Annotated in this window: 53 protein-coding genes (2 of these 53 cut by a window edge); 30 read left to right on the top strand and 23 right to left on the bottom strand. The window is 70.8% G+C overall.

Annotated elements, in window-relative coordinates:
* A protein-coding gene (locus OG246_RS11640) for an NADP-dependent oxidoreductase (protein ID WP_266459695.1) crosses the window boundary here: on the top strand, positions 1-859 show its 3' portion. Its footprint begins 62 nt before the window's first position; the window shows 859 of its 921 coding nt (coding positions 63-921); its start codon lies beyond the left edge, outside the window; its stop codon occupies positions 857-859.
* A 50-nt stretch (positions 860-909) separates the two neighbouring features.
* Complete coding sequence (locus OG246_RS11635) at positions 910-1,401, top strand: SRPBCC domain-containing protein (protein ID WP_266459692.1); 492 nt, start codon at positions 910-912, stop codon at positions 1,399-1,401.
* 27 nt (positions 1,402-1,428) lie between these two features.
* On the opposite strand, the gene OG246_RS11630 is transcribed toward OG246_RS11635, so the two are convergent.
* Positions 1,429-2,439: a helix-turn-helix transcriptional regulator gene (locus OG246_RS11630; RefSeq protein WP_266459689.1), complete on the bottom strand. Its 1,011-nt coding sequence runs from the start codon at positions 2,437-2,439 to the stop codon at positions 1,429-1,431.
* A gap of 192 nt (positions 2,440-2,631) precedes the next feature.
* Here OG246_RS11630 and OG246_RS11625 point away from each other — a divergent pair, with 192 nt between their 5' ends.
* Positions 2,632-3,855, top strand: coding sequence for an MFS transporter (locus OG246_RS11625; RefSeq protein ID WP_266459687.1), 1,224 nt, complete (start codon positions 2,632-2,634; stop codon positions 3,853-3,855).
* An 11-nt stretch (positions 3,856-3,866) separates the two neighbouring features.
* Here OG246_RS11625 and OG246_RS11620 read toward each other — a convergent pair whose 3' ends face one another.
* The 4 genes from OG246_RS11620 to OG246_RS11605 all read right to left on the bottom strand — a co-directional run bounded on the left by OG246_RS11620 (position 3,867) and on the right by OG246_RS11605 (position 9,918).
* The gene (locus tag OG246_RS11620; RefSeq protein WP_266459685.1) at positions 3,867-4,823 is read right to left on the bottom strand and encodes a DMT family transporter; all 957 of its coding nucleotides are present in this window, start codon (positions 4,821-4,823) and stop codon (positions 3,867-3,869) included.
* A gap of 159 nt (positions 4,824-4,982) precedes the next feature.
* A complete protein-coding gene (locus OG246_RS11615) occupies positions 4,983-6,116 on the bottom strand; it encodes a peptidoglycan bridge formation glycyltransferase FemA/FemB family protein (RefSeq protein WP_266459683.1) in 1,134 nt (377 codons plus the stop codon).
* The gene (locus tag OG246_RS11610; protein ID WP_266459681.1) at positions 6,113-6,637 is read right to left on the bottom strand and encodes a GNAT family N-acetyltransferase; all 525 of its coding nucleotides are present in this window, start codon (positions 6,635-6,637) and stop codon (positions 6,113-6,115) included. Before OG246_RS11610 ends, OG246_RS11615 begins: the two co-directional genes overlap by 4 nt.
* Before the next feature lie 257 nt (positions 6,638-6,894).
* Complete coding sequence (locus OG246_RS11605; protein ID WP_266459679.1) at positions 6,895-9,918, bottom strand: FAD-binding and (Fe-S)-binding domain-containing protein; 3,024 nt, start codon at positions 9,916-9,918, stop codon at positions 6,895-6,897.
* Positions 9,919-10,204: 286 nt separating this feature from the next.
* Between OG246_RS11605 and OG246_RS11600 the strand changes: the two genes are divergently transcribed.
* The 7 genes from OG246_RS11600 to serC all read left to right on the top strand — a co-directional run bounded on the left by OG246_RS11600 (position 10,205) and on the right by serC (position 17,186).
* Positions 10,205-11,908, top strand: a complete 1,704-nt coding sequence (locus OG246_RS11600) for an ATP-binding protein (RefSeq protein ID WP_266459669.1) — start codon at positions 10,205-10,207, stop codon at positions 11,906-11,908.
* Positions 11,905-12,312 carry a roadblock/LC7 domain-containing protein gene (locus tag OG246_RS11595; RefSeq protein ID WP_266459666.1) on the top strand — a complete coding sequence of 136 codons (408 nt, stop codon included), beginning with the start codon at positions 11,905-11,907 and terminating at the stop codon, positions 12,310-12,312. Before OG246_RS11600 ends, OG246_RS11595 begins: the two co-directional genes overlap by 4 nt.
* Positions 12,309-12,665 (top strand): DUF742 domain-containing protein, encoded by a 357-nt coding sequence (locus tag OG246_RS11590; protein WP_266459663.1) that lies wholly within the window; start codon positions 12,309-12,311, stop codon positions 12,663-12,665. Before OG246_RS11595 ends, OG246_RS11590 begins: the two co-directional genes overlap by 4 nt.
* A gap of 19 nt (positions 12,666-12,684) precedes the next feature.
* A complete protein-coding gene (locus tag OG246_RS11585) occupies positions 12,685-13,338 on the top strand; it encodes an ATP/GTP-binding protein (protein ID WP_266464113.1) in 654 nt (217 codons plus the stop codon).
* Positions 13,335-14,558: a cytochrome P450 gene (locus OG246_RS11580; RefSeq protein WP_266459660.1), complete on the top strand. Its 1,224-nt coding sequence runs from the start codon at positions 13,335-13,337 to the stop codon at positions 14,556-14,558. The genes OG246_RS11585 and OG246_RS11580 overlap by 4 nt, the downstream gene beginning before the upstream one ends.
* Complete coding sequence (locus OG246_RS11575; RefSeq protein WP_266459657.1) at positions 14,555-15,769, top strand: cytochrome P450; 1,215 nt, start codon at positions 14,555-14,557, stop codon at positions 15,767-15,769. The genes OG246_RS11580 and OG246_RS11575 overlap by 4 nt, the downstream gene beginning before the upstream one ends.
* A gap of 298 nt (positions 15,770-16,067) precedes the next feature.
* Positions 16,068-17,186, top strand: coding sequence for a phosphoserine transaminase (gene serC, locus OG246_RS11570; protein ID WP_266459654.1), 1,119 nt, complete (start codon positions 16,068-16,070; stop codon positions 17,184-17,186).
* A 60-nt stretch (positions 17,187-17,246) separates the two neighbouring features.
* Here serC and OG246_RS11565 read toward each other — a convergent pair whose 3' ends face one another.
* Together OG246_RS11565 and OG246_RS11560 are read right to left on the bottom strand one after the other, a co-directional pair.
* Positions 17,247-18,068, bottom strand: coding sequence for an ABC transporter permease (locus OG246_RS11565; RefSeq protein WP_266459651.1), 822 nt, complete (start codon positions 18,066-18,068; stop codon positions 17,247-17,249).
* A complete protein-coding gene (locus OG246_RS11560; RefSeq protein WP_266459648.1) occupies positions 18,065-19,054 on the bottom strand; it encodes an ATP-binding cassette domain-containing protein in 990 nt (329 codons plus the stop codon). The genes OG246_RS11565 and OG246_RS11560 overlap by 4 nt, the downstream gene beginning before the upstream one ends.
* 96 nt (positions 19,055-19,150) lie before the next feature.
* Between OG246_RS11560 and OG246_RS11555 the strand changes: the two genes are divergently transcribed.
* Both OG246_RS11555 and OG246_RS11550 read left to right on the top strand, forming a co-directional pair.
* Positions 19,151-19,909, top strand: coding sequence for a TetR/AcrR family transcriptional regulator (locus OG246_RS11555; protein WP_266459646.1), 759 nt, complete (start codon positions 19,151-19,153; stop codon positions 19,907-19,909).
* Between the two features lie 31 nt (positions 19,910-19,940).
* On the top strand, positions 19,941-20,357 hold the full coding sequence (locus OG246_RS11550) for a PPOX class F420-dependent oxidoreductase (protein WP_266459643.1): 417 nt from the start codon (positions 19,941-19,943) through the stop codon (positions 20,355-20,357).
* Between the two features lie 7 nt (positions 20,358-20,364).
* Here the strand turns inward: OG246_RS11550 and OG246_RS11545 are convergent, their stop codons facing one another.
* A complete protein-coding gene (locus tag OG246_RS11545) occupies positions 20,365-21,333 on the bottom strand; it encodes a WD40 repeat domain-containing protein (RefSeq protein WP_266459641.1) in 969 nt (322 codons plus the stop codon).
* Between the two features lie 125 nt (positions 21,334-21,458).
* Between OG246_RS11545 and OG246_RS11540 the strand changes: the two genes are divergently transcribed.
* Positions 21,459-22,133 (top strand): SGNH/GDSL hydrolase family protein, encoded by a 675-nt coding sequence (locus tag OG246_RS11540; protein WP_266459639.1) that lies wholly within the window; start codon positions 21,459-21,461, stop codon positions 22,131-22,133.
* 43 nt (positions 22,134-22,176) lie between these two features.
* Here the strand turns inward: OG246_RS11540 and OG246_RS11535 are convergent, their stop codons facing one another.
* Positions 22,177-23,712, bottom strand: a complete 1,536-nt coding sequence (locus tag OG246_RS11535) for an MFS transporter (RefSeq protein WP_266459636.1) — start codon at positions 23,710-23,712, stop codon at positions 22,177-22,179.
* A 503-nt stretch (positions 23,713-24,215) separates the two neighbouring features.
* On the opposite strand from OG246_RS11535, the gene OG246_RS11530 reads away from it, so the two are divergent.
* Both OG246_RS11530 and OG246_RS11525 read left to right on the top strand, forming a co-directional pair.
* Positions 24,216-24,803, top strand: coding sequence for a Uma2 family endonuclease (locus OG246_RS11530; RefSeq protein ID WP_266459633.1), 588 nt, complete (start codon positions 24,216-24,218; stop codon positions 24,801-24,803).
* A gap of 63 nt (positions 24,804-24,866) precedes the next feature.
* Positions 24,867-25,859, top strand: a complete 993-nt coding sequence (locus tag OG246_RS11525; protein WP_266459630.1) for an aldo/keto reductase — start codon at positions 24,867-24,869, stop codon at positions 25,857-25,859.
* A 189-nt stretch (positions 25,860-26,048) separates the two neighbouring features.
* On the opposite strand, the gene thpR is transcribed toward OG246_RS11525, so the two are convergent.
* Positions 26,049-26,645, bottom strand: coding sequence for an RNA 2',3'-cyclic phosphodiesterase (thpR, locus tag OG246_RS11520; RefSeq protein ID WP_266459628.1), 597 nt, complete (start codon positions 26,643-26,645; stop codon positions 26,049-26,051).
* Positions 26,646-26,692: 47 nt separating this feature from the next.
* Between thpR and OG246_RS11515 the strand changes: the two genes are divergently transcribed.
* Positions 26,693-26,857 carry a hypothetical protein gene (locus OG246_RS11515; RefSeq protein WP_266459627.1) on the top strand — a complete coding sequence of 55 codons (165 nt, stop codon included), beginning with the start codon at positions 26,693-26,695 and terminating at the stop codon, positions 26,855-26,857.
* Positions 26,858-26,952: 95 nt separating this feature from the next.
* Here OG246_RS11515 and tnpA read toward each other — a convergent pair whose 3' ends face one another.
* Entirely contained in the window at positions 26,953-27,381 is a 429-nt protein-coding gene (tnpA, locus tag OG246_RS11510; RefSeq protein ID WP_266459625.1) for an IS200/IS605 family transposase, read from the bottom strand.
* Between the two features lie 23 nt (positions 27,382-27,404).
* On the opposite strand from tnpA, the gene OG246_RS11505 reads away from it, so the two are divergent.
* Positions 27,405-28,685, top strand: a complete 1,281-nt coding sequence (locus tag OG246_RS11505) for a transposase (RefSeq protein ID WP_266459623.1) — start codon at positions 27,405-27,407, stop codon at positions 28,683-28,685.
* Between the two features lie 149 nt (positions 28,686-28,834).
* Here OG246_RS11505 and OG246_RS11500 read toward each other — a convergent pair whose 3' ends face one another.
* Positions 28,835-30,109, bottom strand: coding sequence for an MFS transporter (locus OG246_RS11500; protein ID WP_323178290.1), 1,275 nt, complete (start codon positions 30,107-30,109; stop codon positions 28,835-28,837).
* A 163-nt stretch (positions 30,110-30,272) separates the two neighbouring features.
* Positions 30,273-30,710 (bottom strand): MarR family winged helix-turn-helix transcriptional regulator, encoded by a 438-nt coding sequence (locus OG246_RS11495; RefSeq protein WP_266459617.1) that lies wholly within the window; start codon positions 30,708-30,710, stop codon positions 30,273-30,275.
* A 144-nt stretch (positions 30,711-30,854) separates the two neighbouring features.
* Between OG246_RS11495 and OG246_RS11490 the strand changes: the two genes are divergently transcribed.
* The gene (locus OG246_RS11490; RefSeq protein ID WP_054235178.1) at positions 30,855-31,037 is read left to right on the top strand and encodes a hypothetical protein; all 183 of its coding nucleotides are present in this window, start codon (positions 30,855-30,857) and stop codon (positions 31,035-31,037) included.
* A 19-nt stretch (positions 31,038-31,056) separates the two neighbouring features.
* Here OG246_RS11490 and OG246_RS11485 read toward each other — a convergent pair whose 3' ends face one another.
* Positions 31,057-32,508 (bottom strand): NCS2 family permease, encoded by a 1,452-nt coding sequence (locus OG246_RS11485; protein WP_266459613.1) that lies wholly within the window; start codon positions 32,506-32,508, stop codon positions 31,057-31,059.
* Positions 32,509-32,784: 276 nt separating this feature from the next.
* Here OG246_RS11485 and OG246_RS11480 point away from each other — a divergent pair, with 276 nt between their 5' ends.
* Together OG246_RS11480 and OG246_RS11475 are read left to right on the top strand one after the other, a co-directional pair.
* Positions 32,785-33,060 carry a DUF2530 domain-containing protein gene (locus tag OG246_RS11480; RefSeq protein WP_266459611.1) on the top strand — a complete coding sequence of 92 codons (276 nt, stop codon included), beginning with the start codon at positions 32,785-32,787 and terminating at the stop codon, positions 33,058-33,060.
* Between the two features lie 155 nt (positions 33,061-33,215).
* On the top strand, positions 33,216-35,621 hold the full coding sequence (locus tag OG246_RS11475; protein WP_266459608.1) for an HAD-IC family P-type ATPase: 2,406 nt from the start codon (positions 33,216-33,218) through the stop codon (positions 35,619-35,621).
* 24 nt (positions 35,622-35,645) lie between these two features.
* On the opposite strand, the gene OG246_RS11470 is transcribed toward OG246_RS11475, so the two are convergent.
* The 4 genes from OG246_RS11470 to OG246_RS11455 form a co-directional block, all read right to left on the bottom strand.
* Positions 35,646-36,587: a hypothetical protein gene (locus OG246_RS11470; protein WP_266459605.1), complete on the bottom strand. Its 942-nt coding sequence runs from the start codon at positions 36,585-36,587 to the stop codon at positions 35,646-35,648.
* 321 nt (positions 36,588-36,908) lie between these two features.
* Positions 36,909-37,685 (bottom strand): calcium-binding protein, encoded by a 777-nt coding sequence (locus OG246_RS11465; protein WP_266459602.1) that lies wholly within the window; start codon positions 37,683-37,685, stop codon positions 36,909-36,911.
* 264 nt (positions 37,686-37,949) lie between these two features.
* Positions 37,950-41,117: a sacsin N-terminal ATP-binding-like domain-containing protein gene (locus OG246_RS11460; protein ID WP_266459599.1), complete on the bottom strand. Its 3,168-nt coding sequence runs from the start codon at positions 41,115-41,117 to the stop codon at positions 37,950-37,952.
* Between the two features lie 94 nt (positions 41,118-41,211).
* The gene (locus tag OG246_RS11455; protein ID WP_266459597.1) at positions 41,212-41,922 is read right to left on the bottom strand and encodes a PH domain-containing protein; all 711 of its coding nucleotides are present in this window, start codon (positions 41,920-41,922) and stop codon (positions 41,212-41,214) included.
* Positions 41,923-42,045: 123 nt separating this feature from the next.
* On the opposite strand from OG246_RS11455, the gene OG246_RS11450 reads away from it, so the two are divergent.
* The 3 genes from OG246_RS11450 (at position 42,046) to OG246_RS11440 (ending at position 44,186) form a co-directional block, all read left to right on the top strand.
* Positions 42,046-42,543 (top strand): ATP-binding protein, encoded by a 498-nt coding sequence (locus OG246_RS11450; protein ID WP_266459595.1) that lies wholly within the window; start codon positions 42,046-42,048, stop codon positions 42,541-42,543.
* A 148-nt stretch (positions 42,544-42,691) separates the two neighbouring features.
* Positions 42,692-43,537 carry a helix-turn-helix domain-containing protein gene (locus OG246_RS11445; RefSeq protein ID WP_266459592.1) on the top strand — a complete coding sequence of 282 codons (846 nt, stop codon included), beginning with the start codon at positions 42,692-42,694 and terminating at the stop codon, positions 43,535-43,537.
* Between the two features lie 49 nt (positions 43,538-43,586).
* The gene (locus OG246_RS11440; protein WP_266459589.1) at positions 43,587-44,186 is read left to right on the top strand and encodes a Uma2 family endonuclease; all 600 of its coding nucleotides are present in this window, start codon (positions 43,587-43,589) and stop codon (positions 44,184-44,186) included.
* 1 nt (position 44,187) lies between these two features.
* On the opposite strand, the gene OG246_RS11435 is transcribed toward OG246_RS11440, so the two are convergent.
* Positions 44,188-45,114: a DUF3027 domain-containing protein gene (locus tag OG246_RS11435; protein ID WP_266459587.1), complete on the bottom strand. Its 927-nt coding sequence runs from the start codon at positions 45,112-45,114 to the stop codon at positions 44,188-44,190.
* Between the two features lie 546 nt (positions 45,115-45,660).
* On the opposite strand from OG246_RS11435, the gene OG246_RS11430 reads away from it, so the two are divergent.
* The 4 genes from OG246_RS11430 to OG246_RS11415 all read left to right on the top strand — a co-directional run bounded on the left by OG246_RS11430 (position 45,661) and on the right by OG246_RS11415 (position 49,278).
* Complete coding sequence (locus tag OG246_RS11430; RefSeq protein ID WP_266459584.1) at positions 45,661-47,085, top strand: MFS transporter; 1,425 nt, start codon at positions 45,661-45,663, stop codon at positions 47,083-47,085.
* Between the two features lie 81 nt (positions 47,086-47,166).
* A complete protein-coding gene (locus OG246_RS11425; RefSeq protein WP_266459581.1) occupies positions 47,167-47,706 on the top strand; it encodes a DUF2771 domain-containing protein in 540 nt (179 codons plus the stop codon).
* The gene (locus OG246_RS11420) at positions 47,676-48,440 is read left to right on the top strand and encodes a futalosine hydrolase (RefSeq protein WP_266459578.1); all 765 of its coding nucleotides are present in this window, start codon (positions 47,676-47,678) and stop codon (positions 48,438-48,440) included. The genes OG246_RS11425 and OG246_RS11420 overlap by 31 nt, the downstream gene beginning before the upstream one ends.
* Positions 48,424-49,278, top strand: coding sequence for a 1,4-dihydroxy-6-naphthoate synthase (locus OG246_RS11415; RefSeq protein WP_266459575.1), 855 nt, complete (start codon positions 48,424-48,426; stop codon positions 49,276-49,278). The genes OG246_RS11420 and OG246_RS11415 overlap by 17 nt, the downstream gene beginning before the upstream one ends.
* Before the next feature lie 41 nt (positions 49,279-49,319).
* Here the strand turns inward: OG246_RS11415 and OG246_RS42760 are convergent, their stop codons facing one another.
* The gene (locus OG246_RS42760; protein ID WP_323178289.1) at positions 49,320-49,703 is read right to left on the bottom strand and encodes a cold-shock protein; all 384 of its coding nucleotides are present in this window, start codon (positions 49,701-49,703) and stop codon (positions 49,320-49,322) included.
* A gap of 216 nt (positions 49,704-49,919) precedes the next feature.
* On the opposite strand from OG246_RS42760, the gene OG246_RS11405 reads away from it, so the two are divergent.
* Positions 49,920-50,177: a hypothetical protein gene (locus OG246_RS11405; protein ID WP_266459572.1), complete on the top strand. Its 258-nt coding sequence runs from the start codon at positions 49,920-49,922 to the stop codon at positions 50,175-50,177.
* Here the strand turns inward: OG246_RS11405 and OG246_RS11400 are convergent.
* Entirely contained in the window at positions 50,147-50,797 is a 651-nt protein-coding gene (locus tag OG246_RS11400; RefSeq protein WP_266459569.1) for an HAD family hydrolase, read from the bottom strand. The two genes, OG246_RS11405 and OG246_RS11400, sit on opposite strands and share 31 nt — an antisense overlap.
* 336 nt (positions 50,798-51,133) lie before the next feature.
* Entirely contained in the window at positions 51,134-52,120 is a 987-nt protein-coding gene (locus OG246_RS11395; protein WP_266459567.1) for a hypothetical protein, read from the bottom strand.
* Positions 52,121-52,299: 179 nt separating this feature from the next.
* On the opposite strand from OG246_RS11395, the gene OG246_RS11390 reads away from it, so the two are divergent.
* On the top strand, positions 52,300-54,861 hold the full coding sequence (locus OG246_RS11390) for a helicase C-terminal domain-containing protein (RefSeq protein WP_266459566.1): 2,562 nt from the start codon (positions 52,300-52,302) through the stop codon (positions 54,859-54,861).
* 13 nt (positions 54,862-54,874) lie between these two features.
* Here the strand turns inward: OG246_RS11390 and OG246_RS11385 are convergent, their stop codons facing one another.
* On the bottom strand, positions 54,875-55,414 hold the full coding sequence (locus OG246_RS11385) for a hypothetical protein (RefSeq protein ID WP_266459565.1): 540 nt from the start codon (positions 55,412-55,414) through the stop codon (positions 54,875-54,877).
* 192 nt (positions 55,415-55,606) lie between these two features.
* Here OG246_RS11385 and OG246_RS11380 point away from each other — a divergent pair, with 192 nt between their 5' ends.
* On the top strand, positions 55,607-56,470 hold the 5' portion of the coding sequence (locus tag OG246_RS11380) for a DNA repair helicase XPB (RefSeq protein WP_266459563.1). 789 nt of this gene lie beyond the right edge of the window; 864 of the gene's 1,653 nt are visible here — the first part of the coding sequence; its start codon is at positions 55,607-55,609; the stop codon falls past the right edge of the window.

The following is a 56,470-nucleotide window of genomic DNA, read 5'->3' as shown; positions in this document are numbered from 1 at the left end:
CCTGCCGGAACCGGGTCCCTTCGAGGTCCGCGTCAAGGTCGAGGCCGCCGGGCTCAATCCCGCCGACGCCGCTGTGTGGGGCGGGTTCTTCGGGCCGTTGGAGGTCGAGTACATCGGTCTGGGTCTGGACGCCGCCGGAACGATCGACGCGGTCGGCCCGGGTGTCCTCCTCGAGGTCGGAACGCCGGTGATCGTGTTCCACGCCCCCGTGCTGCGCCCCACGAAGGCCCAGGCCGAATACCTCGTGACCGACCTCAACTCCCTCGCCCCCGCCCCGGAAGGCATGGACCTGACGCTCGCGGCGACGATCCCGCTCAACGCGATGACCGCCTCCCTGGCCCTGGACCACCTCCCGCTGCGCCCCCGCGACACCCTGCTCGTCACGGGCGCCGCCGGTGCCGTGGGCGGCTACGCCGTCGAGCTGGCCCGGACGCGGGGCGTGCGGATCGTCGCGCAGGGGCGGCCCGAGGACGAGGAGTTCCTCCGCGATCGTGGCGCCACCTGGTTCGTGTCGCGCGACGAGGAACTGAGCGGGGCGGTACGCCGGTTGGTGCCGGGGGGCGTGGACGGCGTGCTCGACGCGGCGGCCCTGGGCGCCCCCGCGCTGGCCGCTGTCCGTGACGGCGGCATCTTCGTGAGCGTGCGGGTCGACGTGCTGCCGACGCCGGAGCGGGGCGTGGTCGTACGCAACACCTTCGCCGGTCCCGACGCGACCCGTCTCTCGTACCTCTCCGCGCTCGCCGAGGTCGGCGTGCTGACGCCGCGCGTGGCGCAGATCTACCCCCTGTCGGAGGCGGCCGAAGCCCATGCCCAGCTCGCCCGCGGCGGACAGCGGGGCCGGATCGTGCTGGTGCCGTGAACGCCGGAACGGACACCGGAGACAACCGAGGACACCGGAAGGAGCCGACCGTGAAGGAAACCCCTGACGCCCCTGATACCCCTGTCGTCCCTGTCGTCCCTGTCGTCCCTGTCGTCACCGCAGTGACCAGGATCTCCGCTTCGGTGGAGGACGTGTGGCGCGTGCTCCTGGCGTTCGACCAATACGCGCAGTGGCACCCGGTTCTGTCCCTCGACGCGAGGCCCGAACAGGTTGTGGTCGGGGCGGAAATCCCGGGCCGCGTCTCGCGCGGCGACACCGCTGAGCAGGCCGTCACGATGAGGATCGTGGAGGTGGAGGCCCCCTGCCGGCTGGTCTGGGAGGGCGGATCGCTCGACGCGATCCTCGGCAGGCACTCGTTCGTGCTCGCCCCACAGCCGGACGGCACCACCGAGTTCACAGAATCCGAGGAGTTCTTCGGCACCGCCGCTGCCGAACTCATCCCGACACTCGGCGAACTCACGAAGGAGTACTCCCGATACGGCGCCGCTCTGGGCGCACGCGTGGAGGGTCCCTCCGGCTGACGTCGGTCGTGTCGAGACGCCGCCGGCTCAAGACGGGTGGATCCCCGCTTCCGACTCCCGGCCACCGGTGTCCGCGCCCGACGCCTCCACCAGCACATCCCCGGCCGCCGTCCGCACGTACAGCACCGACTGCCCGGCCCGCCGCCGCTCCACCAGCCCCGCGTGCAGCAGTACCCGCAGATGCCTGCCCACCGACCCCAGTCCCTGCCCGGTCACGGCGACCAGTTGGGTCGTACTCATGGGAGTTGTGAGCAGCGCCAGCAATCCGGCCCGCGCGGTTCCGATGAGTGCCCCGAGCCCGGCGGGGACGGGCCGCCGGTCGTGGTCCTCGGCGAGTACCCCGAGGCACGGGTAGACGACGGCGTACCGCTCCCGCCCCTCCCACGACACCCAACTGGTCCTCGGCGTGACCGGCATGAACAGCAGCTCGGCCCCGGCGGCGATCTCCCGGGGCGGATACGCGTTCACGTTGACCTGGAACCGGCTCTCGCCGAGCCACCGCGTGCCCGGCTTCAGCGAGTCGAGCACGGCCGCCCAGCCGCCCTGGCTCACCCGCGCGGTCCGCGCGACCATGTCGGCCTCCAGGACGCGCCTCCGACGCTGCCAGTACGGCCGTACGGTCTCCTCCCAGACGTACGTCAGGAGCGCGGTCGCCCGCTCGGGCAGGTCGTCCCGCTCCAGGGCGGCGGGGAGCGGGCCCTTGAGGGACACGCGGAGGTTGGCGCGCGCCTCTCCGGGCCCGGCCGCCCGTACCCGGGCCACGGTCTCCTCGAAGCTCTCCCCGACGCACGAGGTGGGGCAGAAGAAGTCGGCGATCCAGGACGTGCCGATCGCCGCCCGCACGAGCGATTCGGCCACCGGGTCGGCCGTGAGACGCGCGCGGTAGCCGGGCAAGTGGGCGCGCAGCCAGGCTTCTTCGCCCGGATGGGCACCGGTCCCCGCGTGCAGCAGTTTCAGGCTCGCGAAGGTCTCGGCGAACGGCGAGAGCACGAACCGGCTACGGGCGAGGGTGTCGGTGTTGATCTGCCACAGGCCCATGCGCACGACCCTAAGGCCATGCGGATGACCTTGCTCAAGCTCATGCGTACGACGGCCGGTCGTCGGGTGCGGGCCGGTGGGGGCTTGTCGCGCAGTTCCCCGCGCCCCTCAAAGACGAGGCTGCGCGTACGACCTTTCGCGGGTCGGCGAAACAGTCAACACGGTCCCCCTGCCGCCCCGAGACTTCGGCGCATGCGCAGCTACCGAACCCTGTTCCGCACCCCGGAGTTCACCCCGTTCCTGCTGTCCTTCGCGGCTTTCGCCGCCGCCCAGACGATCGGCGGCCTGGCCCTCGGCACGCTGGTCTTCCGGGCCACCGGCTCCCCGTTCCTGTCGGCGGTGAGCATGTTCGGCCCGCAGCTGGCGCAGTTGCTGGGGGGCGCGTTCCTGCTCTCGGGCGCCGACCGCCTGCCCCCGCGCGCGGTCCTGTCCGCCCTCGCCCTCGCCTTCGCGGCCGGCACGGCGGTCCTCGCACTGCCCGGCCTGCCCATCTGGGCGGTCTTCGCCGTCGTACTCCTACAGGGCCTGGTCGCGTCGCTGGGCGGCGGAGTGCGCGGTGGACTGCTGAACGAGGTCCTGTCCAAGGACGGCTATGTCCTGGGGCGTTCGGTGTACAACATGCTCTGGGGCCTGACGCAGATGGCCGGTTTCGCAACGGGCGGCGCACTGCTGGCGCTCCTGTCCCCACGCACCTGCCTGCTCCTCGCAGCGGCGCTGTACGTACTGTCGGCCCTCGCCACCCGCCTGGGCCTCACCGCCCGCCCACCGCGCTCCACAGGCCGCCCGTCCATCTCGGCGACCTGGCGGACCAACGCCCTCCTGTGGTCCTCACGCTCCCGCCGCCTGACGTACCTGGGCCTGTGGGTCCCCAACGGCCTGATCGTCGGCAGCGATTCGCTCTACGTCTCCTACGACCCCGGAGGCGCCGGCACCCTGTACGCGTGCGGGGCGCTGGGCATGTTCGTGGGCGACATGGCGGTGGGCCGCCTGGTACCGCCCGCGCTGCGCCCCCGTCTCGCGACCCCGCTGCGCCTGCTCCTCGCGGCCCCCTACCTGTTCTTCTTCCTCCGCCCGGGAGTGGCGCTGTCGGCCGTGGCCGTCACCGTCGCCTCCGTCGGCTTCGCCGCGAGCCTGGTCCTGCAGGAACGCCTGATGTCACTCACCCCCGACGACCTCACGGGCCAGGCCCTCGGCCTGCACGCCACCGGTATGGCCGCCCTGCAGGGCGTCGGCGCCGTCATCGCGGGCACGCTGGCCCAACTGACGTCCCCGGCCACGGCGATGACGCTGATGGCAACCGCATCGGTCACCGTGACCCTGACCCTCGCGGCACTGAGCAGGCACGACGAACGACAGCCGACCGTCCCCGGCACGCGCCCGGGCGGCGCCCTGCCGGAACCCGCAGCCACGGACTAGGGGCAATGGCGCTAGTCGGCGCCGAGCCCCCTCGCCTTCCCCCGCCCCACCTGGGTCCGCACCGCGCCCATGCTCGCCGCGATGACGAGGGCGATCGCGCAGGCCTCCGTGAGGGACAGGGCCTGGTTGAGGACGAGGAAGCCGGCGGTCGCGGCGATGGCCGGTTCGAGGCTCATGAGGATGGCGAAGGTGGAGGCGGGGAGGCGGCGCAGGGCGAGGAGTTCGAGGGTGTAGGGGAGGACGGAGGAGAGTACCGCGACGGCTGCGCCGAGGGCGATCGTCGTGGGGACCAGGAGCTTCGAGCCCGACTCCACGATCCCCAGCGGCAGGAACACCACCGCCGCGACCACCATGGCGAGCGCGAGGCCGTCGGCCTGGGGGAAGCGTCGCCCCGTACGGGCACTGAAGACGATGTACGTGGCCCACATGGCGCCCGCCGACAGGGCGAAGGCAACACCGACGGGGTCGAGGCTGCTGAAGCCTCCGCCGCCGAGCAGGAAGACGCCGCCGAGGGCGAGGCCTGCCCAGACCAGGTTCACGGCGCGGCGGGAGGCGAGGACGGAGAGCGCGAGCGGGCCGAGCACCTCGAGGGTGACGGCGGTGCCCAGCGGGATGCGGTCGACCGACTGGTAGAACAGCCCGTTCATCGCGGCCATCGTGATGCCGAAGACGACGATGGTGCCCCAGTCGGCGCGCGAGTATCCGCGCACCTTGGGCCGGCAGACCGCGAGCAGCACGATCGCGGCCACGGCGAGGCGCAGGGCGACGACCCCGAGCGCCCCGACACGCGGCATCAGCGTCACCGCCAGCGCACCGCCGAACTGCACCGAGATCCCCCCGGCAAGCACCAGACCCAGCGGACCGAGGGAGCCCCACCGCCCGGAACCTTCCGTGGAAGCGGCTGCGGCTGCGGCGACCGCGGGTTCGGTCGCCGTCGTGGCCACGTCAGCGGCGCTGGGGAGGTTCACGGGTTCCGTCCAGGAAGTTCAAGTCGAGGTTCGCTGATATTCGTCTACCCTGCTGCACTTTCCAGTCCAGGGTAATGGACTACGTCAGGGCTGTGAACCTCTTTTACCACTTACCGCAGGGCGCGACGGGTGCGATGGCTCACCCTCGGCGGCAATGGGTCACCCGCGACGGGCCATGTACAGATCCAGCGCCTTGTGGAGGACGCGATTGAGGGGGAAGTCCCACTCTCCGAGGTACTCGGCGGCCTCGCCGCCCGCGCCGACCTTGAACCGGAGGAGGCCGAGGAGGTGGTTGGTCTCGTCCAGGGTGTCGGTGATGCCGCGGAAGTCGTAGACGGAGGCGCCCAGTTCGTGGGCGTCGGACATCATGCGCCACTGGATGGCGTTGTTCGGCTGGACCTCGCGCTTGCGGCTGGTGGAGGCGCCGTAGGAGTACCAGACGTGTCCGCCGACGGTCAGCATGGTGGCGGCGGCGAGGATGTCCCCGTCGTGGTGGGCGAGGTAGAGGCGCATACGGTCCGGGTCCTCGGCCGTCAGCGCGGTCCACATGCGCTGGAAGTAGGGCAGGGGGCGCGGGATGAAACGGTCGCGTCCGGCCGTCTCGGCGTACAGCTCGTAGAAGGCGGGCAGGTCGTCGTAACCGCCCCGCACCACCTTCACGCCGGCTTTGTCGGCCTTCTTGATGTTGCGCCGCCACTGCTGGTTGAGGCCCTGGTGGATCTCCTCGAGCGACCGCCCGGCGAACGGCACCTGGAACACGTACCGCGGCTGCCCGGCCGCGAATCCGTCCTCACCACCCGGCTCGGTCTGCTGCCAGCCCATGCGCCGCAGGCGTTCCGCGAGCTCGAAGGCCCTCGGCTCGTACGTGGTCGCCGCTGCGTCACCCAGCCGCCGCGCCACCGGATCGGCGATCGCCGCCTTGACCGCGTCCGCATTCCACCGGCGTACGACCACGGGCGGCCCCATCTTCACCGAGAACGCGCCCCGCGTCTTGAGGTGCGCCAGCATCGGATCGAGCCAGCGCTCAAGGTCCGAGGCGTGCCAGTCGATGACAGGCCCCTCGGGCAGATAGGCGAGGTACCGCTTGACCTTCGGCAGCGGCCGCATCAACACCAGCCCCACCCCGACAAGCCGCCCGTCCCCTCCACCCTCTTCGAACCAGCCCAGACTCTCCGCCCGCCAGTCAGGCTTCACATCACCCCATGAAGGCACCTGCATATGGCTCGCGGACGGACGGCTCCCAATGAACGCCAGATGCTCTTCGCGGGTGATCGGACGCAGACTCAGACTCATACGTGGGGCTCCTCGGTGTTGGTGGGCGGGCGAACCATGAAGACGTCGACCGGGTCCTGCGTCTCCACGGTGAAACCATGACGTCGGTAGAGACGCTGAGCAGCACTACCGCGCAGCACGTTCAGGCGTACGGTCACGCGTTCGGCGTCCACCCGGTCCAGCAGAGCGCACAGAACCGCCGACCCAAGCCCACGCCCCTGGAACCGGGGGTCGAGATAGAAGTGCTCCAGCCACTGACAACCATCACCCGCACCCGCACCCTCGCCATCGCCCTCGCCCTCGCCCTCGCCCGGTCGCAGTGTCACGCACCCCGCAAAGGCACCGTCGACCACGACGACCGACGTGTACCGCACAGAGAAGGAGTCCCGCAGCCGCTGCCGTACCCGACGCTCATCGAACCGACCCAGCCGCTCCAGATCCGGCCGCATCACAGCCGCCCGCAACTCCGCGATCACGTCGACATCCGCAGGCTCAGCGACCCGCAGCGCCCACGTGCCCCCGGCGCCAGTGCTCACGTCCATGATCGGAGTATGCCAACGGACGATCACGCCTCACTGCCCAGTACCTGACCCACCCACGGCCCAGCGCTCGCCCGCCCCCTCCACACACCGAACACACCGGACGCCCCGCAGCCGCCCACCGGCGGGAGGGGGCGTGCCGGTACGTCCAAAGCCCGTCGCGTACGTCCGCGTCACCGGACGTTTCACTGCCCGGCCAACGTCTGATCCGGCGGCGACGGGCGGACGTACCGGCACGCCCCCGACCCACCCACCCGGCATCAGCCCCGGTCCCGCCCCTCCAGCCCCTCCGCCAGCACCTCCGCCAAATGCCGCCCCCGCCTCCCCGCCAACTGCTCCAACTGCGTACGGCAGGAGAACCCGTCCGCCAGAACCACCGCACCGTCCGCGGCCTCCCGTACGGCCGGCAGCAGTTGCTCCTCGGCGCAGGCCGCCGAGACCTCGTAATGCCCCCTCTCAAAGCCGAAGTTGCCGGCAAGGCCACAGCAACCGCCCGCGAGCGCCCCGGTCAGGCCGGCCGCCTCGCGCAGGCGGCGGTCGGCACCGTCGCCGAGAACCGCGTGCTGGTGGCAGTGGGTCTGACCGACGACCGGCCGGTCCACCCGAGGCGGAGTCCAGTGCGGAGCGTGCCGTTCCAGGGCCTCCGCAAACGTCGTGACAGCCGCCGCCAGACGCGCCGCACGCGGATCGTCGTGCAGCAACTCAGGCAGGTCGGTACGGAGGGCAGCGGCACAGCTCGGTTCCAGGACGACGACCGGGGTGCCCATCTCCAGGTAGGGCTCCATAAGGTCCAGCGTGCGCCGCATCACGGTGCGCGCACGGTCGAGCTGGCCCGTCGAGACGTACGTCAGCCCGCAGCAAACACGGCGACGGCGCCGCGGCAGAAACGCACCGAACCCAATGGGCCCCTTCGTCACACCGTCCCCGATCGGACCGCTGAACGCCCCCGCCCCCGCCTCCTCCCCCGCCGGCGTGAACCTCATCACCTTCGTCGGCGGCAGCAGCACCATCAGCCCCGCCGCCTCCAGGACGTCTACGGCGGCCCGGCCCACCGCCGGTGAGAGATGCTCGGTGAAGGTGTCCGGCCACAGGACGACGACCTCTCCACCAGAGCCGGCCCCGGCCCCGAACCCCGGAAACGGCCTCCGAACCCCCCGCTTCCGATCCCGCACAAACCCCCGCACCCGAGCCCGAAACCTCCGCGACCACCACCGACTGAAGGTCTCCCGAGCCACCGCCGGAATCCCCCGCTCGGGCGCGATCCCGCCCACCCTCTTGGCCAGCCCCGCCAACGGCCCCACCTCAGCAAGGAAGTTGACGACCGCCGCCATGCGCGTCCGAGCGACAAGCCCGAGCCACAGCGGCAACCACCCCATGGCGTAGTGGGCCGCCGGCCGCCGCCGCCCTTCGTAGTGATGGTGAAGGAACTCCGCCTTGTACGTGGCCATGTCGACGCCGACCGGACAGTCGGACCGGCACCCCTTGCAGGAGAGGCAGAGGTCCAACGCATCACGGACCTCCGTAGACCGCCACCCGTCGGTCACCACCTCACCCGCGAGCATCTCGTGCAGCAACCGCGCCCGCCCCCGCGTGGAGTGCTCCTCCTCACCGGTCACCCGGAACGAAGGGCACATGACATCAGCCGAAGACCCCACGGCCCCCGAAGCCCCCGAACCCCCCACAGACGTACGACACTTGGCAACCCCCACACACCTCCGCACAGCCGCCGAGAAGTCCCCACCGTCCGCCGGATACCCGAAGGCCACATCCACCGGCTCCCTCGGCAACACCGCGAACCGCAGGTTCTCGTCCAGCCGATGCGGCCGCACCAGCATCCCGGGGTTGAGCAGATCGTCCGGATCCCAGACACCCTTGACCCGCTCGAAGAGAGCAACCATCTCGTCGCCGTACATCTTCGGCAGCAGCTCCGCCCGCGCCTGCCCGTCCCCGTGCTCACCGGACAGGGACCCCCCGTGGGACACAACGACTTCCGCGAGCGCCTCCGAGAAGCGCCGGAAGCGACCGATCCCGTCACCGGTCATCAGGTCGAAGTCGATGCGCACGTGGATGCAGCCGTCGCCGAAGTGCCCGTACGGCGTGCCGCGCAGCCCGTGGGCCGTCAACAGGGCCCGGAAGTCGCGGAGATACGGCCCGAGCCGGGCCGGCGGCACCGCGCAGTCCTCCCAGCCGGGCCAGGCCTCGCTGCCATCCGGCATCCGCGTCGCCGTACCGCTGGCGTCCTCGCGCAGCCGCCACAGCGCGCGCATCCCGGCCGGGTCGGTGACCACGAGGGAGTCGACGACGTCGGCGGCCCGCACGATCGCGTCGGCACGCGCGCGCGCCTCCCCCGCGTCCGCTCCGCCGGTCTCCACGAAGAGCCAGGCCCCGCCCCGCGGCAGCCCCGCATCGGCGCGTACGAGATCGGCGGCCATCCCCTCCACCGTCAGCGGCCCGTGCGGCAGCAGCCCGGCCGCCGCCTCCGCCGCGGCGCTCTCGTCCGGGTACGCCAGCACGGCCAGCGCCCGCGCGCGGGGCGCCTCGACCAGTCGTACGACCGCCTCGGTCAGCACCCCCAACGTGCCCTCGGAGCCGCAGAACGACCGGGCGACATCCGCGCCCTTCTCGGGCAGGAGGGCATCCAGCGCATAGCCGGAGATACGGCGGGGAAGATCGGGGAAGCCGGTGCGCAGGCGCGCCAACTCGCCTTCCACCAGGGTCCGGAGACCGTCAGGGGCGCCCGCCCAGTCCTGCCCCAGCCGCACGGCGGCCCCATCACCCGTGACCACCGACAGCTCCCGCACGCTGTCCGCCGTAGTGCCCCAGGCGACCGAGTGCGAGCCGCACGAATTGTTGCCGATCATTCCGCCGAGGGTGCAGCGGCTGTGGGTCGAGGGGTCGGGGCCGAAGCGCAGGCCGTGCGGGGCGGCGGCGTCCTGGAGACGGTCCAGTACGACACCGGGCTGCACCACCGCCGTACAGGCATCGGTATCGAGCGACACGATCCGGTTCATGTGACGCGTGAAGTCCAGCACGACGCCCGTGCCCGTCGCCTGCCCGGCGATCGAGGTGCCGCCACCGCGCGGCACGACCGGCACACCGTGCTCGCGGCACACGGAGAGGGCGGCCGCCACGTCGTCGGCGTCGCGCGGGGACACGACGCCGAGCGGGACGCGCCGGTAGTTGGAGGCGTCCATGGTGGTCAGCGCCCGCGCGGTCGCGTCGAAGGCGACCTCGCCGCGCACGGCCTTCCGCAACCCCGCCCGCAGTGCCCCGAGATCAGTCATGTCCCCAGCATGCCCCCAGGCACTGACAGTGACGACCGACGCCACACAGTGACGACGTTCGACCGGCCGAATCGTGATCGGATTATGAGGCCAAGAACGGGAACCTTCCCAATTCGATCACGAACTCTCATATAGTGACGGCGAGTTGAGCACCCGGTGTCGCTTCTCGCCCAGGAACCGCGCGCAAGAACCGCACAAGAGCCGCGCGCAGGAACCTCACCCAGGAACTTCGCACCAGGAACCGCGCACAGGAACCTCGCCCAGGACACGACCGAGGACACGATTCATGACCGCGCCCATCCCCTCCGGCGAACGACCCACGCTCCGAGCCGTCGCGCCCGCTCCCCTGATCACCGCCGTCCTGGCCGCACTCGCAGTCGCCGAAGCGGCCTACCTGGCGCCCGGCTCGGTACGCGTCCCCCTCGCCTGGGGCGCGGGCGCCGCCGCCGTACTGCTGTGCGCGGCCGTCGCGGTGGCCGCGTACTCCGTACAGACCTCGAAGCTGGTACGCCGCCGGCTCGACGCCGTGACCCAGGACGCCGGACGGCTCCTCCAGGAACGGGCCCGGCTGACCGAGGAGTTCAACCAGGAGCAGGCCCGGCTGACCGGCGACGTCGCCCGTGAGCGGGCGCGACTGGCCGAGGCGTCGGCCCTGGAACGCGTACGGCTCACGGAGTCCGCGGCCCAGGAACGCGCGCGCCTCACCGAGGAGTTCGCGACCGAGCGGCAGCAGCTCACCGAGGAAATGGACCGCCTCACCAAGGAGCACGCCCAGCAGGCCGAGCGCGCCCGGCAGGCCATCGGTGACCGCGCCGCCGCGCTCGCGTCGACCGCCAACGCGGCGGGCCGGATGCAGGCGCTGTCCACCGGCATGCTCGCCGACCTGCGCGCCATGGAGGAGCGGCACTCCGACGAGGAGGTCCTCGCCGACCTGCTGCACCTCGACCACCGCACCGCGCAGGCGGGCCGCCTCGCCGACTCCGTCGCCGTCCTCTCCGGCGCGCGCTCCGGCCGCCGCTGGGCGCGGCCCATCGTCATGGAGTCGATCCTGCGCGGCGCGATGGGCCGCATCGGCGGCTACCAGCGCGTCCGCGTCCACTCAGCCAGCGAGGCCGCCGTCGCCGGGCACGCCGCCGAGGGCGTGATGCACGCAATCGCCGAACTCCTCGACAACGCCGCGAACTTCTCGCCGCCGACCGCCGAAGTGCATGTGTACGTCGAGGAGGTCCCGGCCGGAGTCATCGTCTCCGTCGAGGACAGCGGCCTGGTCATGGGCGACGTCCAGCTGCGCCGCGCCGAGCGTGCCGTGTCCGGTGACAGCGTCGAACTGGGCGGGCTCACCGGCACCCGGCTCGGCCTCGCGGTGGTCGGCCGGCTCGCCCGCAAGCACGGCCTGAAGGTGTCCTTCCGACCCTCCGCACGCGGCGGCACGGGCGTCCTGATGCTCATCCCCCAGGACCTCCTCACCCTGCCGAATCTCCCGACCCTCCCGCCCGTCCCACTGCCCGCGGAGTCCGAGCCCGAGCTCACCGAGACCGAACTCGACGAGACCGTGCCGGTACCCGAGGTGTCGTACGCCGCCGCCCGCGCCGCCGACGACCTCGACCCGGACCCCGTACCCACCCACGACTCGCCCCGGCACGAGGCGGACTCCCCGTCGACGGGCGGCCTCCCCAAGCGCCGCCGCGGCCGCACCCTCGCGCACGCCGAACGCAGCCGCGCGCACGTCACCGGCCAGGCGGCCGACGCGGAGCCCCGTACCCCCGCTCCCGGAACCCCGGACAGAGCCAAGGCCAGGGCCGACCGCTTCAGCAGCTTCCGCCAGGCGGTACGCGCCACGGCGGCCGACACCGACACCCCCGCAGCCACTGACGCCACTGACGCCACCGACGCCACCGACGCCGACAACAAAGCCGTAGAGGACACGGCCGCCGCCGTGTCCTCGTCCCCGCACTCCCACTCGCACCCGGAAGGCCACACCACCCCATGACGGGCACCACCACCGCCGACGAGAAGCTCTCCTGGCTCATCGAGGGCCTCCTTGAGCGCACCCCGGGCGCGCGGCACGCGCTCGTACTCTCCCGCGACGGCCTGAAGCTGTGCCGCACCCCGGAGCTCTCGGTCGACCAGGCCGACCAGCTCGCCGCGATCGCCGCCGGCATCCAGTCGCTCTCCCACGGGGCGTCCGTGGAGTTCGGCGACGGCAGCGGAGGCGTACGGTCCGCGATGGCCGAGTTCTACGGCGGAGTCCTGTTCATCGTCGAGGCGGGCGACGGCGCCCACCTGGCGGTGGTCACGACCGAGGACGCGGACGCCGGTCTGGTCGGGCACAACATGACCGAACTGGTGGAACAACTGGGCGAGCACCTGAACGCGCAGCCTCGTTCGTCATGAGCCGTCCCGGCAGGGACGACGCGCCCGACCGGCTGTACACCCTCACGGGAGGGCGCAGCCGGTCCGGTCCCGACGCCCCGTTCGACCTGGTGACGCTGGTGGTCGCCGAGTGCGATCCGGTGGCGGGCATGCAGTCGGAGCACGCCGCGATCCTGCGGTTCGCCCAGCGGCCCACGGCGGTCGTCGAGCTCGCTGCCGAACTGCGGCTGCCGGTGAGCATCACGAAGATCCTGCTCTCCGACCTGCTCGCCGCGGGCCGCGTCAGCGCCCGTCACCCGCACACCGCTGTTCCTTCCGGCCTCCCCGATCCCGACATCCTGGAGCAGGTGCTCGTTGGACTCCGTAACCTCTGACGCCGGTACGCCGCCATCGCTGTCATCGCCGTCGTCGTCGCCTTCTGACGCCCGTACGCCCCTGGCGGCGTCGGCGGACAACGGCCTCAAGATCGTCGTTGTCGGCGGTTTCGGCGTCGGCAAGACGACGCTGGTCCGCTCCGTGAGCGAGATACGTCCCCTCAACACCGAGGAGACGATGACGCAGGCGGGCGAGGCGATCGACGACATCAGCGAGGTGCGCGGCAAGTCCGCGACCACCGTCGCCTTCGACTTCGGGCGCATCACGCTCGATGCCCGCAATGTGCTGTACCTGTTCGGCGCGCCGGGGCAGGAGCGGTTCTGGTTCCTCTGGGACCGCCTGTTCTCCGGCACGCTCGGCGCGGTCGTGCTCGTGGACACGCGGCGCATCGACGACTCCTGGTACGCCATCGACCGCCTGGAGCACCACGGCATGCCGTTCATCGTGGCCTGCAACGACTTCGGCGGCCCCGCGCACACCCCCGCCCAGATCCGCGAGGCCCTCGACCTCGACCCGCACATCCCGCTGCTCGACTGCGACGCCCGCTCGCGGGAGTCCGGCAAGCGGGTGCTGATCACGCTGATCGAGCACCTGCAGAGTCTGTACGCCGCCGGCAGCGCACCCGGAGCCGTCGGCGAAAACCCCCTCAAATCACCGGAGTTGGCCCTGTGACCGCCGCCCCCGTGCCCCTCAGCGGGCCCAGGTTCCAGACCGAACCCGCCGAGCTGTACCGGGAGATGAGGCGCGACCACGGGTCCGTGGTGCCGGTCGTGCTCGACGGTGACGTACCGGCGTGGCTGGTGCTCGGCTACCGCGAACTGCACCAGGTCACCGGCGATCCCGTGCTGTTCAGCCGGGACTCCGACCTGTGGAGCCAGTGGCCGAACATCCCGGACGACTGGCCGCTCCTACCGATGATCGGCCGCAAGCAGCCCTCCATCCTCTACACGGTCGGCGAACGCCACCGCGAGCGCGCCGCGATGATCAGCGACGCCCTCGAAGCCGTCGACCCCTTCGAACTGCGCGGCCACGCCGAGAAGTTCGCCGACGAGCTCATCGACGCGGTGTGCGCCAAGGGCGAGACGGACATCGTCGGGGACTACGCGGCGCTGCTGCCGGTCCGCGTCCTCGCCACGCTCTACGGCTTCACGGACGAGCAGGGCCCTGGCCTGGTCACCGCCCTCAACGACATGATCAACGGAACGGCGGAGGCGCTGGCGGGGCAGCAGCATCTCGCCGCGTCCATGGGGCAGTTGCTCGCCGACCGGAAGGCGGCGCCCGCGAACGACGTCGTGTCCCGCATGCTCGCGGACACGTCCGGGTTCACGGACGAGGAGATCGCCCAGGACCTGATGGTCATGATGGCCGCGGGCCACCAGCCGACCGCCGACTGGATCGGCAACTCGCTGCGCCTGATGCTCACCGACGACCGTTTCGCGGCCTCGCTGTTCGGCGGCCGGCACAGCGTCGCCGAGGCCATGAACGAGGTCCTGTGGGAGGACACCCCCTCCCAGAACATCGCAGGGCGCTGGACCTCCCGCGACACCCAGCTCGGCGGCCGCCGCATCCGCTCCGGCGACCTGCTCATCCTCGGTCTGCAGGGCGCCAACTCCGACCCCCAGGTGCGGACCGACGGCTCCGCCCTCACCGGCGGCAACAACGCCCACTTCTCCTTCGGCCACGGTGAACACCGCTGCCCGTTCCCGGCTCAGGAGGTCGCGGAGGTCATCGCGCGGACCGGGATCGAGGTCGTACTGGACCGGCTGCCGGACATCGACCTCGCCGTGACCGCCGAGTCGCTGACCCGGCGGCCCTCCCCGTGGCTGCGGGGGCTGACCGAACTGCCTGTGAGATTCACCCCGACTCCGGCCCTGGGAGGCACGCCCGCATGACCACTCGTATCGCGCTGGACCCGTTCGTCACCGACCTCGAGGGGGAGAGCGCCCGCCTCCGCGAGGCGGGTCCGCTCGCCGCCGTGGAGCTGCCCGGCGAGGTCCCGGTGTGGGCGGTCACCCATCACGCCGAGGCGAAGAAGTTGCTGACCGACCCCCGCCTTGTGAAGGACATCAACGTCTGGGGTGCCTGGCAGCGCGGCGAGATAGCACCGGACTGGCCGCTGATCGGGCTCGCGAACCCCGGCCGCTCGATGCTCACGGTGGACGGTGCGGACCATCGCCGGATGCGGACGCTGGTGGCGCAGGCGCTGACTCCGCGGCGGGTGGAGCAGATGCGGGAGCGGATCGCCAAGCTGACGGAGGGGCTGCTCGACGGCCTGCCGACGGACGTCGATGTCGTCGACCTCAAGGCCGACTTCGCCTACCCGCTCCCCATGTTCGTCATCGCCGACCTCATGGGCATCGACGAGGCGAAGCTCCCCCGTCTCAAGGAGCTCTTCGAGAAGTTCTTCTCCACGCAGACGCCGCCGGCCGAGGTCATCGCCACGCTCACGGAACTCGCGGGCATCATGGCCGAGACGGTCGCGGCCAAGCGCGCCGAACCGGGTGACGACCTCACGTCGGCGCTCCTCCTCGCCTCCGAGGACGGCGACCACCTCACCGACGAGGAGATCGTCTCCACCCTCCAGCTGATGGTCGCGGCGGGCCACGAGACGACGATCTCCCTCATCGTCAACGCCGTCGTCAACCTGTCGCTCCACCCCGACCAGCGCGCCCTTGTCCTCTCCGGCGAGGCCGACTGGTCCGCGGTGGTCGAGGAGACCCTTCGCTACTCCACACCCACCTCGCACGTCCTGATCCGCTTCGCGACGGAGGACGTTCCCGTCGGCGACAAGGTGCTCCCCGCGGGAGACGCGCTGATCGTCTCCTACGGAGCGATCGGCCGCGACGAGCAGGCCCACGGCCCGACCGCAGGCGCCTTCGACATCACCCGCACCTCCTCGAACCGCCACATCTCCTTCGGCCACGGCCCCCACGTCTGCCCCGGCGCAGCACTCTCCCGCCTCGAGGCGGCAGTAGCCCTCCCGGCCCTGTACGAACGCTTCCCGACCCTCGACCTGGCAGTCCCGCCCTCCGAACTCCGCAACAAGCCGGTGGTCACACAGAACGACCTGTTCGGGCTGCCGGTGCGACTGACGACGCCGTAGTTTTTTTCGCCCCCTCCGCCCCTGCCCGTCCCGTTCCTGGGGGCTGCGCCCCCAGACCCCCGCATCGCGCTGACGCGCTCGTCCTCAAACGCCGGACGGGCTAAAAGATTTCTAGCGCCGGCCGGGGAAAGATCCAGCCCCTCCGGCGTTTGAGGAGCGGGGTCTGGGGCGGAGCCCCAGGAGCAAGGGACGGGTAGGGGCGGAGGGGGCGAAAAAATCCCCCGCGTCACCCCCACCCCCGTCTCACCCGACGGACGAGGTTTCACCCACGTTTCCGGAAGCGGCTAGGCTCCCGATCGTGGCTGATATCCAGATCCCCGCTGACATCAAGCCCGCCGACGGACGTTTCGGCGCGGGCCCCTCCAAGGTGCGGACGGAGGCGCTGGACGCCCTCGCGGCGACCGGCAGTTCCCTGCTCGGGACATCCCACCGCCAGGCCCCGGTGAAAAACCTGGTCGGCAAGGTGCGCGAGGGTGTGAGCTCGCTGTTCTCGCTGCCCGAGGGGTACGAGGTCGTCCTCGGCAACGGTGGGTCCACCGCGTTCTGGGACGTCGCGACCGCCGGGCTCATCGAGAACAAGTCGCAGCACCTCACCTTCGGTGAGTTCAGCTCGAAGTTCGCCAAGGCCGCGAAGCTCGCGCCCTGGCTCGCCGAGCCCACCGTGATCAGCAGTGACCCCGGCACACACCCCGAGCCGCAGGCCGAGGCGGGCGTGGACGTCTACGCCTTCACGCACAACGAGACCTCCACCGGCGTCGCGGCCCCCATCAAGCGCGTGGCCGGCGCCGACGAGGGCTCCCTCGTCCTGGTGGACGCCACCTCCGGCGCCGGCGGCCTCCCGGTCGACATCGCCGAGACCGACGTCTACTACTTCGCCCCGCAGAAGTCCTTCGCCTCCGACGGCGGGCTGTGGATCGGCGTCTTCTCCCCGGCGGCGATCGAGCGCGCCGAGCGGATCCACGCGAGCGGACGCCACATCCCGGAGTTCTTCAGCCTCCCTACGGCGATCGACAACTCCCGCAAGAACCAGACGTACAACACCCCGGCCCTCGCCACCCTGTTCCTCCTCAACGAGCAGCTGGAGTGGATCAACGGCCAGGGCGGGCTCGCCTGGTCCGCCGGCCGTACCAAGGACTCCTCCACCCGCCTCTACAGCTGGGCCGAGGAGAGCAAGTACGCGACCCCGTTCGTCGCCGACGCGGCCAAGCGCTCGCAGGTCATCGGCACGATCGACTTCGCGGACGAGATCGACGCCGCCGCCGTCGCCAAGGTGCTGCGCGCCAACGGCATCGTCGACACCGAGCCCTACCGCAAGCTGGGCCGCAACCAGCTCCGTGTCGCGATGTTCCCGGCCATCGACCCGGCGGACGTCGAGGCACTGACGAAGTGCATCGACTACGTGATCGAGAAGCTGTAACCGGTCTTACGAGGATGGGGGCGCCCGGCACTCGCCGGGCGCCCTCTCTCATGTCCCGTCTCAGTGGCTCAGCTTCCTGAACCTGCGCACCGCGAGCGGCAGGAAGATCAGCGTCAGGACCAGCGGCCACACGCCCGCCATCAGCAGGGCGTGCTGCTCGACCCATGAGTCCCCGCTGCCGACCGGCGTGCCGAACAGGTCACGCGCGGCCGCCGCCGTGGACGAGATCGGGTTCCAGGCCGCGACGAAGCCGAGCCAGTCCGGCATCAGCTGCGGCGCGACGAAGATGCTGGAGATCATCGTCAGCGGGAAGGCGACCGCGAACAGCCCGCCCGCCGCCTCCGGGTTGGGCACCATGAGCCCGAGCCACACGCCGAGCCAGATCAGTGAGAAGCGCAGCCAGAGCAGCAGTCCGAAGGCCGCCAGGAAGGCGAGTCCGCCGTCGGGACGCCAGCCCATGGCGAACGCGGTGAGCATCAGGATCGTCAACTCCGCGCAGGCGCCGAGCAGATCCGTCACCCCGCGACCGGAGACCACGGCGGACGGCGCCATCGGCATCGAGCGGAACCGGTCGATGACGCCCCTGGTCGCGTCGTAGACCACGACCGTCGCGGTGTTGATGAAGCCGAAGGCCATCGTCATCACAAACATGCCCGGCATCAGGAAGTCCTTGTAGTCCCCGCCGCCCGGCACCTTCATCGCACTGCCGAAGACATACCCGTACAGCAGCACGGAGAGGATCGGGAAGCCCAACTGCCAGACGATGTTGATGGGTTGGCGCTGATAGTGGGTCAGCCCGCGCCGGACGACGTTCCAGCAGTCGACGAGTGCCCAGTACGTACGACCGCGACCGCTCGGTCCGGTCAGTTCCAGCGCGCTCATGCCACCGCCTCCTTCGTGCTCGTGTCCGTGCCGTCGACGGCGGCCGTACGGTGTCCGGTCAGCCGCAGGAACACGTCGTCGAGGCTCGGCCTGCGCAGGCCGATGTCCTCGACGGCGACGCCCTCGTCCTGGAGGGTCCGCGCCACGTCGGTGAGCGCGGCCACCCGGTCGGTCACCGGCGCGTGGACGCGGAGTTCGGTCTCGTCCGACTCCGGTTCGCCGTCCGCGACCCGGGCCACCACCTTCACCACCCGCGGGATGTCGGCGCGTTCGCTGACCACGACCTCGATGCGGTCGCCGCCGACCGTGTCCTTCAGCCCGTCCGGAGTGTCGTCCGCGATGGCCCGGCCCTGGTCGATCACGGTGATGCGCGAGGCGAGCTTGTCGGCCTCCTCCAGGTACTGCGTGGTCAGCAGGACGGTCGTGCCGCCGCTCACCAACGCCCGTACGGAGTCCCAGACTTCACCCCGGCCACGGGGGTCGAGCCCGGTCGTCGGCTCGTCCAGGAACAGCACGCTCGGGGTGAGGATCATCGACGCGGCGAGGTCGAGGCGGCGCCGCATGCCGCCGCTGTACTTCCCGACGCCCTTGTCGGCGGCCTCGACGAGGTCGAACTGCTCAAGCAGCTCGCCCGCCCGCAGCCGCGCCCTGCGTCCGCCCAGATGGAACAGCCTGCCGAACATCTCCAGGTTCTGCCGCCCGGTGAGCACCTCGTCCACGGCGGCGTACTGCCCCGTGAGCCCGATCCGCGCCCGTACCTCCCGCGGCTGCCGTGCCACGTCCAGGCCGGCCACCGTCGCGCTCCCGCCGTCGAGCCGCAGGAGTGTGGACAGGATGCGGACGGCGGTGGTCTTGCCCGCGCCGTTCGGCCCGAGCAGGCCGTGCACCGTCCCCTCCCGCACCGCCAGATCGAAGCCGTCGAGCGCGTGCTTCTCCCCGTACCGCTTCTCCAGGCCCTCGGCCCGTACCGCGTAACCCTCGCTCATGGTTCCCCCTTCTCCCTCTTCCCCTTAACTGAGTACACCGTACCCGATTACGCGTACGACGTACCCAGTTTTTTGCCACGGAACTAAGCTGCACCCATGACAAGCAGCACGGAGACCAGCGGCAGCGGCGACATCCGGCGCACTCTCGAACTGCTGTGGGACACCGGCAAGCGCCCCAGCCGCGGGCCCAAGCCGGGCCTGACGCTGGAGCGGATCGTGGAGGCGGCCATCCTGGTCGCGGACTCCGACGGCCTTGACGCGGTCTCGATGCGCCGGATCGGCACCGAACTCGGCACCGGAGCGATGTCCCTCTACCGTTACGTCCCCGGCAAGGGCGAGCTGCTCGACCTGATGCTGGACCGGGTCCAGCGGCCGTCCGAGAACCCTGCCGACCTCGGTGACGGCAGCTGGCGCTCGGCCCTGGAGGCTCTGGGCCGGGCGACCCTCGCCCTCTACCGGCGCCACCCCTGGCTGCTCCAGGTCAACCAGTCCCGCCCGATCCTCGGCCCGAGCGCGCTCGACGGCATGGAGAAGATGCTCGCCCGCATCAAGCCGATGGGCCTGTCCGATCCCGAGCTGGTCTCGGCGATCGTCATGATCGACGGATACGTCGTCGGGGCCGCCCGCACGCAGGTGTACCAGGAGGAGGCGGAACGCAGAACGGGTCTGACCGATGCCGAGTTCTGGCAGGCCCACATCCCCGTCTTCGAGAAGGTCATGGCCGACGGCAACCACCCCTTCCTCGCCTCCCTCAGCGAGGACGCCTTCGGTACCGACTTCGACCACTTCGAGTTCGGTCTTCAGCGGATCCTCGACGGGCTCGAAACGTTCGTCTCGCGACGCGCCAAAGGGTGACAAACCGAGTGATCAGTGCCTGTATGGAGGCATGAGTACTCCGAGTACGAGCCCCGAACTCACCCGTTTCGTCAAGCAATGGGCCGTCCTCCTCACCAGCCACAAGAAGGACGGCACAGGCGTCGGCACCCCCGTCAACATCGCTGTCGAGGGGGACCACGCGTACTTCCGCACCCCGGGCAGCGCCTGGAAGGCCAAACGCCTGCGCAACAACCCCGAGGTGGAGATCGCCCCCTCCACCCTCCGCGGCGCCCCGACCGGGCCCGAGATCCACGCCCGGACGCGGCTGCTGGACCAGGGCAGCCCGGAGGACAAGCACGCGGCCCAGCTGCTGCGGAAGAAGTACCCCCTCTCGCACGGGGTGTTCGTGCCGCTGGCCCACAAGGTGATGCGGACACCGACGCTGCACTACGAGGTGCGGCCGATGGAGGAGAAGGCCGAGGACTGACCTCTCGCTACGACCGCCGCAGCAGCCGCTTCAAGCCGATGACGACGACAAGACCGATGGCGACGGCAAGGGCGCCGACCTTGAAGCCGTCGCTGTCGCCGTCGCCGCCCTGCGCCGCCGAACTCCCGCCCCTGGACGGCGACTTGGACGCCTCGCCGACGTCCCCGGGCGCATCCTCCGCCACGACCGAACTCCCGGCTCCTTCGCTGCCGAGCATGAGCTTGGTCCCGTCGGTGGAGTAGCTGACGGACTCCCCCTGGCCCAGGGGCACGCTGATCCGCCCCAGCTTCTCGATCTTGCCGCCGTTCCAGTCGTACGCGATCCCGCCGAAGTAGCCGCGCACGGCGAGCTGTTGGCCGTCCGGGGAGAAAGCGGCGTCGGTGGCCCACAGGTCGACGGGGACGACGGGCTTGAAGACGTTGGTCCCGGAGGCGGAGAGCTTGGCGGGCCCCTCGTACAGGTGCCCGCCGTCCTCCTGCTTGTCGATGATGTAGACCCGCCCGGTCTTGGGGTGCACGAGGAGCGACTCGGCGTCGCGGGGTCCGTCGGAGTACTTCACGACGTACTGCGTGGTGCGGATCGTCTGGTCCTTGAGCACCTTGGGCTCGGGCAGCTGATAGACCCACACGTAGTCCCAGACGACGCCGTCGTTGTCGCCGATGTCACCGACGTAGATCTGGTTGTCCGGGCCGATCTGGATGGCCTCGACGTCGCGCGGGGTGCCCACTCCGGTCATGGTGATCGTCGCGACGGTCTCGCCGGTGCGGCTGTCGACGGCGTAGAGGTAGGCGCCGTTGTCCTGGTCGTTGTGCGTCCAGTAGATCCCGGGGTGCTGCCGGGAGGCGGCGAGGCCGCTGGACTCCGTGATGCGAGGGTCCTTGATCGTGAAGCCGTCGTCGCCGTCGGCGGCGATGGCGGGCGCGGCGAGCGCACCCATGAGAAGGACCCCGGCAAGAAAGACGAGCGGTCGGCGCATGCCCCCAAGCCTGCCATCCCGGACAGGCGTTCACATCGGCCTTCACGGCCGACCAGCCACTGGGGGTGTCAAGCTTCACACCCCCACCGGCCATGTCACCCGTACCGATCGTCCATGATGAGCGGATGCTCAGGTTCATGCCCGTCGGCGATTCCCAGACGATCGGAAGCGCGGGCGAACACACATGGCGTTACCGGATGTGGCAGCACCTGCGCGAGACGTACGCGGGCCCGTTCCGGATCGTCGGCCCGCGCGAGACGCTGTACGACAAGGCGACGGAGTCCCCCGACTCCTACGAGTACGCGGACCCGGACTTCCCCCGCGCCCACCTCGCGGGCTGGGGCGAGGGCTGGCTCCACATGACCCCGCTGATCGGCGAGGCGGTCCGCGCGCAGCGCGCCGACATCCTGCTGGTCGCCCTGGGCCTGATCGACCTGGGCTTCTACACGAACGCGGTGCAGACCGCGGACAACGCCCGCGCCTTCATCGCGGAGGCCCGCGCCGCGAACCCCCGCGTCCGCATGGTCGTACTCCCGGTGATCCCGAACGTCCGCGCCGAGTCCGACGCCCCCTTCGCCACCGAGGTCGCCGCCTTCAACGAACTCCTCGCCAAGACCGTCGCCGACCTCGACGAACCCCGCTCCCCCCTCCTCCTGGCGTCGCCCCCGGCCTCGTACGACGTCCACCTCGACACGTACGACGGCACACACCCGAACGAGAGCGGCGAGCACAGGATCGCGGAGGCCTTCGCGGAGGCGATGTACCAGGCCTGGGACCTGGGCGAGCCCTACTCCGCCTGAACGGGCGGACGCGGGACGAGCCGCCCGCCTGAGGGAGCCGGGGTCAGCCCATGTGGACCGGAGCCGCGCCTTCGGTGTGCTGCTGCTTGCCTGCGGTGACGGCGAACGCGGTGACGGCGAGGCCGGCCAGGAACATGCCTGCGGCGGCGACGAACGCCAGGGTGTAGCCGTGGGTCACGGCCTCGCCCGCCCGGGCGGCCAGGGTGAAGTCCTTGGTGGCCAGGCCCCGGTAGAGGGCGGTGGCCGCCTCGGGCAGCTTGTCGTTCGCGGCCGAGGTGGAGATCGTCGACAGGACGGCGAGGCCGAGGGCGCCGCCGATCTGCTGGGCGGTGTTGAGGAGCGCGGAGGCGATCCCGGTGTCCTCGTGGGAGACACCGCTGACCGCGCCGAGCGTCATCGGCACGAAGCTCGCGCCGAGACCCAGCGCCGTGACGAACATGGCGGGCATCAGATGCGCGGCGTACGAGGAGTCCGGCTCCAGGGTCGCGAACCAGAGCATGCCCACGGCCGCGACCAGCAGCCCGGGCCCGGCGATGACGCGCGGCGCGAACCGGGCGACCAGCTTGGAGCTGATGCCCGCGGCCGCCGCCATCCCGAAACTGAACGGCAGATAGGCGAAGCCGGTCCTGACCGGGCTGTAGCCGAGGATCAGCTGCATGTAGAGGGTCAGGAAGTAGAAGGTGGCGAACATGCCCGCGCCGATGAACAGCATCGTGGCGTAACTCCCCCACCGGCTGCGGTCCTTGAACAGCCGCAGCGGCATCATCGGGTGCGCGGTCCGGGCCTGGACCACCAGGAAGACCGCGAGCAGTACGGCCGCCGCACCGAAGGAGACCAGCGTGAGGCCGCCGGTCCAGCCGTGCTCGCCGCCCCGCGTGATGCCGTAGACCAGGGCGATCAGCCCACCGGTGCCGGTGATCGCGCCGGGCACGTCCAGCCGCCCCGCGTGCCGTTCGGCCTCGACAAGGGTCCGTGTCCCGGCCAGCACCGCAAGCCCGATGGGAATGTTGACGAAGAACACCCACCGCCAGTCCAGTACGTCGGTGAGTACGCCGCCCATCAGCAGCCCGACCGTGGCACCGATGCCGGCCATCCCGGCGTACACACCCATCGCCGTATTGCGCGGCTTGCCCGCCGGGAACGTGGTGGTGATCAGCGCCAGGGCACTGGGCGCGGCGAGCGCAGCGCCCGCACCCTGCAGAATGCGGGCGCCGATCAACAGCCCCTCATTCGGGGCCAGCCCGCCGAGCAGCGAGGCCAGCGTGAAGACGGCGATGCCCACCTGGAACATCTTCCGCCGCCCGAAGAGATCCCCCGCCTTGCCGCCGAGCAGGAGCAGTCCGCCGAAGGCCAGCGCGTAGGAGTTGACGATCCACGCCAGGTTGGAGTCGGAGACACCCAGGTCGGTCTGGATGGCGGGCAGGGCGATGTTGGTGATCGTGGCGTCGAGGACCACCATCAGCTGGGCCGCGGCGATCACGACCAGGGCGAGTCCGAGATGCCGTCCACCGGACACGCGACCGGAGCCGGAGGTATCCGGCCCCGCGGGGGCGACGACAGCGGTGCTGTCAGCAGACATGGAAGTACTCCAAAGGTGGGCGGGAAACCCAGAGGTGGACTGAAAGCATTTCCCCGGAGAACGGAAGCGACCCGGAAAGTCAACTTGCGTTCCGAGAGAGAAACGAGGCGAACGGAATCGATCCGGCGAAACGGAACGCCTACTGCAATCCGAGGTTCGGCGCCGATACGGCGCAACGGGGCTCGGGACGAAGGCCCACCCTAGCAGCCCCTTGACCGTACTCCCGGCTGGAGAACTCCTCCCCCCATGTGGTGATTCTCGCCCTTGACGAACCCTGCTGATTATGGGCACGCGACACCAGGGGAATTCCAGGATCCGACTTGCATTTCCACCCGAAACCTGTTCCCAGCAAAGGCGGCACGGAAATGTGCCCACACTTTTCCGGGAAAGGCAATCCGCCCGATTCCCGTGCCGGGAAACCATGCCCGTGTCCAGGTCACCGTGCGTATCGTTGTACTGCGCGGCCGCTCTCGACCGGGTGGCGGCCGGGGAGGAGTGCCACGATGACCGTCCTTGAAGACAGGATCGAGATGGCCGACGAGAGCGAAGAGCTCACGCTCGACGTGCTGTTCGAGCGCCTTGAGCACATGCCCACCCCCGAGGGATACAAGGTCGAGATCGTCGAGGGGGCCATCTTCATGTCGCCGCAGCGGGACACCCACTGGGAGATCATCCTGGATATCGTCGAGCAGTTGCGGACCAAGTACCCGCGCAAGCGCGTCAAGTCCGACGTGCGCGTCGACTACCCGGGACACCTCAACGGCTTCGCTTCGGACGTGACGCTCGTGGCCGAGGACGCCGCCAAGAGTTCCAAGGGGCTGTGGAGCTACCAGGACGTCGAGTTCGTCGCCGAGGTCATCTCCAAGGGGACGGGACCCAACGACTACGGCCCCAAGAAGACCGCGTACGCCACGGCAGAAGTCCCCGTCTACCTCATCGCCGACCCCTACCAGGGCAAGTGCCACCTCTACACCCAGCCCAAGGGCGACGACTACACCACCGAGACGACCGTCACCTTCGGCACGGACATGGATCTCACCCACACCCACCTCGGCCTCACCCTCAAGACCCACGAGTTCCCCCGCGACTGACTTCACCCCACCCCGCCAGCCACCCTTGCCTAGAGCGCACTCCACGTCGTTGGCTTGGTAGCCATGAAGTACACGCAGCTCGGACGCACGGGACTCAAGGTCAGCCGGCTCGTCCTCGGCACCATGAACTTCGGTCCGCAGACAGACGAGGCCGACAGCCACGCGATCATGGACGCGGCGCTGGACGCGGGTATCAACTACTTCGACACGGCGAACGTCTACGGGTGGGGCGAGAACAAGGGCCGCACCGAAGAGATCATCGGGAACTGGTTCGCCAAGGGCGGCGAGCGACGCGACAAGACCGTGCTCGCCACCAAGATGTACGGGAACATGGGCGTCGAGGGCGCCCCCTGGCCCAACCACGACAAGCTCTCCGCGCTCAACATCCGGCGAGCGGTGGACGCCAGCCTCAAGCGGCTCCAGACCGACTACATCGACGTCTACCAGTTCCATCACATCGACCGGGACACTCCCTTCGAGGAGATCTGGCAGGCGATCGACGTCCTGGTACAGCAGGGGAAGATCCTCTACGTGGGGTCCAGCAACTTCCCCGGTTACAAGATCGCCCAGGCCAACGAGATCGCTGCGAGGCGCGGCGGCACCATCGGTCTCGTCAGCGAGCAGTGCCTCTACAACCTCGCCGAGCGGCGCGCCGAGATGGAGGTCATCCCGGCCGCGCAGGAGTACGGGCTCGGGGTCATCCCGTGGTCGCCGTTGCAGGGCGGACTGCTCGGCGGGGTCATCAAGAAGGAGATCCAGGGCGGACGCCGGGCGAGCGGCCGGGCCGCCGACACCCTCGCCGACCCCACCGCACGCGCGCAGATCCAGGCGTACGAGGATCTGCTCGAGAAGCACGGCCTGGAACCCGGCGAAGCCGCCCTGGCCTGGCTGCTGACCCGCCCCGGCGTCACGGGCCCGATCGTCGGCCCACGCACCGCCGAACAGCTCGAGTCAGCGCTCCGCGCCGTCGAACTGGAACTGTCCGAGGATGTCCTGACGTCCCTGGACGAGATCTTCCCGGGGCCGGGGCCGTCTCCGGAGGCCTTCGCCTGGTGACGTAGCCAGCCCACGAGGGCACGGCGCACCGCCCGCGAGGGCACCGCGCAGGGGGCGGCGGCGGGCTACTGCCCGACCGCCGCCGCCACTGCCACCACGACGAACATCAGCACGAGCACACCGGCCATGATCCGATTACGAGTCTTTGGGTCCACGTGGTCGAGGTTAACCGGCCGCCGCCGGGCACCTTCAGCCGCCCGCCCCGAGCGGGGCCCGTGAGGCGGACGCCCCCAACGGCCACCGCGCCACCGTCTCGTAACGCGGCTGCTCCCCCGGCACCCCCGACCTGGGCAGATCGCTGCGTACGAGACACAGCTCCCCCACCGTCCACTCGCGCCCGGCGAAGGCGTCCAGAACAGTGACGTACGCCTCGAAGTCGGCGTCCGAGCGGCTGCGGGCCACTGTGAGGTGGGGCCGGTAGCGGCGGTGCGCCCCCATCGGGACGCCCGCCTTCCTGGCCGCCGCCTCCGCCCGGTCAGCGAGCAGCCGCAGGACGGGGACGTCACCCGACACCCCCGCCCACAACGCCCGCCCGCCGAAGTGGCCACCGCCGCGCAGTGCGAGGGCGAACGGGTCCGTACGGTGGGCCGCGCGCGCCAGCCGCTCCGACAGGTCCGGTACGACGTCCTCGTCGACCTCGCCGTAGAACGCGAGCGTGAAGTGCCACCCGGGGCGGCCGGTCCACCGCAGCGCCTGAGCCCCCGGCAACCCGCGCAACTCGTCCACCACCGAGCCGAGTTCACTCGTCACGTCCTCGGGTGGCAGCACAGCCGCGAAGAGTCTCATGACGTCACCCTTCCAGGGAATGGATCAACGGGCGACCCTCCCGGACGATGGAGGTATGCACGACGATCCTGTGGATCACCCTCCTCATGGGCGCCCTCGTCACCATCGGCTTCGTTCACCTCTTCGGGATGGAGAGCCTGCGCGCCCACGCGGGCGTGGTCTTCTCCCTCACCTTCACCGTGGGCGTGATGGTCCTCATCGTCTACCTCTGATCTTGGCCAGTGCTCCGCCCTTCGGGGCGGGGGTGAAGGCCATCCTTGGGTCGGAGGCGCGGAGCGCCGGAGTGCTCTGCGCCTCCGTGGTGACGTCAGGTGGGGCGTTGCTGGCTTTCGATGTACTGCTTGACGGCGGTCAGGGGTGCCCCGCCGCATGATCCTGCGAAGTAGGAGCCGGACCAGAAGTGTCCGCCCCACAGGTACCGGCGGACGTGGCTGTCGTACTCCTGGCGGAGTCTGCGGGAGCTGACGCCCTTGAGGGAGTTGACCAGCTTGGAGAGCTGGACTTTGGGCGGGTAGTGCACGAGCAGGTGGATGTGGTCCTGTTCGCCGTTGAACTGTTTCAGCTCGGCCTCGAAGTCGGTGCAGACCTCCCGCATGATCTCCTCGGTGCGGGTCAGCATGGCGTCGGTGAACGCCTTCCGCCGGTACTTCGTGACAAAAACCAAGTGAACGTGCAGGTTATAGACAACGTGACGACCGGTTCTGACATCGGGATTAGGGTTCCAGCGCGGTGACATAAACCAATGCTATTTTGTCGACTATGAGTCAAGGCGCTCTGGTCAAGCGGCAGTTCGGGCATCGTGCCCGGCTTGCGCTGTCTCCTGCCGGAGTTCGCGCAGCGGATGACCAGGCGCACGCGGCCCGCACGATGTGGAACCTTCTCCACGCGTGGTGGCAGATGATGCCGAAGGGGAAGCGGACGCCCGCGAACGCGGACGCCGCGATCCGCCAGGCCCGTCAGGACATCGATTTCCTGGCAGTCCTGCCCGCCCAGGCCGCGCAAGCGGTCCTCAAGACGTACTTCCAGGCTTGGAAGAGCTGCTGGGAGGGCCGCGCGGACGCCCCGAACTTCAAGGGCCGCATCCGCACGGTGATGTCCGTGGACATCCCGCAGGGCCGGGACCTGAACATCACCCGCGTGCACCGACGCTGGGGCATGGTCAACATTCCCAAGGTGGGCCGGGTCCGCTTCCGCTGGACGAAAGACCTGCCGGTGGGCAAGCACGCAGGCGCGGAGAACCGGATCACCGGGGCCCGGCTGGTCAAGGACGCGCTCGGCTGGCACATCGCCTTCCGCGTCCAGACCCTTCAGGGCAAACCCGATCCCCACCAGGGGCCGGACGTCGGCATCGACGTGGGCGTCACCGTGCCCATAGCCCTCTCGGACGGCGAAACGTACGAGCACGGCGAATGGCTGACGGACAAGGAGAGGGCCAGGCTTCTGCACCTGGAGCAGCGCGCCGCCCGGCGCAAGCAGCATCGCAAGCCCGGCGCGCGCACCAGCCGCCGGCTGCACCGCACCTATGACCAGATCGCAGGACTCCGCGCGAAAGCCAAGCGCCGGGCCCTGGACTGGCAGCACAAGACGACCACCGTCATCGCCCGCACATACGGCACCGTGGTGGTCGAAGCACTCGCCATCACGAACATGGTCAAGTCGGCCAGGGGAACCATCGAGGAACCGGGGAAGAACGTCGCCCGGAAGTCCGGGCTGAACCGCTCCATCAGCGGGGAGGCTTGGGGCCGGACGGTCACCATGCTGACGTACAAGACCGCCCGACTCGGCGGCACCCTGGCCAAGGTCCCCGCTCCCCACACGTCCCGCCGCTGTTCCGCGTGCGGCTTCACCACGCCCGACAGCAGGGAGTCCCAGGCCGTGTTCGTGTGCAGGAACCCGGACTGCGGATGGTCGGGTAACGCCGACCACAACGCGGCCCGGAACGTCTTGCACCTGTACCGGATGGGCCTCGCGCTCATCCCGGCTGCCGGGAGGGCAGTCGTCAGGCGCGCGAAGCGCGTCAAGCCCGCTGCCGCAAGGTAAGCAGGAATCTCCCGGCCTCAGCCGGGAGAGCACTTCAAGAGTTCAACTACCCGTTCAGCGGGCGGAGCGCTCAAGGTCGGCCCGACGGCGTTCGAACTGGCCCTTGAGCGCATACAGCTGGGTCACCTGACCCGGCCCCACGCGCCGGGTCACGCCGCCGTGGCCAGCCGCTCCCGCTCCTCCCTCGGTACGAAGCGGACGTGCGGGTGGCCGTGGTTCCAGCCCAGGGAGAGGCGGAGGTCGCCGAGGCGTGCCAGGACCAGGCCGATGGTGAGCGCCGAGAGCGTCGAGATCACGCCGCCGAGGGCGAAGCCGATGCGCGGGCCGTAGGCGTCGGTGACCCAGCCGACGAGGGGCGCCCCCAGGGGCGTACCGCCCATGAAGACCATCATGAACAGGGCCATGACGCGGCCGCGCATGGCGGGGTCGGTGGCCATCTGGACCGAGGTGTTCGCGGTGACGTTGACCGTCAGACCGAAGAGGCCGATCGGGACCATGAGGAGGGCGAAGAGCCAGAGCGAGGGGGCCGCGGACGCCACCACCTCCAGGACACCGAAGGCCACCGCCGCGGCGATCAGGACGCGCAGGCGGGCCGTGCCGCGGCGGGCGGCGAGCAGCGCGCCGGCCACGGAGCCGACCGCCATCAGCGTGTTGAAGAGGCTGTACGCGCCGGCGCCCGCGTGGAAGATGTCGTCCGCGTAGGCCGAGAGCCAGACCGGGAAGTTGAAGCCGAAGGTGCCGATGAAGCCGACGAGGACGATCGGCCAGATCAGCTCGGGACGGTTCGCGACATAGCGCAGGCCCTCGCGGAGCTGGCCCTTGGCGCGCGGGGCGCGCTTGACGAACTGCAGATCGCGGGTGCGCATCAGCAGCAGGCCCGCGACGGGGGCGACGAACGACAGGCCGTTGAAGAGGAACGCCCAGCCCGTGCCCACGCCGGTGATCAGCAGGCCCGCGACGGCGGGGCCGATCAGGCGGGCGGACTGGAAGTTGGCGGAGTTGAGGCTGACCGCGTTCTGCAGCTGGTCCGGGCCGACCATCTCGGAGACGAAGGACTGGCGGGCCGGGTTGTCGACGACCGTGACAAGGCCCGCGACGAAGGCGGCCAGGTAGACGTGCCAGACCTCGACGTGTCCGGAGAGGGTGAGGAAGGCGAGCGCGAGGCCGGTGATGCCCATGGCCGTCTGGGTGGCAAGGAGGGTCGGGCGCTTGCGGAGACGGTCGACGAGGACGCCGCCGTACAGCCCGAACAGCAGCATCGGCAGGAACTGCAGCGCGGTGGTGATACCGACCGCGGCGGACGAGCCGGTCAGGCTCAGCACCAGCCAGTCCTGGGCGATGCGCTGCATCCAGGTGCCGGTGTTGGAGACGACCTGGCCCATGAAGAACAGGCGGTAGTTCCGGACCTTCAGCGAGCTGAACATCGACGAGCGGGTGTCGGGGGCGGGTGGGGAGTCGTGGGTGGCTGGTGCGGGGGCGGAGTCTGCTCCGGGTCCCGAACTCAAAAGGGCTCGCCTCCTAGGCGTACGTCGGACGTCGTCGTCCTGGGGCGTGCAGGACGACGACGTCCTGGCACTACGGCTTGGGTCAGATCTGTGCGAGCTTCTCCAGGACGGGAGCGGCCTCGCGGAGCTTGGCCCACTCGTCCTCGTCGAGACCCTCGGCCAGGCCGGCCAGCCACGCGTTCCGCTTGCGGCGGCTCTCTTCGAGGATGGCCTCGGCCTGCTCGGTCTGTGTGACGACCTTCTGGCGCCGGTCGTCGGGGTGCGGCTCCAGCCTGACCAGTCCCTTCGCTTCGAGCAGCGCGACGATGCGGGTCATCGAGGGCGGCTGCACATGCTCTTTGCGGGCGAGTTCGCCCGGGGTGGCGTTGCCACAGCGGGCGAGGGTGCCGAGCACCGAGATCTCGGTGGGGCTCAGCGACTCGTCGACCCGTTGGTGCTTGAGCCGGCGCGACAGCCGCATGACTGCGGAGCGGAGGGAGTTCACGGCGGCAACGTCGTCGCCATGGGTGAGGTCAGGCATGTTCCTTAGCGTAACTCATTACTCTCCCTAAAGACCACCGGAGTGCCCCCGAAACCGGAAACTGAATCTTTACGTCACTCATATGAGTGAGCCGGATCCGGAAAGTGACCCCTCGCCCGGCGAGGTAAGGCGACCCTCGACTGCATGGGGACCAGCGTGCTCAGCCTGCGGATAGACGGGGAGCTGCTCGACCGGCTCCGACACCACGCCGCCAAACGCGGAATGAGCGTCCAGGACTATGTGGTCCGGACGCTCATCCGCGACGACTTCGACGAGCGGTTCCAGACCGCGGTCGAGGAGACGGAGAAGTTCTACGGGGTCACGTGAGCGGCCCCCGTACGGCCGCTTACGTCAGGCCCAGCGCCGGCATCAGGTAGTAGAACCCGAACACCGCCGCCACCACGTACATCGCGACCGGCACGTCACGGCCGCGCCCCGCCGCCAGGCGCAGCACCACGAAGGTGATGAAGCCGAAGCCGATGCCGTTCGTGATCGAGTACGTGAACGGCATCATCAGCATGGTGACGAAGGCCGGGATGGCGATCGTGTAGTCCGCCCAGTCGATCTCCTTGACCGACCCCGCCAGGATCATGAAGCCGACCGCGAGCAGCGCGGGGGTGGCCGCCTGCGACGGGACCATGGTGGCGACGGGGGTCAGGAAGAGCGCGACGGCGAAGAGCGCGCCGGTGACGACGTTCGCGAAGCCGGTGCGCGCGCCCTCGCCGACGCCCGCCGTGGACTCCACGAAGCAGGTGGTGGCGGAGGAGGAGCTGGCGCCGCCCGCGGCGACCGCGATGCCGTCGACGAAGAGGACCTTGTTGATGCCGGGCATGTTGCCCTGGGCGTCGGTCAGCTTGGCCTCGTCGCTGACGCCCATGATCGTGCCCATCGCGTCGAAGAAGCACGACAGCAGCACGGTGAAGACGAAGAGGACGCCGGTCAGCACGCCGACCTTGCCGAAGCCGCCGAAGAGGCTGACCTTGCCGACGAGCCCGAAGTCCGGGGTGGCGACCGGGTTGCCGGGCCACTCCGGGGTGGTCAGGCCCCAGGACGGGATGTCGGCGACGGCGTTGATGATCACCGCGAGGACGGTCATCGTGACGATCGAGATGAGGATCGCGCCGGACACCTTGCGCACCATCAGCGCGAGTGTGAGGAGCGTGCCGAGGATGAAGATCAGGACGGGCCAGCCGTTGAGGTGACCGTCGCTGCCGAGCTGGAGCGGGACCGTGGTCTGCGCGATGTCCGGGATGCGCGAGACGAAACCGGAGTCGACCAGGCCGATCAGCATGATGAACAGGCCGATACCGATCGCGATGGCCTTGCGCAGACCCAGCGGCACGGCGTTCATGACGCGCTCACGCAGACCGGTGGCGACCAGGAGCATCACGACGATGCCCGCGAGGACCACCATGCCCATGGCGTCCGGCCATGACATCCGCGGCGCGAGCTGGAGCGCGACAACCGTGTTCACACCGAGACCGGCGGCCAGCGCGATCGGCACGTTGCCGATGACACCCATCAGGAGCGTGGTGAACGCCGCGGTCAGCGCGGTCGCGGTGACCAGCTGGCCGTTGTCCAGCTGGTGCCCGTACATGTCCTTCGCGCTGCCCAGGATGATCGGGTTCAGCACGATGATGTAGGCCATCGCGAAGAAGGTGGCGAAACCGCCGCGGATCTCGCGCGGCAGCGTGCTGCCCCGCTCGGAGATCTTGAAGTAGCGGTCGAGGGCACCCTGCGCGGGCCGGGGTTCCGGCTGCTCCGGGGTGGGGGCCTTGGTGGCGGCCGAGGTGGACATGCGTGACCTCATACGTGCGGGGGCCAGGTGGCCAGTGGGCGCCGGGCGGGGACGGCGCCGGGCTGGGAACTTGATCGAGTCTGGCTGTCGTGTGATCACCAACGGGTTTCCGAGAGGTTTCCGTTGTTGTTTCGTACGAATAGAAAGAGCCAGACTCAGGCGGTTTCAGTATGAACATATGAGGTCGAATTCGCTATCTCCGCGCGTAGACCCTTGGTATACAAGGACCTTCCACGCCCCGAAGAGGACACGGACGCCCTCTCGTAAGCTGTCCCCATGGCGAAGTGGACCCCCAAGCACGAGGCGCCGGAGCCCCTGGAGGGGCCCGTCGTCGCCACCATCACAGGCCTCACGATTCTCTGGTTCGTCCTCTTCCTGGTGCAGCTGCCGTTCTACGGCTGGTTCGACGACCACGGGCACACCTGGTGGGTGTGGACGTGCCTGGCCGGCGCGGGTCTCGGCCTGATCGGCATCTGGTACGTCCGGGGCCGGGAGGCCGCGCTGAAGCGGGACGCGGCGCTCAAGGCCGACGCCGACTCTCCTGCGGAGTAGGCCGACTCCCCCCGCCGGGTAGGCCGTCTCCCCCGCCGAGTGACGGGCCCCGCCTACAACCACGGCATCATTGACCGCCGCCCCCGTCCTCCCCTGGTCGGATCTTTCGGGCACTCAGCGGGTGAAGCCGTATATCCGCACGTACCGTCGAACGCATGACGCACATCGACGCGGGCGCCGAACTCGATCCCGTTCACCCCGTGCCCATACCCGCCTCCCCCGCGGAGCGGGCGCTGGGGCTGTCCGCCGCAGAGGTGGCCGAGCGGGTGGCGCGCGGCGAGGTGAACGACGTTCCGGTGCGCAGCAGCCGCTCCGTGAGCGAGATCGTCCGCGCCAACGTCTTCACCCGGTTCAACGCGATCATCGGCGTGCTCTGGCTGATCATGCTGTTCGTGGCGCCGTTCCAGGACAGCCTGTTCGGGTACGTCATCCTCGCCAACACCGGGATCGGCATCATCCAGGAGTGGCGGGCCAAGAAGACCCTGGACTCGCTGGCGGTGATCGGCGAGGCGAAACCGACCGTACGCAGGGACGGGATCGCCGCACAGGTCAGCACGTCGGAGATCGTGCTCGGGGACCTGATCGAGATCGGGCCCGGGGACAAAATCGTCGTCGACGGCGATTGCGTGGAGGCCGACGGACTGGAGATCGACGAGTCGCTGCTCACCGGTGAGGCGGATCCGGTGATCAAGCAGCCCGGCGACCAGGTGATGTCGGGCAGCTTCGTCGTCGCGGGCGGCGGCGCGTTCACGGCGACGAAGGTGGGCCGGGAGGCGTACGCGGCGCAGCTCGCGGAGGAGGCGTCACGGTTCACGCTCGTCCACTCCGAGCTGCGGACGGGTATCTCCACGATCCTCAAGTACGTGACGTGGATGATGATCCCGACGGCGATCGGCCTGATCATCAGCCAACTGGTGGTCAAGCAGAACGACTTCAAGGACTCCGTCGCCCGCACCGTCGGCGGGATCGTGCCGATGGTCCCGGAGGGGCTGGTCCTCCTCACCTCCGTCGCCTTCGCGATCGGGGTCATCCGGCTTGGCCGGAAACAGTGCCTGGTGCAGGAGCTGCCCGCCATCGAGGGGCTCGCGCGCGTCGACACCGTCTGCCTCGACAAGACGGGCACCCTCACCGAGGGCGGCATGGACGTCACCGAGGTGCGCCCGCTGGGCGGCAGCGACGAGGCTTACGTACACAAGGTCCTCGGCTCGCTCGGCGAGTCGGACCCGCGGCCGAACGCGTCCCTGAAGGCGATCATCGACGCCTACCCGGACAGCGAGGACTGGCGCTGCACGGAGTCGCTGCCCTTCTCCTCGGCCCGCAAGTACAGCGGGGCGTCGTTCAGCGAGGGCAACGGGGAAACGAGCACATGGCTCCTCGGCGCCCCCGACGTGCTGCTGTCCGAAGGGGACCCGGCGCTCGCCGAGACCGAGCGGCTGAACGAGGAGGGGCTGCGGGTGCTGCTGCTCACCCGGGCCACCAGGGACCTCGACGATCCCGCCGTCAAGGAAGGCTCGAAGCCCACCGCCCTGGTCGTCCTGGAGCAGCGGCTGCGCCCGGACGCGGCGGACACCCTGCGGTACTTCGAGGAGCAGAACGTCAAGGCCAAGGTCATCTCCGGCGACAACGCGGTGTCGGTGGGCGCGGTGGCCGGGAAGCTCGGGCTCACCGGCAAGGTCGTGGACGCGCGCCAACTGCCCGCCGATCAGGCGGAGATGGCGAAGTCACTGGACAAGGGCACGGTGTTCGGGCGGGTCACCCCGCAGCAGAAGCGGGACATGGTGGGCGCGCTGCAGTCGAACGGGCACACCGTGGCGATGACCGGCGACGGCGTGAACGACGTACTGGCCCTGAAGGACGCCGACATCGGGGTCAGCATGGGCTCGGGCTCCGAGGCGACCCGCGCCGTGGCCCAGATCGTGCTGCTCAACAACAGCTTCGCGACGCTGCCTTCGGTGGTCGCGGAGGGCCGCAGGGTGATCGGGAACATCACCCGGGTCGCGACCCTCTTCCTGGTGAAGACGGTCTACTCGGTGCTGCTGGCCATCCTGGTGGTGTGCTGGCAGGTCGAATACCCGTTCCTGCCCCGCCACTTGACCCTGCTGTCCACGCTGACGATCGGTGTACCGGCGTTCTTCCTCGCCCTCGCCCCGAACACGGAGCGGGCGAGGCCCCACTTCGTACGCCGGGTCATGCGGTACTCGATCCCGGGGGGCGTGATCGCGGCGGTGGCCACGTTCATCACGTATCTGACCGCCCGTCACCACTACAGCGGTACCGGCGCGTTGGACGCGGAGACGAGCGCCGCGACACTGACGCTCTTCCTGATCTCGATGTGGGTGCTGGCGATCGTCGCCCGGCCGTACACCTGGTGGCGGGTCGCCCTGGTCGCGACGATGGGCGCGGGGTTCCTGCTGGTGCTCGTCGTGCCGTGGCTGCAGGACTTCTTCGCGCTGAAGCTGGTCGGGGCGACGATGCCGTGGATCGCGGTGGGCATCGCGGCGGTGGCGGCGGCCGCCCTGGAGTTCGTGTGGAAATGGGTCGACCGCCGCTTTCCGGCCTAGCGGTACTGCAGGTACTGCAGGTGGTTACTCGACGTCGACGTAGTCACCGGCGGTGGTGACCGCGGCGGTGCTCGCGATGCCCGCGAAGGTGAAGCGGTAGTAGCCGTCGACCCCGGCCTTGACCGTGGTCTTCAGCGCGCCGCCCGCGGCCGACTTGATGCCCTTGACGTTGGTGTAGGTGGTGGTGCCCGCCTTGCGGAACTGCAGCACCACCGACTGGCCGCTGAGGCCGACGTACTTGTTCGTCTCCCAGTCGGCGCGGGTCAGCTTGCCGGTGACCGTGATGGTCTTGCCCTTCAGCACCGGCTCCGGCGCGGCGTTGACCGTCAGCTTCGACAGCCGCTGGACCTTGGGAGAGGTGAAGCCGCCCTGGTCGGCGACGCCGACCTTGGTGATGTCGAAGGTGGAGCTCGACGGGTCCTGGCCGTTGTACGCGACGGCGAAACCGGCGGCCTTCCACGTGCCGGCGTCGGAGTTGATCAGGTAGCCCTCGTTGGCGCGGATGTCGATCTTGGCCACGCAGGAAGCGGTCGTCGACGAGGTGGGGGTGCAGGTGCCCGGGGCGTCGCCCCACAGCTCGTTGTCCGCGTTGCCGAAGGTGCCCTTGTAGAGGTACGGGCCGTTGAGGAAGTCCGCGGCCGTGATGTCGACGTCGGCGGCGTGGGTCAGGGTGTACGTGACCGGCACGACGTTGTGGGTGGTGGCGCCGACGACGATCGCCTTGCCCTTGTTCACCTTGATGTTGGAGAAGGTGACGTCGAGGGCGTACGGCTCGTCCACGGCCGCGGCTGAGGTGCTGAACGCGCTCTTGCCGGAGTCTGCGGCGCGGGCGGCCTCCAGCACCTTGGCGACGTCCGCGCGGTAGGTGGAGGCGGAGCCGGAGTCGGCGGCGTGCGCGCCGGGTACGACGAAGGCGGAGAGGGCCAGGGCACCGGTGACGGCGGCCACAGTGGCTCGTATGCGCATGTGTTCCCCACGTGAAAGGGGCCCCGGGCTCTGGTCGTTACTACGGCTCGTCGTCGGCGCGGGACCCAAATGATTGTGGAGCCTGTTGGCTCACATGAGGAGATGCGCGACAGGGGGTGAAAGGTTGTACGAGTGTTGCGAATTTTTGTCGCACATGACCAATGGCCCCCGGGGGAAACCCGGGAGCCATCGGCAAGGCACTTCCACTTCACGTCCGGCTACTTGCCGTTCGGCCAACTCACCTGCGCCTAGCGCGAGTTCGACCGGGCCTGCCGCAAGTTCGACGGGACCTGCCGCAGGTTCAACCGGTCGCGAGTGCGACTACCTGACGTCGATGTAGTCGCCCGCGGCGCTGACGCCCGCGGTCGTCGTGATGCCCGCGTAGGAGTAGCGGTAGTAGCCGTCGACCGAGGCCTTGACCGTGGTCTTCAGGGCGCCCGTCGAGGTCGACTTGATGCCCTTGACGTTGGTGTAGGTGGTGGTGCCCGCCTTGCGGAACTGCAGGGCCACCGACTGGTTGGCGAGGGCCACGTTCTTGCCCGTCTCCCAGTTGGCGCGGGTCAGCTTGCCGGTGACCGTGATGGTCTTGCCCTTCACCACCGGCTCGGGGGCGGCGTTGACCGTCAGCTGGGAGGCACGCTGGACCTTGAAGCTGCCCGCGTTCTCCTTCCAGACGTAGTTGGAGTCGTCGCCGTTGGCGTCGACCCACGCGTCGACGACCCAGTTGCCCGCCTCGTTGTTGAAGACGTCGGCCAACCGCGGGTCGACGCTGTAGGTCGCCGTGCAAGTGGAGGTCGTGGCGCTGGTGCTGGAGACCACGCACTTCGCCGCCGCGGACGTGGAGATGAGAAGGCCGTCGTTCGGACCGTAGAGGTCGATCTCGGCACCGGCGATGCCCTGGTCGTCCGTCGCCGTGACGGACACCGTGAACTTCTTGACCGTCGCCGCTCCGACGACGACGTTCTTGCCGCCGTTCACCACGACCTTGGTGATCTTGGTGTCGCCCTCGACGCCGTCGGCGAAGGCCGCGGGCGCCAGCGCGGCGCCGGCCACCGTGAAGGCCGCGAGCAGGGCAACGGTAGTGGTGCGCTTCCGCACAGTTTCCCCCAGTGGAAACAGGGGCCCTGGTGTGGTCGTTCCTGACGGCTCGTCGTCACACGGGGCCCAAGTGATCGTGGAGTCTGATGACTCGAGTGATCAGATGTTCGACAGGGGCGAATGGTTGTGCGGATGTGCAGATTTCGTGCGCGTGTTTTCGGCCACCTCCTGGACGCGCCCAAGACGCGCCCCGGAGTCGCCCCGGAGTCGCCCCTGAATTCAGCCGGGACTCAGCCAGGAACTCAGCCAGGACTCGACCGGGACTCAGTCGAACCAGCGGTCCCGCTCCAGCTCCTCCGTCCGCGACGGGTCCTCGAGGAGGGCCGCGACCTCGAAGCGGCGCGGCCACTGCCCGGCCGTCCAGGCGAGAGCGGCGGCGACACCCTCCAGGGTGGCGGCGTGCAGCACCCCGTCCCGGGTACGGCGCCAGTCCAACTCGACGCCGTCGACGATGAGTTCCTCGTGCTCGACGTACGACGCCGGGGTGGCGGGACCGAGCAGCAGCCGCACCGACTCCGGCACCTCGTGCTCGGTGCCCTCCGAATCGACCTCGCCCGTCACCGACTCGCTGAGGCGCCGCACCTGGAACAGCTCGGCGAGCTCGGCGGCCCGCGCCGGCCGTACGGGGAGCAGCGGCACGCCGCTCGTGAAGGGCAGCAGGTCGGGTGAGTCCACGACCATGGCGTCGGCCGCGTCCACCACGGTCACCTGCCCGTCGACCACGGCCCGCAGCTCGTCCGGCAGGGTGACCTGCTCGGGGTCGAGGTCGGCCAAGGCGCCGTAGAGGGCGTGCAGTTGGGCGCCGGACACCTCACGGTCGGGGTCGGCCAGGCGGTCCAGGAGCTCGGCCGCGCCGCCGGGTTCGTCGAGGAGGGCGGCCACGGAGGTCCGTACGCCCAGCGCCCTCAGTACCTGCTCGTCCTCGAAACCGCTCGCGTCGGCGGCGTCGTAGAGACCGTGCAGCAGCGGGTCGCCGCCGGCCGACCGCAGCCCGGCCGGGCGACGCCCGTCCAGGACGGGGTGACCGCGCAGCCACCAGGCCGTGTACGGCCGTACGGTCTCGTGCGTCCCGTCCGGCAGCAGCAGCCGCACCGGCTGGGTCAGCGCGTCCCGCAGGGGCGGCCGGGACAGCAGAGCGAGTGCCTGCGGCCAGTGCTCGTCGTCGACGAGATCCAGGTCCCGTACGGCGACGATCTCGGTGGCGACGGGCGGCACAGGTGTGTCGGGCAGCCGGTCGAGGATGTCCTCGCACCACACGTCGACGGCGTCCAGGAGACCCGCGTCGTCGGGCTCCGCGAAGTCCGAGTCGCGCGGCTCCAGTTCGTCCGGGTCCAGGACGACATCGGTGGCGCGTACGAGGGTGAAGTTGGCGAGGACTCCACAGGCGGCCAGCGGCTGCTCGCCCCAGCGCTCGGCCAGTTCGGCGTCGACGAAGGCCAGTTCGTCCTCGCGCATGACCTGGGCGAACGGGCTGCCGGGCAGGACCAGTTCGCCCGCGGGCACCAGTTCCCCCTCCTCGTCGGGGAGGGCGAGGGCGCCGAGCCAGGGCTCGTCGCCGGGTTCGAGACCTGCGCCGCGGACGAGTGCGAGGACGGTGTCGGCCAGTTCCTCGGCGTCCGGGGCGTCCTCGTCCCAGCCGCCGCCCTCGTCGTCGAGCGAGGCCGCGACGGCGGCACGCACCTGCGGGGTGGTGAGGACCGCGCGGGGGGTGGCCGGGAGGGCGCCCAGCTTCTCCAGGAGCGGATGGGCGGCGTCCGGGTGGGCGACCTTGAGGCCGAGCCGGGCGAGGGTGTCGGGGGCGGCGGTCCGGTCGTCGTCGGCAAGGGGCAGCAGGACCTGCCGGGGGCCGATGGTCGTACGGCCGTCGGCGAGCGGCACGGGCAGCCCGGAGAGCCGGTCGGGGTCTACGCCGGCGAGGCTGTCGTACAGCCGCCGCCACCAGCCCGGGTCCTTCTCCAGACCCGCCAGCCGGTCCACGGCCTCGGTGAGCGGGACCCTGGCGACGCCCAAGGTCCGCAGTTCCGCCCGGCGTTCGAGCCCGGCGGGCAGCAGGCTGGGCAGCACCTCGGCGAGCACACCGACGGTCTCGGCACCGGCGCCCTCGACGACCTCGGCGTCACGGGGGCGCAGGGCGGCGGGGTTCTCCGCGGTGCCGGTACCGGCGTCGGGCCAGTCGACGGGGGTCTCGGGGACGGCGGTGTCCGGCGGGGCGGCGGGCGGCAGGAACGCGGTGCGCGGCAGCCGCTCCAGGATCGCCTGCCGCAGGGAACCGTCCAGTTCGCCCTTGCCGAGCGGGCCCGGCACGAGGTCGATGATCCCCGCGTCCACCGGGCGCCAGGCGGCGAGCAGTTCGGCGTACGCGTCGGCCGCGCGCTCCACGATGAAGCCGGTCAGGGGGCCGGGGGCCGCGTGGCGGCGGGTGGTGTCCAGCGGGAGTGAGGCGATCAACAGCGCCGGTACGCCCAGGGGTTCGTCGCTCGGCGTGGGCGCGTGCACGACGGGGCTGGTGCGGGGGCGGGCCGGGGCGCCGTCGGCGTCCACGGGGACGGCCCAGGTCACGGACCAGTGCGGGCGCAGCCGTTCCTCGACCGGGCGGTCGGCGAGCAGGGCGGGTTCGAGGGCGCCGTGGCGGGCGACGGTGCGCCAGCGGGTGGTGCCGTCGCGGGAGTCCTCGATGACGGCGCCGTGCTCGTCGGCGCGGCGGCGCAGCGTACGGACTTCGTTGTCACCGCTCTCGACGACGACCTCTTCGAGGCCGGGCAGGGCGAGGAGCAGCGCGTCGTCGAGGTTCTGGAGGAGGCGTTCGGCGAGGTCCTGGGCGGCGGGGTCGCGCAGGGGGAGGATCACGGCCGTGTCGTACGTGTCCGGGGCGGTGCCCTCGGCGGCGAACGGCAGCCGGAGCAGGGGCACATGGCCGTCGCGGCGGCGGATCTCGTCGCCCAGGCCCGGGCTGTGCCGGGCGGTTTCGGAGGCCAGTTCGCGGGCCTCGGCGAGGGACCAGCGGACGCCGCCGTGCCGGCCGACCACGGCGGGCTCGTCGGTCACCGCGAGAACGGCGGCGAAGCCGACGCCGAAGCGGCCGACAGCCGTGTCGGAGGCGTCCCGCTTCGCGGAGGCGCGGAGGGTGGAGAGCGACTCGACGCCCGTCGCATCGAGGGGGGCGCCGGTGTTGGCCGCGACAAGTGCGCCGTCGCGGAGGGTGAGCCTGAGGCGGCCGGGGACCCCGGCGCGGGCCGCGGCGTCGGCGGCGTTCTGGGCGAGCTCGACCACCAGGCGGTCCCGGTACCCGCCGAGTACGAGGTCCTCCTCGGCGTTGGCGTCCTCGCGGAACCTGGCCGGGCTGGTCGCCCAGGCGTCCAGCACACCCCGCCTGAGACGGGCGGTCCCGAACGGGTCGGCACCCTGGGCTGCGGGCCGCACGAACTTGCTCACTGTGGCTCTCCTCATCGGCGTGACGATGAAGGTACCGCGAGGCGGCACCGGGCGCCCCGCCAGCCCACGCCGAGGTCGAGCCGCCCGGCGAACGCTAGGCGTGACCCGGGGAACGCCGGGCGGCGAGGGTCTCGCCGAGACGGTCCAGGAGGAGAAAGAAGACGGGGAGGCAGAGGAGCGGGATGCCCAGGAGGAGCAGGAACGAGAGCGTGGGCCCGTCGGTGAAAATCATCCAGAAGTCGCGGACGAACAGGGCGACCACGACGACCACGCTGGCGCCGAACGCCCGCTGCCATGCCGTGCGGCGTCGCGCCCCTCGCCGGATGCGCTCCTCCACCTCGGGCCGCGTCTCAAGGGACGTGAGCCCGAGCCGTACGGCGGTGGCGCACAGGTCGGCGGCCTCGGCGATCGGGTCGTCCAGCTGAAGCTCGTCGAGGTGGGGGAGGCGAACCCGGCGCCCGTCGGTGCGGTAGAGATACGCCGGCCAGCGGGGGCTGCTCCACCTGTTGTTCTCGAGCCGGATGCCGTAGATCTCGGTCCAGGCCCAGGTGCGGGTGCGCAACGGCCCTCGTACGGTGATCCCGTCGGCCGTGACGAACGTCCGTACCCGCCACTGCTCCAGGGCCACCCGGACACCGACGAACAGCCAGAGAGCCGGGACCATCGTGCCCGAGGCCTTCAGTCCGGACAGCGTCGTCGCGTTCAGTACTCCGATGGCGACTATCACCGCCACGGCCACCAGGCTGACGTACACAGTCGGCACAACCCGCCGCCCGCGGTACTCCCGCTCGATCCCGTCGTTCATCGCAACTCCCCCGCTTTCAAGGCCCTGCATGGCAGACGTATGAGGGCGGGGGGATGTTATATCCGGTCTCTGTGAAGGCGTCCGGGCCAGAGTGCGCCGGTCAGATCCGGGAGCCCCTTCAGCGTGCCGCTGTCCTCCACGCCACGCGGAGCCTGTATCGCCCGCCTGCTCGCCACGGAGCAACTCCGCGACTGGGGCCTCCCGTTGGACCCGATGGCGCACATCGTGGCGGATCTGGCGGCGAACGCGGTCACGCACGGTCGGGTCCCGGGCCGGGACTTCCGGCTCACGCTCTACGTCGTCGGCGACACCCTCCGTATCGAGGTCACGGACACGAGGGGTGAGCGTGCCCCGCAGGCTCAACACCCCGCCACCGACGCGGAGTCGGGCCGGGGCCTGCTTCTCGTGGACGCCCTCGCCGACCGCTGGGGCACGAACACGGGTCCGCACCCTCGCAAGACCGTATGGGCCGAAGTCACCCTCCCGTCGCCGTCACCACCGAAGCTCAGCCCTCTGAGCTCCGGTGACGCGGGCGGTCTCTCCAAAGAACCAACGGGGAGAAAGAACCCTCACCAAGCCCCACCCCTCCCGCCCGCAGCGCAAACTCACTCGCGCGAGTGAACATCGCCAACTCAGCTGGATTCGGGACCGGTTGCCTGCCCTACGCTCAGCGCGACAAGCACGGACAACCGCAGACATACGACGGCCCTCGCAGGGACTGGCATCCCAATGCGAGGGCCTGACCACCAAGGAAGCAGAACCCTTCCCGATGGACACGCAAAACCCTAGCGCTCCCGCGCGCCCCCAGTCCCGTACTCGGGCCAGGAATCACCCCCACTCCGGCGTGATTCACGACAACGCCCGCCACACCGAGCGCTTCACGGTGGTCGGCAACCACCTCGCCCAGCACCCGGAGTTGTCGGGCCTCGCGATCGGACTGGCCGTCCACATCCAGTCCCTCCCCACCGGCGCCTCAGCAGACATCAAGACCCTCGCGGCCCGCTTCCCGGAGAGCCCGGCCCGTATCGCCGCCGCTCTGCGCGAGTTGGAGGCCCACGGCTACCTGCGCCGCACCCGCGAACGCGTTCCCGGCGGCCGCATCGTCACCCGGACCGTGTCCTGCAACCGGCCCGGACCCCGCGACCAGGCCGCCGACACCCCGAAGCCACCGCGCCGCCGCCCGGACGCCACCCCACCCCGTAAGAAACTCCCGCCCGTCCCGCAGCCCGCCTACCGCTCCCCCACCCTCCTCCAACAGGCGACCGACCTCCTCGCCGGCCTCCGTCGCCAGGACCCCCGCCTCCTCCTCTCGGCCACCGACGCCGAACACCTCGCTCCCGGCGTCGCCGCCTGGCTGGAGCGCGACCTCACCCCCACCGCCGTACGCCACGCTCTGACAGCGGACCTGCCACCCGAGGACCTACGCCGCCCGGCCGCCCTCCTCGCCCACCGCCTGACCGCCCAACTGCCGCCGCCGCCGCCGTTCCGAGCCCCGGCCCCACCCCCGGACGTACGGCACCCGCTCCAGAACTGCGACGGCTGCGACCACGCGTTCCGCTCCCTCACACCAGGTCGCTGCCGCCTCTGCCGAACCGATCTTCCGGAGGCCGCCTAACATGAACGTGACGATCCTTGCCCCTGGGCACAGACGAGGAGCGAACGCCATGACCATCGCCCCGGACCACGCCCAGCAGGGCGCCTCGCACCTGTACCGGGCCATGCGCGACTTCGTGGAGTCCACGGACGGCACCCTCCCCGGCAAGTTCGAGATCACCAAGGAAGGGATCGTCCTCGACATGATGTCGCCTGTGCGGCCGCACGAACTCACTGCACTCCGTCTCCGGAAACGCCTGGAGAAGGTCATGCCGGAGGAGATCGTGGCGCACACGGGCGAGCCTGACGTCGAAGTGGCGCCGGAAGGCATCATGCGCCGCCCCGACATCATGGTGATCGCCGAGGTGGACATGGAGGGAGAAGGGTCCTTCGACCCTCGTACGCTCGTCGCCGCCGTTGAGATCGTCTCCCGCTCCAACCCTGACAACGACTGGATCGGCAAGGTACGGGACTACCCGCTGATCGGCATCCCCGTCTACGCGATCTTCGACCCCCGCACCGGCACCGGCGCCGTCCTCACCGACATCCACACCACCGCCGACGGCCCGCGCTACGCCACCCGCAAGGACTTCGTATACGGCGAGGACGTCACCATCGGCGACTGGACGATCTCAACGGAGAACCTGCCGCGCTACACCCCCACGCCCTGACCTACGAGTGCCCCAACTCCGCCGCAGCCTCGTCCGAGACCTCCGACACCGACCCCGAGTCCGCCGCCGGCCGCAGTGGGAAGGGGTCCACCCGGGTCTCGTCGATCACGTGCGGCGCCGGACGCGGTGGTGCGGGCATGACCGCGGCCTCGGAGTGGCCGCCGCACCCGTAGGCGAGGGAGACCACGTGACCGTCGGCCGGTGAGAACTCGTTCGCGCAGACTCCGAACGCCTGTCCGAGCGAGCCCCCGATCCGATTGAGGAAGCCACAGCTGACGCACGACGCCGGCGCGGCCTGCGCCATGGGCGTCTTCGGCCCGTACGACTCCTCCCAGCGGTCGGCCGCGACATGCAGCCCGTACCGCGACAGGACGCGCGCACGGCGCAGCCCCAGCTCCTCGGCGACCGACGCGATCGAACCGCGCATCGGCGAGAGGAGCAGGCCCGCGGGCGTCACACCCGAGACCTCGGCGTCCTCCGCCTCCACCAGCTCGGCCATCTCCTCGGAGAGGGGCGAGTTCGGCGGGGGCTCGTCCTCGCCGGTGTAACCCGGCTCCAGGCGCAGATCCTCGGCGTCCGTGGGCAGCAGGTCGCCCGGGCCCAGGTCACCGGGGCGCAGGCGCTCGCTCCACGGCACCCACTCGGGGGCGAGGAGGGAGTCCGGGCCGGGCAGCAGCACGGTTTCGTCGAGGGTGACGAGCTTCGCGCGGGAGGCGCGGGCGACGGTCACGGCCCAGCGCCAGCCGCGGTAGCCCATCTCCTTGCACTCGAAGAAGTGCGTGACGACTCGGTCCCCTTCGGAGACCAGCTCCACATGCTCGCCGACGACGCCGGGTGCGGCTGCCTCCTCGGCGGCGGCGCGGGCGAGGTCGACTGCCTCGGCGCACAGGCGGTCGGGGGTGCGGCTTCGCGTGGTCGCTGCGCTCACAGGTATCGCTTCTCTCCTACGCCGTCTCACGGGTGCGCCATTGCTCGGCGGGGGTGCGGACGGAGCGGACCAGGGGACCGCGTCGACGTCCGCGCCCGATCGCGCTCGGGCGCACCTACGTCATCCATTCTGCGGGATGACCGAGAGGCGCGCGGCCGAGAACAATCGCCACTAGCGCGCTACGCACGCTACCTTCTCCTGGCCCCTGGGCCCACACCGGCGGGCCTCTTCGGCGCTCCGCGCCGGGTTTTTCGCCGCTCCGCGGCCCCCACTCCGGCCGCTCCGCGCCCTGATTCCCGCCGCTCCGCGCCGGATTTTCCCACCCACCCGCCCGTCTCGGTCGGCTGGAAAGCACCGAAAAAACACCGACTGCGCCGGAGGCGCCACCAGCGCACCGAAAGGGGCCCGCCCGGGGATGCGCCCACCAGAACCCAGGCCCGCCCCCGCCAAAATCCCGCCCGAGGCACCCACCCCGCGGGCCCCCACTCGGCCCCCATACGCGCGGTAACCGCACTACGCACCCCCATCTCGGGGCACTATGACGGAGTGGCAGCCGCAAGGTCGCCCCACGGAGCCACCGGGATCGGCGGGGCCAAGGGGACCAACCGGAGTGGCGGATCGGCCCGAGTGAGCGGGCCCGTCCGTGCGGTCGGTCGCGCCCTGCACTTCCCGGTGACGGGGACTGCGCGCGGTATCCGCAAGGCGACGCACGCGCACGGGGCGGGTGAGTCCGGGCTCGGGAAGCTGATCGAGCTGCACGGGGTGAACGGCGCAGGTGACGTCATGATCACCGTCGCCCTCGCCTCCACCGTCTTCTTCTCGGTGCCCACGGACGAGGCCCGCGGCCGCGTCGCGCTGTACCTCGCCATCACCATGGCGCCCTTCACCCTCCTCGCCCCCGTGATCGGGCCGCTCCTGGACCGCCTCCCGCACGGCCGCCGCGCCGCGATGGCGGGCGCGATGCTCGCCCGGGCCTTCCTGGCGCTGCTGCTGTCGGGCGCGGTGGTGACCGGCGGTATCGAGCTGTATCCCGCCGCGCTGGGCGTGCTGGTGTCGTCGAAGGCGTACGGGGTGGTGCGCAGCGCCGTCGTGCCACGACTGCTGCCACCGGGGTTCTCGCTGGTGAAGGCGAACTCCCGGGTCACCCTCGGCGGGCTGCTCGCCACCGGTGTGGCCGCGCCGATCGGGGCGGGGCTGCAGGTGCTCGGCCCGCGCTATCCGCTCTACGGCGCCTTCGTGATCTTCATCGCGGGAATGTTCCTGTCGTTCTCGCTGCCGCCCAAGGTCGACTCGGCCAAGGGCGAGGACAAGGCGCTCCTGGCGGCGGATCCGGAGCATCTGCACGGGCCGCACCTGAAGAAGGTCAAGCGCCCGGGGCTGCGCACGGTCGGTACGGCCGTCACGCACGCGCTCGCCGCGAACGCGTCCCTGCGCTGCCTCTCCGGCTTTCTGATCTTCTTCCTCGCGTTCCTGATGCGCGAGCATCCGCTGGCCGGGGCGAGCGCGGCGGCCTCGCTGGCGATAGTGGGTATCTCGGCGGGCGTGGGCAACGCGCTCGGCACGGCGGTCGGCGCATGGCTGAAATCGCGCGCTCCCGAGATCATCATCGTGACGGTCGTCGCGTTCGTGCTGGCGGCCGCGATCACCGCCGCCGTGTTCTTCGGCGCGGTCGTGGTGGCCTGTCTGGCCGCGGTCGCCGGGTTCGCGCAGGCTCTGGCCAAGCTGTCCCTGGACGCCCTGATCCAGCGGGACGTGCCCGAGCTGGTCCGTACGTCGGCCTTCGCGCGCTCCGAGACGATCCTGCAGATGGCCTGGGTCATCGGCGGCGGCATCGGCATGGCGCTGCCTCTGAACGGCACGCTCGGCCTCTCCGTGGCCGCAGCGATCGTCGCCACCGGCTGGCTCACCACCGTGCGGGGACTGATCGGGGTGGCCCGGCACGGGGGCCGTCCGCGGACACGCGTGGCATGACCCGGCACGCACCTCATGCGGGGGGCGGCACGCCGTACCCCAGGTGGGGGGAGCGGTGGGCGTGCCCGATAGCCTTCGCCCATGACCTCCCTGCCCCGCGGCAGAGCCGCTATTGAATCTGTTCTTGGATCCGTTCCCGGATCCAATGGATCTTCTGGATTCAGCGCCGCGCGCCGCCGTCGCGCCGTTGCCGTTGTCGGAGCCGTGTCCGCCGGACTTCTCACCCTGTCCGCCTGTGACAAGCCGACGCCGCTGGCCACCATCACGGTCGGCGACAACTCGGTGAGCTCCGAGACCGACTGCTACAACGACGGCAAGGAGGTGAAGGCCGAGGAGCTGGCCAAGTGCCTCAAGTCCAAGGACATCAAGTCCATCAAGGTCGACCCCGACGAGACCGTGCGGTTCGGTGTGGACCCCGACATCGCCGAAAAGGGCTGGACGATCCTGATGAACGGTCAGCCGCTGACCGACTCCAGCAAGAAGACGTACCGCACGATCCCGGGCAGCGTGTTCTTCAACGCGCAGTACGGCGCGAGCGGCAACTCCACGCTCGTCTCCATCAAGGAGGGCGACACGACGGTCAGCGGTCTGTGGTCCTTCACGCTCAAGAAGGACTCCTGACCACGTCTTCCGTACGTGCGGCACGCATCCTCGTAGCCACCGCGGTCCCGGTCGAACGGGACGCGGTGGCCCGGGCGTTCGCGCCTCCCGCCGCCCGTGAGGTCCCGCTGCCCGGGGCAACCCTCCACCGGGCCGGTGCCTACGACCTCCTCGCCGCCGGCGTCGGTCCCGCCCTCGCCGCCGCGTCCACCGCCGGGGCCCTCACCGCGGCCGCCCTGTCGGACACCCCGTACGACCTCGTCGTCTCCACGGGCATCGCCGGCGGTTTCCAGCCGGACGCGCCCGTCGGATCGCTGGTCGTCGCCGACGAGATCACGGTGGCGGATCTGGGCGCGGAGACCGCGGACGGTTTCCTGACCGTCACCGAGCTCGGCTTCGGGGTCGTCAGCCACCGTCCACCCGAATCACTCGTACGAGACGTCGCGGCGGCCACGGGTGGACGCGCCGGGACGGTACTGACCGTGTCCACCGTGACCGGCACCGCCGCCCGCGCCGCCGGACTGCGCGCCCGCCACCCCCGCGCCCTCGCCGAGGCGATGGAGGGCTTCGGGGTCGCCGAGGCCGCCGCCGCGCACGGCGTGCCCGTCCTTGAGCTGCGCGCGGTCTCCAACCCCGTCGGCCCGCGCGACCGCGCCGCCTGGCGCATCGGCGAGGCCCTCACGGCACTCACCGAGGCCTTCGGGAAGCTGGCGCCCGTCCTGGAGAGTTGGAACCCACATGACCGCACTCACTGAGCCCCTGCAGATCGCGTACTCGCCCTGCCCGAACGACACCTTCGTCTTCGACGCCTGGGCCCACGGCCGGGTGCCGGGCGCGCCCGCGCTCGACGTCACCTTCGCGGACATCGACATCACCAACGGCATGGCCGAGCGCGGCGAGTTCGACGTACTGAAGGTGTCGTACGCCGTGCTGCCGTACGTCCTCGACGAGTACGCGCTGCTGCCGTGCGGCGGTGCGCTCGGCCGGGGCTGCGGGCCGCTGGTCCTCACCCGGGAGCCGGAGGCCGACCTCACGGGCCGTACGGTCGCCGTGCCGAGCGAGAGGTCGACGGCGTACCTGCTCTTCCGCCTCTGGGCCGCGGACGTCCTGCCCGGCGGGGTCGGCGAGATCGTGGTCATGCCGTTCCACGAGATCATGCCCGCCGTACGGGACGGGAAGGTCGACGCGGGACTCGTCATCCACGAGGCGCGTTTCACGTACCAGAACTACGGGCTGCACAAGCTCGCCGACATGGGCGAGCACTGGGAGCGGACGACCGGACTGCCCATCCCGCTGGGCGCGATCATCGCCAAGCGCTCGCTGGGCGAGGAGCGGCTGACGGCGCTCGCCACGGCGGCCCGTACGTCGGTCCGCATGGCCTGGGACGACCCGGAGGCCTCCCGCCCCTACGTCCTGGAACACGCCCAGGAGATGGACCCCGCCGTCGCCGACCAGCACATCGGCCTGTACGTGAACGAGTTCACGGCCGATCTGGGCGACGACGGGTACGCGGCGATCCGGGGACTGCTGACGCGTGCGGCGGCCGAGGGGCTCGTGCCGCCCCTCGGGCCGGATGCGCTGAACTTCCCTTAGTCGGTTGCCGGTCGGCTGGGGCCTGTCCGGCGGATCAGGCTCTAGACGTCGAGCTGGTCGGCGACCGCTCGCAGCAGGCCCGCGATCTTGCTGCCGGAGGCCTTGTCGGGGTAGCGGCCCCTCTCCAGCATCGGCGTGATGTTTTCGAGGAGGGTCGTCAAGTCCTGGACGATGGAGGCCAGTTCGTCCGGCTTGCGGCGCTGTGCGACCGCGACGGAGGGGGTCGGGTCCAGGAGGATCACCGAAAGCGCCTGGTCGCCGCGCTGGCCGGCGACGACGCCGAACTCCACGCGCTGGCCGGGCTTGAGGACTTCGACTCCGGCGGGCAGGACCGAGGAATGAACGAAGACGTCGCCGCCGTCGTCGCGGGAGAGAAAGCCGAAGCCCTTCTCGCTGTTGAACCATTTGACCTTGCCGGTAGGCACGTCTGTCCTCGTCCTCGTACTCGTCGGAAACTGCTCTGGAAACTTGCTGGGTAGTGCTTTGCAACTGCTCGGCTCGTGCGCGGCAACTGCTCGGAAACTGCTCTGGATAGCACTACAGCGGGTCGTCGGACCCGCCTGTACCAAGGCTAATGGTCCGGCGGCTGCTGACAAGACGTCGCCGGATTGTTCCTTCGCGCTGGGAACTACCCTGGTCGGGTGCGTGACAAAACCCAAGCGAATTCCGCAGAAGCCGGTGACCGGCTGATCCGTGCCGGTGCCATCGTGTTCTTCATCGGTGCCGTGGCCACTCTGGTCACCGTGGCCCCGCTGTTGCTCGATACGACGCCATTCCCGACGTACATGTTCGGATTGAGCATGTTCATGGGCGTCGGCTTCCTGATGGCCGGCGCGGGGGTGTTCCAGTCACTCGCCGCGGGACGCCGTCAGGCGCGCGCCGCCCGCGTCCCGCGGTAGTCCGTCAGCCAGGCCGGGAACTCCGTCAGGTCGGCGAGTACGACGTCCGCGCCCGCCGCGCGCAGTTCCGCCGCGTCGCAGGGGCCGGTGGGCACCGCGACGGCGTACGCGTCCGCGGTGTGTGCGCCGCGGACGTCGCCGGTGTGGTCGCCGACGTACACGCTCGCGCCGTGTTCGCGCAGCGCCTCCGCCTTGCGCTCCGCCCACAGGTTGCCGATGACCGCGTCCGGTTCGATGCGCAGGTGCTGGAGGTGGAGCTTGGCGTTGGGCTCCCACTTCGCGGTGACGACGACCGCGCGGCCGCCTGCCGCCTGGACCGCCGCGATGGCCTCGCGGGCGCCGGGCATCGCGGGGGTGGCCTTGATCGCGTACGTGGGGTACATCTCGCGGTAGACGTCCGCCGTCGCGGCGACCTCGTCCGCCGGGAACCAGTTGACGAGCTCCTCCTCCAGGGGTGGCCCGAGCCGCGTCACCACCAGGTCGCAGTCGATGTACGTGCCCGTCCTCGCCGAAAGCGCCTGGTAGCAGGCGTGGATCCCGGGCCGGGAGTCGATCAGGGTCATGTCGAGGTCGAAGCCGACGGTGAGGGGGGTGAGGGGGGTGAGGGGGCGCGGTGTCATGTGGGTCATTGTGCCGAGGGGGGTGGGGGGTGGGTTTTTCGCCCCCTCCGCCCCTACCCGTCCCTTGCTTCCTGGGGGCTGCCGCCCCCAGACCCCCGCATCGCGCTGACGCGCTCGTCCTCAAACGCCGGACGGGCTGAAAGATCTCCCCCGGCCGGGGCGAAAGATTTCAGCTCCGGCCGGGGAAAGATTCAGCCCCTCCGGCGTTTGAGGAGCGGGGGTCCAGGGGGCGGAGCCCCTTGGCGGGGTCTGGGGCGGAGCCCCTTGGCGGGGTCTGGGGCGGAGCCCCAGGAGCAAGGGACGGGTAGGGGCGGAGGGGGCGAAAAACCACCCCCGTCACCCCCGCCGCTGCGACCGCCAGACCAAATACACCGCCGACCCCACCGCCGCCCCCCGCACAACCCACGGCCACGTCTCCCCGATCGCCTCGTTCATGTGGCCCTCGGCGATCGGCTCGCCCCAGCGGTCGTTCATCCGCCCCCACAGCCAGACGATGCCGGCCGTGGCCGCAAGGCCGGGCAGCACGAGGACGGCGCCCTTCGACTCGGCGGGGGTCAGCCGGCGCGAGGCGTAGGCGATGAGCCAGCCGAGGACGAGGGCGAACCAGTTGCCGAGGACGGCGCCCGCGACGAGGAGAGCGGCGGCGAGCAGGAGGAGGGGGTTGCTCCACCCGCCGAGGCGCGGGAGTCGCAGGAGACGACGGCGCGGAGCCCGGACTTCGTCCTCGACCTCGACCTCGACCTCAGGCACCGCTTCCTTGGCGGCCACCTCATCCTTCTCCACTGGCGGCGGCTTCAGTATTTCGGGAATCTCCACCCCGCCCACGAACCCCGGCACGCTCTCCCCCAGCCCGAGCGGAGTACTCCCCACCCGCCACCAGTCCGGCTGAGTCGCGCTGTCCCCCAGCTCCTGCGCGCTGGCGAGATGCGGCGGCGCGGGAACGTCGTCGTCGAACGCCGGGCCGGGACCGGACTCCGCGGGCCGCGGCCGGGGCACGACGCGGCGCAGCCCCTTGGGGCGGGGCGCCGGTTCGTCGGCGTGCCGCTGGGTGGGGACGGCCGCCCAGGAACCCGTCCCGGCGGCCTCCCCCGGGGTGCCCGCGCCCGCGGCGGCGACGATCTCGTCGGGGGTGCCGAGGCGGTCGAGGATGCGGCGGACGGCGGCGGGGCTGTCGGCGGCGGCCTTCGCCCGGCGGCGGTCGATCTCGTTGCGCAGTTCCGACACGAGCCGCATGCGCGTGGCGGACGGCACCTGGCGCTGCTGGGCCAGGTCTCCGACCCGGCTCAGATAGTCGAAGACGAGCTGGTCGCTCTCAATTCCCACGAAGTCCCCTCCGAGGGGCGCGCGTTGGATACCTCGTGGTCACGACGGTACCGGGTTTTGCATACCCGCCGCTCCCGGGCGATCGGGCCCTTCCGGCGCGCGGGGAACGGGGTCCGGACCGGAGCCCCGGGCCGGGGAGGTCAGGGGCACAGCAGGTGAAACCCGCTACCGTTGGCCGGATGAGCACCGAGGAGCACCCCACCACGGACCCCGCCCCCGCGGGGAACGCTCCGCGTTCGCTGGCGGAAGCCCTCCGCGCACGCGACGACGCCTCGCTGTCCGCGCTCCTCCGTAGCCGCCCGGACCTGATCACCCCCGTCCCCACGGACCTCACGCAGCTGGCGACCCGGGCGGGCACCCGTGCGTCGGTCGTCCGCGCCCTGGAGCGTCTGGACCGGTTCGCCCTGCAGACGGCGGAGGCGCTGGCCGTGGCGCCCGAACCGGCGGCGTACGACGAACTGCTCGCCCTGCTGGCGGGCGACGACCGCGACCCGGCGGTCAACCAGGCGTTCCCGCGGGCCCTCGGCACGCTCCGCGAGCAGGCCCTCGTCTGGGGGCCCGACGACCGGCTGCGGCTCGTCCGCACGGCCCGTGAGCTGCTCGCGCCGTCCCCGCAGCACCCGTCCCCGACGGGTCTTGGCCCGACGGTCGCGGAGGCCACGGCGGGCATGTCGCCGGGGCGGATCCAGGAGATCGTGACCGCGGCCGGGCTGCCGAGCACCCATGACTCCGTGTCGGCGGTGGCGTCGCTGACCGGCCTGTTCACGGATCGCGCCCGGATGTCGGCGCTCCTCGACGAGGCCCCGGCCGAGTCGGTGGACGTACTGTCCCGGCTGGTGTGGGGGCCGCCGTACGGGCAGGTGACCGCCGACCCGGCGCGCCATCTGCGCTGGCTGATCGCGCGGGGGCTGCTGCTGCCGACGGCGCCCGGCACGGTCGTACTGCCCCGGGAGGTGGCCCTGCACCTGCGGGCGGGCCGCGCGCACCGGGTCACGGAGCCGGTGGGGCCGTCCGTCGAGCCCGCGGCGACGCACCGTCCACAGGTTGTGGACAGCACGGCGGCGGGCCAGGCGTACACGGCCCTCGCCACCGTCGAGGAGCTGCTGAAGGACTGGCACGAGGGCGGTCCGGCCGTGCTGCGCGCGGGCGGGCTGAGTGTGCGGGATCTGAAGCGGACGGCGGTGGCGCTGGACGTGTCGGAGCCGGTGGCCGCGTTCTGGGTCGAACTCGCCTATGCGGCGGGCCTGTTGGCGTCGGACGGGGTGGCGGAGGAGCGGTACGCGGCGACGCCCAAGTACGACGAGTGGCTTGAGCTGCCGGCCGCCGAGCGCTGGGTCGGGCTCGCCTCGGCGTGGCTGGCGTCGACTCGTACGCCGGGCCTGGTCGGCGGGCGGGACGCGAAGGACCGTACGTTGTCGGCGCTCGGCCCGGGCCTGGACCGCTCCGCGGCCGTCGAGGTCCGCCACCGCGTCCTCGCCCTCCTGGCCGCCCTCCCCGAAGGCGCCTCCCCCACCCAGGCCTCCGTCCTCGCCCGCCTCCAGTGGGAACGCCCCCTGCGAAGCCCCCAGTCGACGGACGACCTGCGCACCCGGCTCGCCCGATGGACCCTGTCCGAGGCGGAGTCGCTGGGCGTGACGGGCCGGGGGGCGCTGTCGGCGCAGGGGCGGGCGCTCCTTGGCTTGCCACCGGCGACTCCCCAGGACGCGGAGCCCGCAGGGCCCGGCGACAAGCTCCCCGTCCACAAGCGCCCGCACCCGGCCCCCGAGTCCGCCCGGTCCCCTGCCGAGCAGGCCGCGGCCGGCGCCCGGGCGGCCCGGCTCCTCGCCCCGCTCCTGCCCGAGCCCCTGGACCACGTCCTCCTGCAGGCGGACCTGACCGCGGTCGCGCCGGGCCCGCTGGACCGCCCGCTCGCCGACACGCTCGGCGTCCTCGCGGACGTCGAGTCGAAGGGCGGGGCGACGGTGTACCGCTTCACGCCGGGGTCGGTGCGGCGGGCGCTGGACGCGGGCCGGTCGGCGTCCGATCTGCACGCGTTCCTCGCCGCGCACTCGCGGACGCCCGTCCCGCAGCCGCTCACGTATCTGATCGACGACGTGGCGCGCAGGCACGGCCATCTGCGGATCGGCTCGGCGTCGGCGTACGTGCGGTGCGACGACGACTCGATGCTGAACGAGATCCTCGCCGACAAGCGGTCGCAGGGGCTGCGCCTGAGACGCCTCGCGCCCACCGTGCTCGCCGCGCAGGCGGAGCCGGCGGCCCTCCTCGAAGGGCTGCGCGCGATGGGTTTCGCGCCCGCCGCCGAGTCCGCGGAGGGCGACGTCCTGATCACCCGCGCACACGCCCACCGCACCCCGCCGCGTACCGCACCGGCGCCCGTCCCGGACGGCCCGCCGGTCCCCGACGCCACCCTCCTCGGCGCCGCGGTGCGCGCCATCCGCGCAGGCGACCTGGCCTCCACGACGCCCCGCAAGCCCAACGCCGACGACCGGCCCGGCAGCGCCGACCTCCCCCGCACCAGCCCCGCCGAGACCCTCGCCACCGTGCAGGCCGCCGTCCTCACCGGCGAGGCCCTCTGGATCGGCTACGTCAACGCCGAGGGCTCCGCCACCCAGCGCGTCATCGCCCCGATCCGCGTCGAGGGCGGCTTCGTCACGGCGTACGACCACACGGCGGACGAGGTCAGGACGTATCCGCTGCACCGGGTGACGGGTGTCGCCGAGCTCGCGGAGGACGCCGGCTGACCGGCGGGATCGGTCAGCAGTCCGTGACCCGGGCGTCCGCGGGGAGGCCGAAATGGGCGCGGGCAGCGGCTTTCAGGGACGTGTCCGACATGGCGCCGTCGAGTTCGGATTCGGTGAAGAAGCCGAAGTGGTCCTTCTCCCACTCCGCGTAGCCCGCGCCGTCCGGCGGTTCCTCCCGGGATACGACGCGGTAGCCGCCGTTGGTCTCCCGCTTCAGTCGCACCACCTGCGGGTATTTGGAACCGCCGCACTCCACGAGAGTGCCGCCGCGCACCCCGTACTCCATGCACAGCGTGGTGACACCCGCCCGTACGAGGCCGTCGCGCTCGGCGAGGTCCACGGCCTCCGCCCGGCAGAACCAGCGCGCTCTGAGACCGGGCACCGTCTCCCCGTACCCGCTGCCCCGCGAGTCGGCCGCGAGCCGGGCCTCGATCACCGGCCGTACCTCGCCCCACAGGCGGGCGTCGACGTCCTTCGGCCACAGCACCCACGCGCCCGTCGCCACCAGCACCGCTGTGGCTCCCAGGCCCGCCCCCCACCTGCGTACCGACATCACCGCGAGCTCCTCACCGCGCCGCGCGCCTGCGCCGCTTCCGCCGGTCAAGACAGCTGTCGGGGGTCCGGGGTTGCACGCGGGGTCCGTCCACTGTGAGCTGCGCCCCGCCGCGAAGGTCCGTCGGTGATGCACACTGGACGTTTGGCCAAGCACCCGCGCGTGGGTGCCGCCGCGCAGAAAGGTACGGGCGTGAACGGACCTCTCATCGTCCAGAGCGACAAAACACTCCTGCTCGAAGTCGACCACGAGAAGGCCGACGCATGCCGTCGGGCCATCGCACCGTTCGCCGAGCTGGAGCGGGCGCCCGAGCACATCCACACCTACCGGGTGACACCGCTCGGGCTGTGGAACGCGCGGGCGGCCGGGCACGACGCCGAGCAGGTCGTGGACGCGCTCGTCGAGTTCAGCCGCTATCCCGTGCCGCACGCGCTGCTGGTGGACATCGCGGAGACCATGGACCGCTACGGGCGGCTCACCCTCAGCAAGCACCCCACGCACGGTCTGGTGCTCACCACCACCGACCGGCCGATCCTCGAGGAGATCCTGCGGTCGAAGCGGGTCGCGCCGCTGGTCGGCGCCCGGATCGACCCGGACACGGTCCTCGTGCACCCCTCCGAGCGCGGGCAGATCAAGCAGACGCTGCTGAAGCTGGGCTGGCCGGCCGAGGACCTCGCCGGGTACGTCGACGGCGAGGCGCACGCGATCGACCTTGACGAGACCGGCTGGGCGCTGCGGCCTTATCAGCGGCAGGCCGTGGAGAACTTCTGGCACGGCGGCAGCGGGGTCGTCGTACTCCCCTGCGGCGCCGGGAAGACCCTCGTCGGCGCCGGTGCCATGGCCGAGGCGAAGGCCACCACCCTCATCCTCGTGACGAACACCGTCTCGGCCCGGCAGTGGAAGCACGAGCTGGTGAAGCGGACCTCGCTGACCGAGGAGGAGATCGGCGAGTACAGCGGTACGCGCAAGGAGATCCGGCCCGTCACCATCGCGACGTACCAGGTGCTGACGACGAAGCGGAAGGGCATCTACCCGCACCTGGAGCTCTTCGACTCC

This window comes from Streptomyces sp. NBC_00620 (assembly GCF_026341825.1).
Taxonomy (GTDB): domain Bacteria; phylum Actinomycetota; class Actinomycetes; order Streptomycetales; family Streptomycetaceae; genus Streptomyces.
This window is presented reverse-complemented; position numbering and strand designations above follow the sequence as displayed.

Bases quoted from the DNA above. Each gene is read 5' to 3' on its own strand.
- OG246_RS11630 (WP_266459689.1), bottom strand. From the start codon at position 2,439: ATGGGCCTGTGGCAGATCAACACCGACACCCTCGCCCGTAGCCGGTTC.
- OG246_RS11625 (WP_266459687.1), top strand. From the start codon at position 2,632: ATGCGCAGCTACCGAACCCTGTTCCGCACCCCGGAGTTCACCCCGTTC.
- OG246_RS11615 (WP_266459683.1), bottom strand. From the start codon at position 6,116: ATGAGTCTGAGTCTGCGTCCGATCACCCGCGAAGAGCATCTGGCGTTC.
- OG246_RS11610 (WP_266459681.1), bottom strand. From the start codon at position 6,637: ATGGACGTGAGCACTGGCGCCGGGGGCACGTGGGCGCTGCGGGTCGCT.
- OG246_RS11605 (WP_266459679.1), bottom strand. From the start codon at position 9,918: ATGACTGATCTCGGGGCACTGCGGGCGGGGTTGCGGAAGGCCGTGCGC.
- OG246_RS11600 (WP_266459669.1), top strand. From the start codon at position 10,205: ATGACCGCGCCCATCCCCTCCGGCGAACGACCCACGCTCCGAGCCGTC.
- OG246_RS11595 (WP_266459666.1), top strand. From the start codon at position 11,905: ATGACGGGCACCACCACCGCCGACGAGAAGCTCTCCTGGCTCATCGAG.
- OG246_RS11590 (WP_266459663.1), top strand. From the start codon at position 12,309: ATGAGCCGTCCCGGCAGGGACGACGCGCCCGACCGGCTGTACACCCTC.
- OG246_RS11575 (WP_266459657.1), top strand. From the start codon at position 14,555: ATGACCACTCGTATCGCGCTGGACCCGTTCGTCACCGACCTCGAGGGG.
- OG246_RS11565 (WP_266459651.1), bottom strand. From the start codon at position 18,068: ATGAGCGCGCTGGAACTGACCGGACCGAGCGGTCGCGGTCGTACGTAC.
- OG246_RS11560 (WP_266459648.1), bottom strand. From the start codon at position 19,054: ATGAGCGAGGGTTACGCGGTACGGGCCGAGGGCCTGGAGAAGCGGTAC.
- OG246_RS11555 (WP_266459646.1), top strand. From the start codon at position 19,151: ATGACAAGCAGCACGGAGACCAGCGGCAGCGGCGACATCCGGCGCACT.
- OG246_RS11550 (WP_266459643.1), top strand. From the start codon at position 19,941: ATGAGTACTCCGAGTACGAGCCCCGAACTCACCCGTTTCGTCAAGCAA.
- OG246_RS11545 (WP_266459641.1), bottom strand. From the start codon at position 21,333: ATGCGCCGACCGCTCGTCTTTCTTGCCGGGGTCCTTCTCATGGGTGCG.
- OG246_RS11540 (WP_266459639.1), top strand. From the start codon at position 21,459: ATGCTCAGGTTCATGCCCGTCGGCGATTCCCAGACGATCGGAAGCGCG.
- OG246_RS11535 (WP_266459636.1), bottom strand. From the start codon at position 23,712: ATGTCTGCTGACAGCACCGCTGTCGTCGCCCCCGCGGGGCCGGATACC.
- OG246_RS11530 (WP_266459633.1), top strand. From the start codon at position 24,216: ATGACCGTCCTTGAAGACAGGATCGAGATGGCCGACGAGAGCGAAGAG.
- OG246_RS11525 (WP_266459630.1), top strand. From the start codon at position 24,867: ATGAAGTACACGCAGCTCGGACGCACGGGACTCAAGGTCAGCCGGCTC.
- thpR (WP_266459628.1), bottom strand. From the start codon at position 26,645: ATGAGACTCTTCGCGGCTGTGCTGCCACCCGAGGACGTGACGAGTGAA.
- OG246_RS11515 (WP_266459627.1), top strand. From the start codon at position 26,693: ATGGAGGTATGCACGACGATCCTGTGGATCACCCTCCTCATGGGCGCC.
- tnpA (WP_266459625.1), bottom strand. From the start codon at position 27,381: ATGTCACCGCGCTGGAACCCTAATCCCGATGTCAGAACCGGTCGTCAC.
- OG246_RS11505 (WP_266459623.1), top strand. From the start codon at position 27,405: ATGAGTCAAGGCGCTCTGGTCAAGCGGCAGTTCGGGCATCGTGCCCGG.
- OG246_RS11500 (WP_323178290.1), bottom strand. From the start codon at position 30,109: ATGTTCAGCTCGCTGAAGGTCCGGAACTACCGCCTGTTCTTCATGGGC.
- OG246_RS11495 (WP_266459617.1), bottom strand. From the start codon at position 30,710: ATGCCTGACCTCACCCATGGCGACGACGTTGCCGCCGTGAACTCCCTC.
- OG246_RS11490 (WP_054235178.1), top strand. From the start codon at position 30,855: ATGGGGACCAGCGTGCTCAGCCTGCGGATAGACGGGGAGCTGCTCGAC.
- OG246_RS11485 (WP_266459613.1), bottom strand. From the start codon at position 32,508: ATGTCCACCTCGGCCGCCACCAAGGCCCCCACCCCGGAGCAGCCGGAA.
- OG246_RS11480 (WP_266459611.1), top strand. From the start codon at position 32,785: ATGGCGAAGTGGACCCCCAAGCACGAGGCGCCGGAGCCCCTGGAGGGG.
- OG246_RS11475 (WP_266459608.1), top strand. From the start codon at position 33,216: ATGACGCACATCGACGCGGGCGCCGAACTCGATCCCGTTCACCCCGTG.
- OG246_RS11470 (WP_266459605.1), bottom strand. From the start codon at position 36,587: ATGCGCATACGAGCCACTGTGGCCGCCGTCACCGGTGCCCTGGCCCTC.
- OG246_RS11455 (WP_266459597.1), bottom strand. From the start codon at position 41,922: ATGAACGACGGGATCGAGCGGGAGTACCGCGGGCGGCGGGTTGTGCCG.
- OG246_RS11445 (WP_266459592.1), top strand. From the start codon at position 42,692: ATGGACACGCAAAACCCTAGCGCTCCCGCGCGCCCCCAGTCCCGTACT.
- OG246_RS11440 (WP_266459589.1), top strand. From the start codon at position 43,587: ATGACCATCGCCCCGGACCACGCCCAGCAGGGCGCCTCGCACCTGTAC.
- OG246_RS11425 (WP_266459581.1), top strand. From the start codon at position 47,167: ATGACCTCCCTGCCCCGCGGCAGAGCCGCTATTGAATCTGTTCTTGGA.
- OG246_RS11415 (WP_266459575.1), top strand. From the start codon at position 48,424: ATGACCGCACTCACTGAGCCCCTGCAGATCGCGTACTCGCCCTGCCCG.
- OG246_RS11400 (WP_266459569.1), bottom strand. From the start codon at position 50,797: ATGACACCGCGCCCCCTCACCCCCCTCACCCCCCTCACCGTCGGCTTC.
- OG246_RS11390 (WP_266459566.1), top strand. From the start codon at position 52,300: ATGAGCACCGAGGAGCACCCCACCACGGACCCCGCCCCCGCGGGGAAC.
- OG246_RS11385 (WP_266459565.1), bottom strand. From the start codon at position 55,414: ATGTCGGTACGCAGGTGGGGGGCGGGCCTGGGAGCCACAGCGGTGCTG.